This is a genomic window from Streptomyces sp. NPDC002784 (assembly GCF_053592135.1).
The window spans coordinates 113,280-168,396 of sequence record NZ_JBSFVD010000016.1 but is presented as its reverse complement, the minus strand read 5'-3'; the positions used below and the strand labels follow the sequence as shown (position 1 = coordinate 168,396).

Here is a 55,117-nt window from a genome sequence, read left to right as displayed (position 1 = left end):
CGGACAATTACCGGCTGTGACGGTGCTCGTTCGAGCCGGGCACCCCGAAACGCCACGCCGAAGATCGAGTTCCGGCCGTTAACCTTCGCGCGGTCGGGCAGACTCGAAGGAAGCCCGAAGCAAACCTCCCGGAAAGAGGGTGGATCGCGTGGACCGCTGCATCGTCCTGGTGGACGCCGGGTATCTGCTGGGGGCCGCCGCCTCTCTTCTCGCCGGAGAGCCCTCCCGGTCCCGGATCACCGTCGATCACACCGCCCTCATCCAGGGCCTGCGAGAACGGGCGGAATCGGACACCGAACGCCCCCTGCTGCGCATCTACTGGTTCGACGGCGCCCCCGACCGCGTCCCGCAGCCCGAACACCGCAGGCTGCGCGTGATGCCCCGGGTGACCGTCCGGCTCGGTGCCCTGACCCGGAGCGACGGACGCTGGGCCCAGAAGGGCGTGGACGCCGCCATGCACGCCGAGCTGACCGAACTCGCCCGCAACCGGGCCTGTTCCGACGTGGTGCTGGTGACCGGGGACGGCGATCTGCTGCCGGGCATGATGGCCGCCAAGGAACACGGCGTGGCCGTCCATCTGTGGGCCGTGCAGGCCGCCGACGGCGACTACAACCAGTCCGAGGACCTGGTCGCCGAGGCCGACGAGCGGCGCGTCCTGGACCGCACCTGGATCACCAAGGCCGTACGCGCCAAGGAGCTGGGCGGGATCTGCGCGCCGCCGCCGGCACCGCGGCCCGAGATCGCCGCCATCCTCTCCGCGCCGCTGCCCGACTCCGCGCTCGCCCCGGCCGAGCGGCCCGCCGAGGAGCGCGAGCACCCGGCGCCGGCCGCGCGGGAGAACAGCGCGCAGGAGCGGGTCCCGGCACCGAAGGGCGTGCCCACGCCGAAGGACCTGGCCGCCCTGCGCGCCCCGGGCGTGCAGCCCCCCGCGCAGCCCGCCGGGGCGACCCTGCGGTGGTCCTCCGACAAGGGGTGGGTGGACCGCCCCGGCATCGCGGCCGAGCCGCCCGAGGTCGCCTCCATGCCGACGCTGGCCCAGGTGACCACGGCGGAGCAGCGGTGGGCCGACCGTGAGGAGGACATCACCACCGTCGGCGGCGACCCCTACGAGGTCGGACAGGTGTTCGCGCGGCGCTGGATGGGGCGGCTGGGCGACCAGAGCCACCTGCAGAAACTCTCCGGGATGTACCCGCGGATCCCGCACCGCATCGACGGGGAGCTGCTGCGGTACGCGGCCCGGTTCGGGCTGCTGGCCCACAAGGACGACCAGATCGACGAGCACGACCGGTACGCGATCCGGGCCGGGTTCTGGCGGGAGATCGACGTGCGGACGGCGGCCGAACACGCGTCCGCGGGGGAGTGAAACGGCACATACGCCGCCCCAAGGACGGGCCCGGCGGCCCGACCCCGTAGTCTCATCCCTTGTGAGTACGCGCGCGGCACCGGCACTTCGGCCCAGTGGTGATGTCGTGTGTGCTGTGCGCGGACTGACCAAGACCTATCCCGCGGTACGGGGCCGGCGGGGCACCCCCGCCACCCCCGAGGTGCGCGCCACCGACGACGTGCGGCTGGACATCCGGCGCGGTGAGATCTTCGGCCTGCTCGGGCCGAACGGCGCCGGCAAGACCACCCTCGTACGCCAGCTCACCGGGCTGATGCGGCCCGATCGCGGCAGTGTGGAGATCCTCGGGCACGACATCGTGCGGCATCCGGAGCGGGCCGCGCGGATCCTCGCCTACCTCGGGCAGGAGTCGACCGCCCTGGACGAGCTCACCGTCTCCCTCGCCGCCGAGACCACCGGACGGCTGCGCGGCCTGGACGTGCACGTGGCGCGCGCCGAGCGGGACGCCGTACTGGAGGAGCTGGGCCTGACCGAGCTCGCCGGGCGGCCGTTGAAGAAGCTGTCGGGCGGTCAGCGCAGGCTCGCCTGCTTCGCCGCCGCCCTCGTGGGCGCGCGGCCGTTGCTCGTGCTCGACGAGCCGACCACCGGGATGGATCCGGTGGCGCGGCGGGCGGTCTGGTCCGCCGTCGACCGGCGGCGGGCCGAGCACGGGACGACCGTGCTGCTGGTCACCCACAACGTCATCGAGGCCGAGACCGTGCTCGACCGGGTCGCCGTCCTGGACCGGGGCCGGGTGATCGCCTGCGACACCCCCACCGGGCTCAAGGAGCAGGTCGCCGGGGAGGTCCGGGTCGACCTGGTGTGGCGGGACGCGGCGCCGCTGCACGTCCCCGAGGTCGCCGCGCTCCAGGACCGGGTGGTCGAGTCGGGCCGCCGCTGGACGCTGCGGCTCGCCCCCGACGAGGCACGCGCGGTCGTCGCCACCGTCACCGGCGGGGCCGCCTTCTCCGCCCTCGACGACTTCACCCTCGCCACGCCCAGCCTGGAGGACGTCTACCTGGCGCTGGGCGGGGCCGCGCAGCAGGGGCTGGTGAAGGCTTGAGCGCGACTGGGGCAGCGGTGAGGACGACTGATGAGAGCCTGAGCAGGACGACCGTCGCATCCGTACGGAACGGAACCACCGCCGGAGCGAAGAGGAGCAGCGCCACGTGAGTGTCGTACCCGCCGAGGTTCTGCCGGCCGGCGCGCCCGCCGCGGACGAGACGCCCGCCACGGACGCGGCCGAGCTCGGGCCGCGGGCCCGGCTGTGGCCGTCGCTGTGCGCCGTGTACCGGGCGCAGCTGTCCCGTGCGCGGGTCGCGCGGATCCCGCTGCTGTTCGTGGCGACCTTCCAGTCCGTCGGGATCATGATCCTGATGCGCGGGGTCGTGGACGGCGGGGACGAGGCGCGGGCCGTGGTGGCCGGGTCGTCGGTGCTGGTCGTCGCCTTCGTCGCGCTGAACCTGCTCGCCCAGTACTTCGGGCAGTTGCGGGCCAGCGGGGGCCTCGACCACTACGCGACGCTGCCGGTGCCGCCGGCGGCGGTGGTGCTCGGGGCCGCGGGGGCGTACGCCTCCTTCACCGTGCCCGGGACCGTGGTCACCGCCGTCTTCGGGTGTGTGCTGTTCGGCCTGCCGCTCGCCCATCTGTGGGTGCTGATCGCGGTGATCCCGCTGGCCGGTGCCGCGCTCGCGGGGCTCGGGGCCGCGCTGGGACTGCTGGCACCCCGGCCGGAACTGGCGACCGTCCTCGGCCAGTTGGGCATGTCCGCCGCGCTGCTGCTGGGGGTGCTGCCCGCCGAGCGGATGCCCGAGGCGGTGCGCTTCGCCCGGGACCTGCTGCCGTCGACCTACGGCGTGGATGCCTTCGCCCGCACCTTCGGGGAGAGCCCCGACTGGGCCTACGTGCTCGGGGACCTCGCGGTGTGCGCGGGGGTGGGCGTGGTGTCCCTGGCCGCCGCTACCTGGGCGTACCGCCGGGCGGCCGTCCGGTGACGCGGTGCCCGGGGGGGCCTGGCACGATGTCAGGGTGACCGCACCGCTGACTCCACCACCTCCGCCGCGTGACCACTCCGCCGACAGTGCGTGGCAGCAGCCGCCCGCGCCCGGCGCCGGACACGGGGGCTACCCGTACGGTCCGCCTCCCTCGTACGGCGACGACGGGCCCGGCATGCGGACCGAGCTGCGGGAGGCCGCCGTGGTCACGGTGGCTGTGGCGGTGGCCGGGGTGCTGCTCGGGCTGCTGTGGTGGTGGCTGGCGCCCCGGGTGCCGCTGGTGGGAGACGTGGTCGACGGCGGCTGGGTCGTCTACCTCAAGGACACCGAGGGGGAGCAGGCGGTGGGCGTCGACGGGACGTTCACGCTGCTGGCGCTCGCGTTCGGCGCGGTGAGCGCGCTCGGGGCGTTCCTGGTCCGGCGGCGCGGGGGCGTGCCGCTGGTGGTCGCGCTGGCCCTCGGCGGGCTGCTGGGGTCGCTGCTGGCCTGGCGGCTGGGGGTGTGGCTCGGGCCCGCGCAGGACGTCATCGCCCAGGCGGAGGACGTGGGCAAGGGGGAGACCTTCTCGGCGCCGCTGGAGCTCGATGCCAAGGGGGCGCTGCTGGTGTGGTCCGTGGCGGGGCTCGTGGTGCATCTGGGGCTGACGGCGTTGTTCGGGCCGCGCGATCCGGATCCGTACGAGCAGCGGCAGCAGCCGAAGGACGGGTACAAGGACGGCTACGGGGCGCCGCAGGCGTAGCTTCGCGCCCCCGCCCCACTCGCTGGAGCGCGCCCCTACGCGGGGCGCCTGCCGTGGTTCGCCCGGCCCTTCTTCATGCGCCATTTGCGTTTCCGCGTCTTCTTCGACATGTCCCCTCTGCTTAACCGAGCGGAGGGCGTCCGTCGAGGGGTCAAACGCGCCCGATGGGGGCCAGGGTCGCTTCCGTGAGGGCGGCCAGGTCGGTGGGGGAGAGCTCGATCTCCAGGCCCCTGCGGCCCGCCGAGACGCAGATCGTGGCGTGGTCGCTCGCCGACGCGTCCAGGACCGTGGGCAGTCTCCGGCGCTGGCCCAGCGGGGAGATGCCGCCCCTGACGTAGCCCGTCGTGCGTTCCGCGAGGGTCGGGTCGGCCATGGCCGCCTTCTTGCCGCCCACCGCCGCGGCCAGTGCCTTCAGATCCAGCTGGCCCGCCACCGGGACCACCGCCACGGTCAGCTTGCCGTCCACCTCGGCCACCAGGGTCTTGAAGACCCGGTCGGGGGAGACGCCCATGGCCTCGGCCGCCTCCTCGCCGTAGGACGGGTGGGAGGGGTCGTGCTCGTAGGCGTGGGTCGTGAACGTCACGCCTGCCGCGGTCAGGGCCACCGTCGCCGGAGTGCCCCCCGACTGTCGCTTCTTCGCCATCGCTCGCCTCAGTTCGGACTCGTCGGCGCGCGCGTCAGGTCCGCCGCCGGCAGTGACGGCAGGCTACGGATGATCGAGGTCTCCGCGCGAAGGAGTTTCAGCTCGTCCCGCAGCCGGGAGGCGGTGTCGGGGGCCTGGAGCAGACGCTGCTTGGTGGGGGTGTCCAGCATCATCGCCGCCGCCACGAGGTAGGACACCACCGACGGTTCGTCCGGCAGGTCCGCCCCCGCCGACAGGGAGCGTTCGCGGGCTCCCGCCAGGCGCTTCTGGTACTGGCGGAAGGCGCGCAGCACCCCCTCGGCCAGGGCGCCCGCCTCCTCGCCCTGGTCCTCCGGCAGCTCCTCCAGCTCCGCCGTCAGGAACGGGCCCGACGTGTCCACCGACAGCAGCCGCACCCGCGTCGTACCGGTCGCCAGCACCTCGAAGGTGCCGTCCGCCCGCTCCCGGATCGTCGCCGCGTCGGCCACACAGGCCGTGGAGTGGAAGGACTTGATCGGCTCGGCGCCGAAGCCCGCCGCGGGCCCGCGCTCGGGCACCGCGGTGGGGTCGGGCATGCCGGGCGCGGTCGGCGCCACCTCATGGCCGTCGCGGATCGCCACCACGGCGAACCGGCGCGGTTCCTCGTCGGGGGTCTTCAGCAGATCGCGCATCATGGCGCGATAGCGCTCCTCGAAGACGTTCAAGGGCAGTACCAACCCCGGGAACAGCACCGAGTTCAGGGGGAAGAGCGGGAGCCGGACGGTGGTCACGACGCAAGAGCCTAATGGTCGCCGGAGGGGTTGCGTCCGGGGTGCCCGGTGATCGGACGGCCGGCGGGGTCCCGCAGCTCGTCCCGCACCCGCAGACAGTGGCCCAGCGGATCGTCGCAGAAGCGGTCCCAGGGGAAGGACGTGGCGTACGGGCCGGTGCGCCGCACCTGCTCCAGGGCGTCCGCGACCCGGTCCAGCCGCACCAGGACGTAGGTCAGCAGATTGCGCGTCTCCGCGGGCCAGGGGTCCGCCGCGGGGAGCAGGGCGGAGAGGCCGATCGCCCGGTCCGCCGCCGCGTCCAGCTGGGCCCGCGGCACCTCGGGCCCGCAGCCGTCGGCGAGATACGCGAACACCGCCCGTACCGGCAGCGCCTGCACCAGGGAGTCCGGCGGGGCGTCCTGCGCGGCGCGGTCGGCGAAGTCCAGGCACTCGCGGTGCGACCCGTGCCAGGAGGACGCCAGATAGCGCAGGGCCGCCACATGGCAGCCGTAGTGGTGCGGGGCGCGGCGCATCGCCGCCTCCCACAGCTCCTCGACGTACCGCGGTCCGGCCTGCGCGCCGCGGGCGTGGTCCAGGGCGATCCGCCACGGCCCCGGGTCCCGGTCGTCGCCGTGCGCCGCGGCCGTGACCAGCGGGCTGACCTCGCGCAGCAGCTCGGCCCGGGCCGGCGACCGCCAGGCGCGGTCCACCCTCAGCTGGGCGTCCACGACAAGGCTGTCGGGGTCGTGCGGGGCCGCCGCGCGCCAGGTCCGGAACCAGTCGGGGCGGGCGTGGGCGAAGGCGGCGAGCCGGGCCGTGTACCGGTCCCGGTGCTCCCACTCGCCGGCCGCGCGGGTGGCGGCGAGCAGCGCGGCGGCCGGTTCGTGGTCGCCCTGCGCGGCGGCCACCAGCGCCGGACCCAGCCGGGCGTCGGGCACGTCCAGCAGCACCTCGTCGTCGGCGCGGACACCGGCGACGGGGGGAGGGGTCCTTGTCATCCGCGGCCCGCGGATGAACGGCAGCAGCAGAGCCATGGTGTCGACCATTGAAAAGCCGCAGGTCGAAACGGCGCCAGAGGCTCCGGGCAACTCCCGGAAAGTTGTACGGCCCTAGGTCAAGGGCAGGTAAAAAGCTTCAGCTCCGCCTCAGCATCCGGCTGGCCCCCGCCGCGACCGTCGTCGCCAGGACCCAGCCCAGCAGGACCATCGCCGCCGCCAGCCACTGCCAGCCGCCCTTGAGCTGCCAGAAGCCGACCTGGCCCAGGTCGATGACCGGCAGCAGCAGGTCCAGGGCGAACAGCGTCGGGTTCCACTCCGGGTGCTCCCCGCGCTTGATCGGCGGATGCCCGCCCCGCGCGAAGGCCACCGAGCCCGCCGCCCACAGCACCGCCATCCACACCGCGGCCCGGCCCGGCCGGTACCCGTAGGCCACCGTCCAGTCCTGCGCGTACCCCCACAGCTTGGCGGCGATCGGCAGGCTCTCGCGGCGCCGGCGCTGCTTGGCGAGGAGCACCTCGCGCGCGTCCTCGTCCTCGCCGCCCGCCCGCAGCACCGAGGCGAGCCGCTCGTACGGCTCCGGGTTGTACTCGGCGGTCGCCGCGGCCACCCAGCCGAGCCGCTCGTCGAGCGGGAACGGCCCGCGCGGCACCAGGTTCTCGTAGCAGAAGCCGCCCATGTGCAGCCGGCCGGGGCCCGGCCAGGCGTCCGCGCGGTCCATCAGGTTGACGATCCGCGCGCCCGACAGCACGACCGTGCCGCGCGCCGGATGCTCCCCGAGGAAGCGCAGCTCCGGAGTCTGTATCCGGCGCAGCGACAGCTCCTGCTCGTCGGTGAAGGTGAACCGGGCCCGCTCCATGTCGACCGCGTCCCCGAACCGCCCGTCGTCCAGCCGCACCCCGCCCTGGCACTCGAACCGCTGGATCCGGGTCCCGCGGGCCGGGGTCATGCCGCTGAGCAGCGGGTTCCCCAGGCCCGCCGGGGTCAGGTACAGGGAGCGCTCCACGGTCAGCTGGGGGGCGTTCAGCGCCAGCCGCGTGTACGGATTGACCAGCCGCGCCCCGCGCAGGCTCAGCGAGACCCCGATCTTCGCGCTGCGCAGGCTCATCTCGCCGTGCGACTCCAGCAGCTCCGCCTGGAGGTCCTGCCCGACGGTCATGCCGTCCCCGGCGATCGAACGGCCGCTGCGGTCGCGGTACACGATGGCCTGGTTGAGCAGCAGGTCGGTGCCTATCTGGGCGTCGGTGAGCCGGATGCCGTTGTGGAAGCGGCAGCGCGGCAGATGCAGATCGCCCTCGGTGTGCACCCGGGCCGCCTCCAGGCGCGGCACCGAGCAGTCCACCAGCCGCACGGTCGTGAACCGGGCCTCCGGTAACAGCACGTCCCGCTCGAAACGGCAGCCGCGCATCTCGACGTACGGCACCACCGTGCCGCCCGCCAGGTCCAGGCTGCCGTTGATCTGCACGCCGACCAGCTTCAGGGACGACACCCGGCCGGCCAGCGCGGGCGGCCCGTCCAGCAGCAGCCAGCACACGATCCGGGCCCGCACGGCCCGCTCGGGCCCCCACGGATGCCCGCCGTGCGGATCGTCGACGACGGTGTCGCCGCTGCTCAGGTCGTACACGCTGCCGTTGCGGAAGGCCTGCCACATCCCGGCCTCGGCGGCGGTCAGATCGTCCGGCGGCTCTCCGTCGCGCAGGCCGGCCCCGTCGGTCACAGCTGTTCCCTTCCTCCCCGGCTCCTCATGGGTTTCGTACAACCGTTCATGCCCGGTGAGTGACGGAATGAACACGGAACGTGAAGGCGATCTCCGCCGCCGTGGGCACTTCTGTATCAGCCATTGATACGTGCGGACAGGGCCCGAGCCCGGTCTGAGAGAATTGACGTCGTGATCTCCCGAATCGATCTGCGCGGCGACGCCCTCCCCGAGGGCCCCGCACTGCGCGACCTGCTGCCCCGAGCCGACTTCGACGTTCAGGCCGCCCTGGAGAAGGTGCGTCCGATCTGCGAGGCCGTGCATCATCGTGGCGACGCGGCGCTGATCGACTTCGCGGAGAAGTTCGACGGGGTCCGGCTCGAAAAGGTGCGGGTTCCGGCCACGGCCCTCGACAAGGCGCTCGAAGAACTCGACCCCGCCGTCCGCGCGGCTTTGGAGGAGTCCATCCGCCGCGCCCGTCTCGTCCACCGCGCGCAGCGCCGTACGACGCACACCACGCAGGTCGTGCCCGGCGGTTCCGTCACCGAGAAGTGGGTGCCGGTCGACCGCGTCGGGCTGTACGCCCCGGGCGGGCGGTCGGTGTACCCGTCCTCCGTGATTATGAACGTGGTTCCGGCCCAGGAGGCCGGCGTCGAGTCGATCGCGCTCGCCTCCCCGGCCCAGGCGGAGTTCGGCGGCCTGCCGCACCCGACGATCCTCGCCGCCTGCGCGCTGCTCGGCGTCGACGAGGTGTACGCCGCCGGCGGCGCCACGGCCGTCGCGATGTTCGCCTACGGCACCGAGTCCTGCCCGCCCGCCCCCATGGTCACCGGCCCCGGCAACATCTGGGTCGCCGCCGCCAAGCGCTACTTCACCGGCAAGATCGGCATCGACGCCGAGGCCGGCCCGACCGAGATCGCGGTCCTCGCCGACGCCACCGCCGACCCGGTGCACGTCGCCTCCGACCTGATCAGCCAGGCCGAGCACGACCCGCTGGCCGCCGCCGTCCTGGTCACCGACTCGGTGGAGCTGGCCGACGCGGTGGAGAAGGAGCTGGAGCCGCAGGTCGCGGCCACCAGGCACATCGACGACCGGATCGTCCCGGCGCTCAAGGGCAAGCAGTCCGCGATCGTCCTCGTCGACGGGATCGAGGAGGGCCTCCGGGTCGTCGACGCCTACGGCGCCGAGCACCTGGAGATCCAGACGGCCGACGCGGCCGCCGTGGCCGACCGGGTGCGCAACGCCGGCGCGATCTTCATCGGCCCCTGGGCACCCGTCTCCCTCGGCGACTACGCCGCCGGGTCCAACCACGTCCTGCCGACCGGCGGCTGCGCCTGCCACTCCTCGGGCCTGTCCGTCCAGTCCTTCCTGCGCGGCATCCACATCGTCGACTACACCAAGGACGCGCTGGCGGACGTGGCGCATCACGTGGTCACGCTGGCGGAGGCGGAGGACCTGCCGGCGCACGGCGCGGCGATCAAGGCACGGTTCGGGTGGAAGGTTCCTGAGGGCAAGTGACTGGCATCGACGATCTCCCCGTACGGGACGAGCTGCGCGGCAAGTCCCCCTACGGCGCGCCCCAGCTGGACGTGCCGGTACGGCTGAACACCAACGAGAACCCCTACCCGCTGCCCGAGGCGCTGGTCGAGCGGATCGCCGAGCGGGTGCGCGACGCGGCCCGGAACCTCAACCGCTACCCCGACCGGGACGCCGTGGAGCTGCGCACCCGGCTCGCCGCGTACCTGAGCGACACCTCCGGCCACCAGGTCTCCCTCGCCAACGTCTGGGCCGCCAACGGCTCCAACGAGGTCATCCAGCAACTGCTGCAGACCTTCGGCGGGCCCGGCCGTACCGCCCTCGGCTTCGAGCCGTCGTACTCGATGCACGGGCTCATCGCGCGCGGCACCGGCACCGGCTGGCTCTCCGGGCCGCGCAACGCCGACTTCACCATCGACCTCGCCGCCGCCGAGCGGGCCGTCGCCGAGCACCGGCCGGACGTCGTCTTCATCACCAGCCCCAACAACCCCACCGGCAACGCGGTCCCGGCCGAGACGGTCCTCGCCCTGTACGAGGCCGCCCAGGCGGCCAAGCCGTCGATCGTGGTGGTCGACGAGGCGTACATCGAGTTCAGCCACGGCGACTCGCTGCTGCCGCTGATCGAGGGTCGGCCGCATCTGGTCGTCTCGCGGACCATGTCGAAGGCGTTCGGCGCGGCCGGCCTGCGCCTCGGCTACCTCGCCGCGCACCCGGCCGTCGTCGACGCGGTCCAGCTCGTCCGGCTGCCCTACCACCTGTCGGCCGTCACCCAGGCGACCGCCCTGGCCGCCCTGGAGCACACCGACACCCTGCTCGGCTATGTCGAGCAGCTGAAGACCGAGCGGGACCGGCTGGTCGCCGAGCTGCGGGCCCTGGGCTACGCGGTGGTGGAGTCCGACGCGAACTTCGTGCAGTTCGGACTCTTCGAGGACTCCCACACCGCCTGGCAGCAGATCCTCGACCGGGGTGTGCTGGTCCGCGACAACGGTATCCCCGGCTGGCTGCGGGTGTCCGCGGGAACCCCCGCCGAAAACGACGCGTTCCTCGACGCGGTACGTGAACTGAAGAAGGAGCAGAGCGCATGAACCGCGTGGGACGCGTGGAGCGAGTCACCAAGGAGACCTCGGTGCTCGTCGAGATCGATCTCGACGGCAGCGGCAAGGTCGATGTGTCGACGGGCGTCGGCTTCTACGACCACATGCTCGACCAGCTCGGCCGGCACGGTCTGTTCGACCTGACCGTGAAGACCGAGGGCGATCTGCACATCGACTCGCACCACACCATCGAGGACACCGCCCTCGCCCTGGGCGCCGCCTTCAAGCAGGCCCTCGGCGACAAGGTGGGCATCTACCGCTTCGGCAACTGCACGGTCCCGCTGGACGAGTCCCTCGCCCAGGTCACCGTCGACCTCTCCGGCCGCCCCTACCTCGTGCACACCGAGCCCGAGAAGATGGCGCCGATGATCGGCGAGTACGACACCACGATGACCCGGCACATCCTGGAGTCCTTCGTCGCCCAGGCGCAGATCGCGCTGCACGTGCACGTGCCCTACGGGCGCAACGCCCACCACATCGTGGAGTGCCAGTTCAAGGCGCTCGCCCGGGCCCTGAGGTACGCCTCCGAGCGCGACCCGCGCGCGGCCGGCATCCTCCCCTCCACGAAGGGCGCGCTGTGAACGGCCTGTCCACCGTCCTGATCGTCGTCGGCCTCTTCCTGGTCGGCGGGATCATCTCCTTCGTCAAGCAGGGGATGCCGAAGAACCTGGTCGTGCTGCTCTCCATCGGCGCCGCGATGTGCCTGGTCGCCGGTGTCATGAGGCTGGAGGTGTGGAGTTGAGCGCTTCTTCGAAGAAGGTCGTCGTCTTCGACTACGGCTTCGGCAACGTCCGTTCCGCCGAGCGCGCCCTCGCCCGTACCGGCGCCCAGGTCGAGATAACCCGCGACTTCGACAAGGCCATGAACGCCGACGGGCTGCTGGTGCCCGGCGTCGGTGCCTTCGCCGCCTGCATGACGGGCCTGCGCGAAGCGCGCGGTGACTGGATCGTCGACCGCCGGCTGTCCGGCGGGCGTCCGGTGCTGGGCATCTGCGTCGGGATGCAGATCCTGTTCGCGCGGGGCATCGAGCACGGCGTGGAGAGCGAGGGGCTCGACGAGTGGCCCGGCTCGGTCGAGCCGCTCCAGGCCGACATCGTGCCCCACATGGGCTGGAACACCGTGGACGCCCCGGCCGACTCCGAGCTGTTCGCCGGCCTGGACGCGGACGCCCGCTTCTACTTCGTGCACTCCTACGCCGTCCACGACTGGACCCTGGAGACGCACAACGCCTCGATGCAGGCACCCAAGGTCACCTGGTCGACGCACGGCAAGCCCTTCGTGGCCGCCGTGGAGAACGGCACCCTGTGGGCCACGCAGTTCCACCCCGAGAAGTCCGGCGACGCCGGAGCGCAGCTGCTGAACAACTGGATCGGAACCCTCTGATGTCTGCCAAGCCCTCAGGAAAGCTCGAACTCCTCCCGGCCGTCGACGTCCGTGACGGCCAGGCGGTCCGCCTGGTGCACGGCGAGTCCGGCACGGAGACCTCCTACGGCTCCCCGCTGGAGGCCGCCCTCGCCTGGCAGCGCTCCGGCGCCGAGTGGCTGCACCTGGTCGACCTGGACGCCGCCTTCGGCACCGGCGACAACCGGGACCTGATCGCCGAGGTCGCCAAGGCGATGGACATCAAGGTCGAGCTGTCCGGCGGCATCCGCGACGACGACACCCTCGCCGCCGCCCTGGCCACCGGCTGCACCCGCGTCAACCTCGGCACGGCCGCGCTGGAGACCCCGGAGTGGGTCGCCAAGGTCATCGCCGAGCACGGCGACAAGATCGCGGTCGGTCTGGACGTCCGCGGCACCACGCTGCGCGGTCGCGGCTGGACCCGCGACGGCGGTGACCTCTACGAGACGCTGGAGCGCCTCAACAAGGAGGGCTGCGCCCGGTACGTCGTCACCGACATCGCCAAGGACGGCACCCTCCAGGGCCCGAACCTGGAGCTGCTGAAGAACGTCTGCGCGGCGACGGACCGCCCGGTCGTGGCCTCCGGCGGCGTGTCGTCCCTGGACGACCTGCGCGCCATCGCCGAACTGGTCCCCCTCGGTGTCGAGGGCGCCATCGTCGGGAAGGCCCTGTACGCGAAGGCGTTCACCCTGGAAGAGGCCTTGGAGGCTGTGTCGTCATGACGTCCGATGCCGTACGGCGGGTGCAGAGCGGAAGTCCCTGGGAAGAGTCCTTCGGTTTCGCCCGCGCCGTGGCGGCGGGGGACCTGGTGCTGGTGTCGGGCACGACGTCCTTCAAGGGCGATGTGCTGTACGGCGAGGGCGACCCGTACGAACAGGCCAAGGCGGCCTTCACCAGCGCGATCGAGGCGATCGGCGAGTTCGGGCTCGGGGTGGAGTCGGTGATCCGCACGCGGATGTACCTGACCCACGCGCGGGACGTGGACGCCGTGGGCCGGGCCCACCAGGAGCTCTTCGACGCGGTGCGGCCGGTGTCGACGCTGCTCGTGGTGGAGGGCTTCGTGGACTCGCGCATCCTGGTCGAAGTGGAAATAGAAGCATTCAGAGGACATTAGAGGAGCCGGTTTCATGACCCTGGCGGTCCGAGTCATCCCCTGCCTGGACGTGGACAACGGCCGGGTCGTCAAGGGCGTGAACTTCCAGAACCTGCGCGACGCGGGCGACCCCGTCGAGATGGCGAAGGTGTACGACGCCGAGGGCGCCGACGAGCTGACCTTCCTGGACATCACCGCGTCGTCCGGCAACCGCGAGACCACCTACGACGTGGTGCGCCGCACCGCCGAGCAGGTCTTCATCCCGCTGACCGTCGGCGGCGGGGTGCGCACCGCCGAGGACGTCGACAAGCTGCTGCGCGCGGGCGCGGACAAGGTGGGCGTGAACACCGCGGCCATCGCCCGCCCGGACCTGATCCGCGAGATCGCCGAGCGGTTCGGCCGCCAGGTGCTGGTCCTGTCGGTGGACGCCCGCCGCACACCGTCCGGCGGCTTCGAGGTCACCACCCACGGCGGCCGCAAGGGCACCGGCATCGACGCCGTGGAATGGGCGCACCGGGCCGCGGAGCTGGGCGCGGGGGAGATCCTGCTCAACTCGATGGACGCGGACGGCACGAAGGACGGCTACGACATCGAGATGATCGAGTCGGTCCGGGGGCACGTCTCGATCCCGGTGATCGCCTCCGGCGGCGCCGGAAAGCTCGACGACTTCGCCCCGGCGATCGAGGCGGGCGCGGACGCGGTCCTCGCGGCATCGGTCTTCCACTTCGGCGACCTGCGCATCGGCGAGGTGAAGCAGGCACTGCGGAAGGCGGGACATCCCGTCCGGTAGGCATGGGGGAGAGCCCCGGTCGTCTCTGGCGGCCGGGGCTTTCTCCTGGGCGGACCGTGGCCCCTCGGCCCTCAGAGCCCCAGCTGTTTGCCCTCGTGGAGTTTGGTGATGGCTGCCTTTTCGCCCTCCAGTTCCACTTCGGCGACGTTCAGGCGGCCGTAGAGGAAGAGCAGGAGCTCCGAGGGCTGGCCCGTCGCCGTCACCACGGGGGTGCCGCGCTGGGCCACCGCTGTCTGGCCGTCCGGGCGGCGCAGGACCAGGCCGGTGGGGGTGGAGCGGCCCAGGAGGCGGGCGGTCCGCTCCAGCCGGGACCACAGGGCGTCCTGGAAGACCGGGTCGAGCTCGCGGGGCGTCCAGCCGGGGCGGGCCCGGCGGACGTCCTCGGTGTGGACGTAGAACTCCACCGTGCTCGACATCTCCTCGACCTGCTTCAGCGAGAACGGGGAGAAGCGGGGCGGGCCGGTCCGGATCAGCTGGATCAGTTCCTCGTACGGCTTGTCCGTGAACTCCGCCATCACCCGGTCCAGCCGGGCGGCGAGCGGTTTGATCAGGATGCCGCCGGCGGCGTCGGGGCGGCGTTCGCGCACCACGACGTGCGCGGCGAGATCGCGGGTGGTCCAGCCCTCGCACAGGGTCGGGGCCTCGGGACCCTCGGCCTCCAGGAGGTCGGCCAGCAGAAGTCGTTCACGCTTGGCGAAAGTCGACATGCCGTCAGCCTACGACTGCCCTCCGGGTCCGGACAGTGGACAGGGCGCCGTCACTGTCAGTGCGGCGCGGCACAATGGCACCCATGACCAGCATGCCCCGCCAGCCCAGCCAGCTGGACCCCGAGATCGCCGCGCGCCTCAAGCGCAGCGCCGACGGGCTCCTCCCCGCCATCGCCCAGCAGTACGACACCGGTGAGGTGCTCATGCTCGGCTGGATGGACGACGAGGCGCTGCATCGCACCCTGACCACCGGCCGCTGCACCTACTGGTCGCGCAGCCGCCAGGAGTACTGGGTCAAGGGCGACACCTCCGGCCACTTCCAGTGGGTGAAGTCCGTCGCCCTCGACTGCGACGCCGACACCGTCCTCGTCCGGGTCGACCAGGTCGGCGCCGCCTGCCACACCGGCGCGCGCACCTGCTTCGACACGGACGTCCTGCTCAAGGATTCCGGCGCACCGGCCGGAGATCAGTAAGGTCACCGGCCATGGACCTCGAGACCTTCCGCAAGCTCGCCGCCGACCGGCGCGTCATCCCGGTCACGCGCAAGCTCCTCGCCGACGGCGACACCCCGGTCGCGCTCTACCGCAAGCTCGCCGCCGAGCGCCCCGGCACCTTCCTGCTGGAGTCCGCGGAGAACGGCCGCTCCTGGTCCCGCTACTCCTTCGTGGGCGTCCGCTCGGCGGCCACCCTCACCGAGCGGGACGGCCAGGCGCACTGGCAGGGCGTCCCGCCCGTCGGCGTCCCCACGGACGGCGACCCGCTCGCCGCCCTGCGCGCCACCATCGAGGCCCTGCACACCCCGCACCAGGAGGGCATGCCGCCCTTCACCGGCGGCATGGTCGGCTATCTCGGCTACGACATCGTGCGCCGCCTGGAGAAGATCGGCCCCGGCGACCGCGACGACCTGCGGCTGCCCGAGCTGACCATGCTCCTGACCAGCGATCTCGCCGTCATGGACCACTGGGAGGGCTCGGTCCTGCTGATCGCCAACGCGATCAACCACAACGACCTCGACACCGGCGTGGACGAGGCCCACGCGGACGCGGTCGCCCGGCTGGACGCCATGGAGGCGGACCTGTCCCGCGCGGTCGCCCAGCCCCCGGCCGTCCTGCCGCCCTCCGAACTCCCCGAGTACACCGCCCTGTGGGGCGGCGCGGACTTCCAGGCGGCCGTCGAGGACGTGAAGGAGCGCATCCGGGCCGGCGAGGCCTTCCAGGTCGTCCCCTCCCAGCGCTTCGAGACGCCCTGCACGGCGAGCGCGCTGGACGTCTACCGGGTGCTCAGGGCGACCAACCCGTCGCCGTACATGTACCTGTTCCGCTTCGACGGCTTCGACGTCGTCGGCTCCTCCCCGGAGGCGCTGGTGAAGGTCGAGGACGGGCGGGCCATGGTCCACCCCATCGCCGGCACCCGGTGGCGCGGGGCCACCCCGCAGGAGGACCAGGCCCTCGCCGACGACCTGCTCGCCGACCCCAAGGAGCGCGCCGAGCACCTGATGCTCGTCGACCTCGGCCGCAACGACCTCGGACGGGTCTGCGAGCCGGGCTCGGTGGAGGTCGTCGACTTCATGTCCATCGAGCGCTACTCGCACGTGATGCACATCGTCTCCACGGTCACCGGACGGGTGGCGCCGGGCCGCACCGCCTTCGACGTCCTGACGGCCTGCTTCCCCGCGGGCACCCTCTCCGGCGCCCCCAAGCCCCGCGCGATGCAGATCATCGACGAACTCGAGCCGTCCCGGCGCGGCCTGTACGGCGGCTGCGTCGGCTACCTCGACTTCGCGGGCGACTCCGACACCGCCATCGCCATCCGCACGGCCCTGCTGCGCGACGGCACCGCCTACGTCCAGGCGGGCGCCGGAATCGTCGCCGACTCCGACCCGGTCGCCGAGGACACCGAGTGCCGCAACAAGGCGGCGGCGGTCCTGCGCGCGGTGCACACGGCGAACCGACTCGGGAAATAGGGCGCTTCTCATAGAGCCCCGGGTGACGGTTCGCCCGGGGTTCAGGCGATAGTGGAGTACGTGACTGCCGTTCCTCACCCCCGTTCCGAAGCCCCGGGCCCCGCCAGGGCCGGCCGGCTCAGCCTCGCCGGAGCCCTGCTGGCCGGCGCGCTGGGCGCGGCCGTGGTGCTGCTGTCCACCCGCCAGCGCTGGTCGGAGGGGACCGCCACGGTGGCCGGCGGCGACTTCCCGCTCACCGCCAGCGGCAGCGACGTCACGGGCGTACCCGCGTCGCTCGCCATAGTCGGCCTCGCCGCGCTGGTCGCCGTCTTCGCCGTCCGCCGGCTCGGCCGGGTCTTCGTCGCGGGACTGCTCGCACTGTCCGGCGCGGGGACCATCGCCGCGTCGCTGATCGGCGCGGGCGACAGTTCCGCACTGGACGAGCAGGCCGCGCAGGCGACCGGCGACACCGCCGCGACCGTGGCCGCGCTCAGCCACACCGCCTGGCCGTACGTGGCGGCCGTCGGCGGCGCGCTGCTGCTGACCGCCGGACTGCTGGCCCTGCGGTACGCGCCCCTGTGGCCCGCGATGTCGAGCCGCTACGAGCGCTCCGGCGCCCCCCGGCCCCGCAAGGCACCCACCGTGGACCCCGACCGGCCCGAGGACCTGTGGAAGGCACTGGACCGCGGCGAGGACCCGACCGGGGCCTGAGCGCACCGACGCGCGAGAGCGACCCCCGATCACCTCACCCGTGCGCATGCGGGACAATGACGGTGAGCGTCCGGCTCAGAGACTTACACACAGCAACGAGGAGCAAGTCATGGCGGGCAGCAGCCACGGTCACACCCCGGCCGCCTGGACCGGTGTCACAATCGCCTTCATCGGTTTCTGCGTCGCGGGCGCCTTCATGGTGCTGGCCAGCCCGGCGGGCTTCTGGGCGGGCATGGGCATCGTCGTCCTCGGTGGCATCGTCGGCTGGATCATGAAGATCGTCGGTCTCGGCGCGCCGAAGGAAGCGGGCAAGCCGCACTTCGAGAAGCGCGAGACGGCCAGCGTCGAGGGCTGACACGCACGACGTACCCGAGGGGCGGCCCTGGAGCCGCCCCTCACGCGTTGCGGGGGCACAATGCGAGGCGTGAACACCGACAGCCGGAGGGTGACGCCGCGAGGCGCCGCGGCGCGGCTCGCCGTACCCGGCGGCGTGCTGGCCGCCGTCGTGGCGGCTTTCGCCTACGTCGCCACCGTGGACCCGCACGAGCCCGGCCACTACCCGGCCTGCCCCCTGCTCCAGCTGACCGGCCTGTACTGCCCCGGCTGCGGCGGACTGCGCAGCGCCCACGCCTTCGCGCACGGCGACCTCACGGCGGCGCTGCAGAACAACGCGGCGGCGGTACTGGGCTATCTGGCCTTCGCCGCGCTGTGGACCGTCTGGGTGGTCCGCGCGGCGCGCGGACGGCCGCTGCGACTCGATCCCGGCCCGGCGCTCCTGTGGACGCTGGGCGCGTTGCTGCTGGTCTTCACCGTTGTCCGGAACCTGCCCTTCGGTGGCTGGCTACATCCTTGATCAACTGATGAACGTCCAGGTACTGGGACCGGCGTCAACCGGATGCGAGGACTACGCCTTCCTCCGGATACCATCGCAGTGACCACCCGTTTTCGTCATCGCATCGGGAAGGGGGCCGCTCGCGTGAGTGTGCTCGACGAGATCATCGACGGAGTCCGTGCCGACCTCGCGGAGCGGCAGGCGCGCGTCAGCCTCGACGAACTCAAGGAGCGCGCCGCGAAGGCTCCCGCTGCCAAGGACGGGGTCGCCGCGCTCAGGGGCGACGGCGTCAAGGTGATCTGCGAGGTCAAGCGGTCCAGCCCCTCCAAGGGCGCGCTGGCCGCGATCGCCGACCCGGCCGGACTCGCCGCGGACTACGAGGCGGGCGGCGCGGCCGTCATCTCCGTACTGACCGAGGAGCGGCGCTTCGGCGGCTCGCTGGCCGACCTGGAGGCCGTCCGCGCCCGCGTCGACATCCCGGTGCTGCGCAAGGACTTCATCGTCACGTCGTACCAGCTGTGGGAGGCCCGGGCCTACGGCGCCGACCTCGCGCTGCTCATCGTCGCGGCCCTCGACCAGCCGGCCCTGGAGTCGCTGATCGAGCGCGCGGAGTCCATCGGCCTGACCCCGCTGGTCGAGGTGCACGACGAGGACGAGGTCGAGCGGGCCGTGGACGCGGGCGCCAAGATCATCGGCGTCAACGCCCGCAACCTGAAGACCCTCGAGGTCGACCGCGGCACCTTCGAGCGCATCGCGCCCGAGATCCCGTCCGCCCTCGTCAAGGTGGCCGAGTCCGGCGTACGCGGCCCGCACGACCTCATCGCCTACGCCAACGCCGGCGCCGACGCGGTCCTGGTCGGCGAGTCCCTGGTCACCGGCCGCGACCCCAAGTCCGCGGTGGCCGACCTGGTGGCGGCGGGCGAACACCCCGCCCTGCGCCACGGGCGCGGCTGATCCTTCGATAGGCTTGGCCGCGATGACGCTCACGACGACCACCACGGACAGGTACGCCCGCCTCGCGCGCGGCTGCCGCCCCCGTGGTTGCCGCGCGCCCGCACGCAGGGTGCACGGCCGCCGCGTGCGGTACGTCATCGGTGACGAACCGGGCCAGGTGAACGGCCGTCGATGGCAGCGCCCCTTCAGGGGCGCGGGACAGTTCTGAATATGCGGCTCCGCCGCGCGGGCGCGACCAGCCACAACGGTCCCGCAGCCGTCTGACGATCCCCCGCCCCACGGCGAACAGTGTTCTTTCATCGGCACTCACCGTGAGGTAGACGCATGCCCAGCGAGTTCTTCATCCCTGACCCCCAGGGTCAAGTCCCCAGCGCCGAAGGCTACTTCGGCGCCTTCGGCGGCAAGTTCATCCCGGAGGCCCTCGTCGCCGCCGTGGACGAGGTCGCCGTCGAGTACGACAAGGCCAAGCACGACCCGGAGTTCGCCCGCGAACTGGACGACCTGCTCGTCAACTACACGGGCCGGCCGTCGGCGCTCACCGAGGTCCCCCGCTTCGCGGAACACGCGGGGGGCGCCCGGGTCTTCCTCAAGCGCGAGGACCTCAACCACACCGGCTCGCACAAGATCAACAACGTGCTCGGCCAGGCCCTGCTCACCCGGCGCATGGGCAAGACCCGGGTGATCGCCGAGACCGGCGCCGGCCAGCACGGTGTCGCCACGGCCACGGCCTGCGCCCTGTTCGGCCTCGACTGCACCATCTACATGGGCGAGATCGACACCCAGCGCCAGGCCCTCAACGTGGCCCGCATGCGCATGCTCGGCGCCGAGGTCATCGCCGTGAAGTCCGGCAGCCGCACGCTGAAGGACGCGATCAACGAGGCGTTCCGGGACTGGGTCGCCAACGTCGACCACACCCACTACCTCTTCGGTACGGTCGCGGGCCCGCACCCCTTCCCGGCCATGGTCCGCGACTTCCACCGGGTCATCGGCTTGGAGGCCCGGCGCCAGCTCCTGGAGCGCGCCGGACGGCTGCCCGACGCGGCCGTCGCCTGCGTCGGCGGCGGCTCCAACGCCATCGGCCTCTTCCACGCCTTCATCCCGGACGAGGGCGTCCGCCTGATCGGGTGCGAGCCCGCCGGGCACGGCGTCGAGACCGGCGAGCACGCGGCCACCCTGACCGCGGGCGAGCCCGGCATCCTGCACGGTTCGCGGTCCTACGTCCTCCAGGACGACGAGGGCCAGATCACCGAGCCGTACTCGATCTCGGCCGGTCTGGACTACCCGGGCGTCGGCCCGGAGCACTCCTACCTGCGCGACAGCGGCCGTGGCGAGTACCGCGCCATCACCGACGACGCGGCCATGCAGGCGCTGCGTCTGCTGTCGCGGACCGAGGGCATCATCCCCGCGATCGAGAGCGCCCACGCGCTGGCCGGCGCCCTGGAGGTCGGCCGGGAGCTGGGCAAGGACGGGCTGATCGTGGTCAACCTGTCCGGCCGCGGCGACAAGGACATGGACACGGCCGCCCGCTACTTCGGCCTGTACGACACCGACGCCGAGGTCGCGGCGAACGCCGCCGACACCGCCGAGATCGAGGGGGACGCCAAGTGAGCGGGAACATCCAACTGCTGGCCGACACCCTCGCCACCGCCAAGGCGGAGGGACGCGCGGCGCTCATCGCCTACCTCCCGGCCGGATTCCCGACCGTGGACGGCGGCATCGAGGCGATCAAGGCCGTCTTCGACGGCGGCGCGGACATCGTCGAGGTCGGTCTGCCGCACAGCGACCCCGTCCTCGACGGTCCGGTCATCCAGACCGCCGACGACATCGCCCTGCGCGGCGGGGTGAAGACCGCCGACGTGATGCGCACGGTCCGCGAGGCCCACGAGGCGACCGGGAAGCCGGTGCTCGTGATGACGTACTGGAACCCGATCGACCGCTACGGCGTCGAGCGGTTCACCGCCGAGCTGGCGGAGGCAGGCGGCGCCGGGTGCATCCTGCCCGACCTGCCGGTGCAGGAGTCGGCGCTGTGGCGGGAGCACGCCGAGAAGCACGGGCTCGCCACGGTCTTCGTGGTCGCGCCCAGCAGCAAGGACGAGCGGCTGGCGCGGATCACCGCGGCGGGCAGCGGCTTCGTCTACGCCGCCTCGCTGATGGGCGTCACCGGTACCCGTGAGTCGGTCGGCGCGCAGGCGCAGGACCTGGTCGAGCGGACCCGGGCCACCGGGACCGGGCTGCCGGTCTGCGTCGGGCTCGGCGTCTCCAACGCCGTCCAGGCGGCCGAGGTCGCCGGCTTCGCCGACGGCGTGATCGTCGGCTCGGCCTTCGTGAAGCGGATGCTGGACGCGCCGGACCACGCGGCCGGTATCGAGGGCGTCCGCGCGCTCGCCGGGGACCTCGCCAAGGGCGTGCGCGGACAAGGGTGACGACTCGCCGCCAGGCGGGACATGTCGTACAGGTCACTCGAACGGGTGGACCTGGGACCGGGGAGGCGCTGGGCGCCTCCCCGGTTCGTTTCCGGGGTGTGAGCGAGAAGAACCGTGAGGGAAAGCGCACCGCCCGGGAGAAGCTGGCGGTCGAGCGAGAGAAGCAGAAGTCCGCGGAGAAGCGCCGGCGCGCGCTGATCGTCGGCGCGAGCGTCGTCTGCGTGCTGGGGCTCGCGGCGGTGATCGGAGTGATCGCCGCCAATGCCGGCAAGGACGACGGCAGCGACTCCGCGGGCCCCGTCGTCGCGCCCTCGGGCGCGCAGGGCGAGGACGGCCTGGCGCTTCCGGTCGGCAAGGACAGCGCCCCGTCGACCCTCGTCGTCTGGGAGGACTTCCGCTGCCCGGCCTGCAAGTCCTTCGAGGACACCTACCGCTCGACGATCCACGAGCTGACCGACGCGGGCCAGCTCAAGGTGGAGTACCACCTCGCGACGATCATCGACGGCAACATGGGCGGCACCGGCTCCCGCAACTCCGCCAACGCCGCGGCCTGCTCCCAGGACGTCGGCAAGTTCGCCGACTACCACGACGTGCTCTACCAGAACCAGCCCCCCGAGACCGACGACGCCTTCGCCGAGAACGACAAGCTGTTCGAGCTGGCCGCGAAGGTCGACGGGCTGGACACACCCGCCTTCCGCACCTGCGTGGAGAAGGGCACCCACAACAGCTGGGTCGCGAAGTCCAACGCGGCCTTCCGCAGCGGCGGCTTCACCGGCACGCCGACCGTCCTGCTCGACGGCAAGAACATCTACCAGGACCAGTCGATGACGCCCCAGAAGCTGAAGGAGCGGGTGCAGGAGGCGGCCAAGGGATGAGGCGCCGGGCCCGCCTGTTATGGAGCCGTAGCCGGGCTGCCCGACGCGGTCCCGGTCCGGCAGGGTAGCGTCGACCCTGCCATGGAACTTGCCTACATTCCCAGCCCGTCGCGCGGTGTGATCCACCTCGGCCCCATTCCGCTGCGAGGCTACGCGTTCTGCATCATCATCGGCGTCTTCGTCGCCGTCTGGCTCGGCAACAAGCGCTGGATCGCCCGCGGCGGCCGGGCCGGCACGGTGGCCGACATCGCGGTGTGGGCCGTCCCCTTCGGCCTGGTCGGCGGGCGCCTCTACCACGTGATCACGGACTACCAGCTGTACTTCAGCGAGGGCCGTGACTGGGTGGACGCCTTCAAGATCTGGGAGGGCGGCCTCGGCATCTGGGGCGCCATCGCCTTCGGCGGTCTGGGCGCCTGGATCGGCTGCCGGCGCCGGGGCATCCCGATGCCCGCCTACGCCGACGCCGTCGCCCCCGGCATCGCCCTGGCGCAGGCCATCGGCCGCTGGGGCAACTGGTTCAACCAGGAGCTGTACGGCAAGGCCACCGATCTGCCGTGGGCGGTGGAGATCACGTCGTCCTCGGACGGGCGGGTGCCCGGGACGTACCACCCGACCTTCCTGTACGAGTCGCTGTGGTGCATCGGTGTCGCGCTGCTCGTCATCTGGGCGGACCGGAAGTTCACGCTGGGCCACGGACGGGCGTTCGCGCTGTACGTCGCGGCGTACTGCGCGGGCCGCTTCTGGATCGAGTACATGCGCGTCGACGAGGCCCACGAGATCCTGGGCCTGCGGCTGAACAACTGGACCGCGCTGGTGGTGTTCCTGCTGGCGGTGCTGTACATCGTGCTGTCGGCCAGGAAGCGCCCCGGCCGGGAAGCCGTGGTGGAGCCGGGTGCGGCCGACCCCGGCGCCGAGGCCGACGAGGACGGGGACGGGGACGAGGTCGAGAAGGAGAAGGCTGACGCCGACTCCTCCTCCGGGGTGAAGGACGAGGCCAACGACGAGGCCGGGTCGGCGAAGAAGAGCTGACCGGCCGGTCGTACGACCGTGCAGGGCGCCCGGAGTGTTCCGGGCGCCCTTCGTCGTGTCAGCCGCGGCGGGCCGCGAGGGACAGGGTGCGGTGGGCCGCCGTCACCACCGCCGCGTCGATGAAGCTGCCGTCCGGGAGCGCCTGGGCGCCCGGGTGGGCCGAGGCCGCCTTGACGACGGCTTCCGCGCGGGCCAGTTCCTCCTCCGTGGGGAGGTAGGCCCGCTCGATCACCGGGAGTTGGCGGGGGTGGATGGCCGCCCGGCCCAGGAAGCCCAGGGCGCGGCCGTGGGCGCAGGTGGCCGCCAGGCCCGCCAGGTCGCGGGTGTCGGGGTGGACCGACTGGGGCGGCGGGGGCAGGGCCGCCGCTCGTGCCGCGACGACCACTCGGGAGCGGGACCAGTCGAGGCCCGCGTCGGTGCGTACACCCAGGTCGGCTCCGAGGTCCGTCTCGCCCAGGGCGATGCCGTGCAGTGCCGGGTGGGAGCGGGCGATGGCGTAGGCGTGTTCGACGCCGAGGGCCGATTCCAGGAGGGCGTACAGGGGGTGCGGGGTGGACCGCGCCACGCGGCGGATCTGCTCGGGCGAGGTGATCTTGGGCAGCCGCAGGGCGGCGACGCCGGGGAGACGGGCCAGCGCCGCCAGGTCCGCTGCCGCCAGCGGGCCGTCCAGGGCGTTCACCCTGACGTGCACCGGGAGCGGCTGGGGGTCGGCCAGGAACTCGGCCGTGGCGGCTCGGGCGTACTCCTTGCGCTCGGGGGCCACGGCGTCCTCCAGGTCGACGACCACGACGTCCGCGCCGGCCCGCAGGGCCTTGGTCACGATGTGCGGGCGGTCGCCGGGGGCGTACAGCCAGGTCAGGGGCGTGGTCATACGGCGCCCTCGGTGCGCAGGGCCGCGACCTCGGCCGCGGTCAGGCCCAGCTCGGCAAGGACGTCGTCCGTGTCGGCGCCGTGCGGGCGGCCGGTCCAGCGGATCGCGCCCGGGGTGCCGGAGAGCCGGAAGAGGACGTTCTGCATGCGCAGCGGGCCGAAGTCGGGGTCGTCGACCGTGGTGATGGTGTCGAGGGCCTGGTACTGCGGATCGGTCATGACCTCCCGTACGTCCTGGATGGGAGCCACCGCCGCCTCCGCCTTCTCGAAGGCGGCGACGACCTCGTCCCGGGTGCGCTCGGCGATCCAGCCGCCGACCGCCCGGTCCAGGACGTCAGCGTGGCGGGCCCGGTCGGCGCCCGTGGCGAACCACGGCTCGTCGATGAGTTCGGGCCGGCCCACCAGGCGCATCACCCGTTCCGCCACCGACTGCGCCGAGGTGGAGACGGCGACCCAACTGCCGTCCGCCGTGCGGTAGGTGTTGCGCGGGGCGTTGTTCGCGGAGCGGTTGCCGGTGCGCTGCTGGACGTAGCCGAGCTGGTCGTACCAGGTGGGCTGGGGGCCGAGGACCGACAGCATCGGCTCGATCAGCGCGAGGTCGACGACCTGGCCCTCGCCGGTGCGCTCGCGGGCGGCGAGGGCGGTGAGCACGGCGTACGCCGTCGCCAGGCCCGCGATCGAGTCGGCGAGGCCGAACGGCGGGAGCACCGGGGGCGCGTCCGGTTCGCCGGTGAGCGCGGCGAAACCGCTCATCGCCTCGGCGAGGGTGCCGAAGCCGGGGCGGTGGGCGTACGGGCCGAACTGGCCGAAGCCGGTGACGCGGGTGAGGACCAGACGGGGGTTGACGGCCGACAGTTCGGGCCAGCCCAGGTCCCACTTCTCCAGGGTGCCGGGGCGGAAGTTCTCGATGATCACGTCCGTGGTGGCGGCGAGGCGCAGCAGTGTGGCGCGGCCGCCCGGCGTCGACAGGTCGAGGGTGATGGTGCGCTTGTTGCGGCCGAGGTGCTTCCACCACAGGCCGATGCCGTCCTTGGCCGGGCCGTGGCCGCGGGACGGGTCGGGCCTGGTGGGGTGCTCGACCTTGATGACCTCCGCGCCGAAGTCACCGAGCGCGGTGGCGGCGAGCGGCCCGGCGAAGAGGGTGGCGAGGTCGAGGACGCGCAGTCCGTGCAGCGGTGCCTGGCTCATGAGGTGTACTGGCTCTCGATCTCGGGGCGGCGGGGCATCGACTCCGATGCCCCGGGCCGCTGCACCGACAGCGCCGACGCGGCGGCCGCCCACGCCAGCGCGTCCGGCATCGGGCGGCCCTCGGCGAGCGCCACCGCGAGGGCGCCGGCGAAGGTGTCGCCGGCGCCGGTGGTGTCCACGGCGGTGACCTCGGGGGCGGGGACCGTGAGCGGTTCGGCGCCGCGGGCCGCGTACAGGCAGCCCGCCGCGCCCAGGGTGACGACGACCTCCGGGACCTCCTCGAGCAGGGCCAGGGCCGCCGAGCGCGGGTCGGTGCGGCCGGTGAGGGTGGCGACCTCGTGCTCATTGGGCAGCAGCAGGTCGGTGGCGTTGAGGAGGTCGACGGGCAGCGGCTGGGCGGGGGCCGGGGTGAGGATCGTCCGGACGCCGTGGGCGCGGGCCGCGAGCGCGCCCGCGAGGACGGCGGCCAGCGGGATCTCCAGCTGGAGCAGGAGCGCGTCGGCGGAGGCGATGAGTTCCTCGTCGCCGGGGGCGAGGTGGTCCACGGTGCCGTTGGCGGCGGGGATCACCACGATCGCGTTGCCGCCGTCGTCGTCGACGACGATGTGGGCGGTGCCGGAGTCGCCCTCCGTGGTGCGCAGACGGCCGGTGTCGACGCCGGCTTGCTCCAGGGTGGAGCGCAGCCGGGTGCCGAAGGCGTCGTTGCCGACCGCGCCGATCATCGAGACGGTGGCGCCCGCGCGGGCCGCGGCGACGGCCTGGTTGGCGCCCTTGCCGCCGGGGATCGTGCGGAACTCGCGGCCGGTGACCGTCTCGCCGCGCTGGGGTGCCTTCTCGACGAAGGCGACGAGGTCCATGTTCGTGCTGCCGAGGACGACGATATGGCTCATGGGCGGAGTGCCTCCCGGTGGGTGAGCTGGGCCAGGGTGTCGAAGCCGGTGCCGTGGAAGTCGCCGACGGAGGTGGACAGCCGGTTCTTGAGCGGGGCCGTCCAGTGGTCGGGGAGGGCGGCGGGGTCTCCTGCCAGCAGCCCGGCGATGCTGCCGGCCGTGGCGCCGTTGGAGTCGGTGTCCCAGCCGCCGGACACGGCACGCGAGACGGAGCCGGTGAAGTCGCCGTCGGCGTGGGTGAGGGCGGCGGCGATCAGGGCGGTGTTGGGGACGGCGTGGACCCAGTGGGACGCGGCGTGGACGGTGTGGAGTTCGTCCACGACCGTGTCGAAGTCCGTGTGCCGCCGGGCGAGTTGTACGGCGTGCTGGATCGCGCGGGCGAGGCGGGACGCCGGGGGGACGACCGTGAGGCCGGTGGCGAGGCAGGTGTGGACGGTCTCGGTGCCGGTGGCCGCGCGGGCGATGGTAGCCGCGACGAACATCGCCGCGTAGACGCCGTTGGCGGTGTGGGTGAGGGTGGCGTCCCGGTGTGCCTGTTCCGCGGCCGCGGCGGGGTCTCCCGGGTGGGTCCAGCCGTGCAGGTCGGCGCGGATCAGGGCGCCGATCCATTCGCGGAAGGGGTTGCGGTGGTGGGCGGTGCGTGGGGGTTCCAGGCCGGTGAGGAGGTTGCGGTAGGCGATGCGTTCGGCGGTGAAGGTGCGGCCGGCGGGGAGTTCGTCCAGCCAGAGCGTGGCCACGTCGGTGGTGGTGAAGGCTTTTCCGTGGCGTTGGAGGAGGAGCAGGTTCAGGAGGGGGTAGTTGAGGTCGTCGTCCTCGGGCATGCCGTCGATGTTCTCGGCGAGGGAGGTGGGTGCGGAGCGGCGGTTCCAGGGGTGGGCGGTGAGGAGGTCCTCGGGGACGCCCTTTGCCGTGAAGTAGGTGGTGGGGGGCCAGTTGCCGGTGGACTTGGCGAGGGCGCGGATGGCTTCGAGGGGCAGTTTCTCGACGGGCTTGCCCAGGAGGCAGCCGACTGCCCTGCCCAGCCAGGCGGCTTCCAGGGCCGGGACGGGGGCGGCGGCCTGAGCTGCTGGAGCGGTCGGCCAGGAGGGGCAGGCGGCTTTGATCCTCGGGAGGTCTGTCGGTTCCTGGTCCGTCAAGCTGCTGGGTAGGTCCGCCAGTTCGTCCAGCAGGTCCTCTGCCAGGAGGCGGAGGTAGCGCGATGCCGGTTCGGGGGACGCGCCCGACCGCTGCGGGGCCTCCAGGCCGCCCGCCGCCTTCCAGCGGGCCGCGACTCTCGACGGTTCCCTGCCGTCCTGCGCCGCCTGGCGCAGCTCGTGGCCGATCAGGTCCTCCGGCTGGACCCAGGTCAGGCGGAGCATGTCGGGACTCCGAGCCGGGAGAGCGCCTGTTCGTGGGCGCGGCGGCGGCGTACGTCCGCGGCGAAGACCTCCCGGGTCACCTCGGCCAGGACGCGGGCCGGTCCCCACAGGTCCAGGCGGCTGGCGTCGGCCACCTGCTTCGACCAGTCCTCGGGGACCGGGTGGCCCAGGGCGCCGGACACGGCGCCCGCCATGGTGGCGATGGAGTCGCAGTCCCGGCCGTAGTTGACCGAGCCCAGGACCGCCCGGCGGTAGTCCCCCGAGGACAGCAGCACCATGCCCAGGGCGATGGGCAGTTCTTCGATCGCGTGCAGCCGGGACGGGCGGCGGGCGCCGAGGGACGGGGAGCGGTAGTCGGCGCCCACCGTGTCGTAGGGGGCGACCGCCTGGCGCAGGGGCGTCAGCGCCGACTCGAACTCGCTGTGCCGCGAGGCGACTTCGCAGACCTTCTCGATGGCTTCGCGCGTGCCGTCCTTCGCCAGGGACAGGCAGGTGGCGATGACCGACTCGGGAGTGGCCCCGGGTGCGCAGGCCGCCGCCACCGCCGCCGCGAGGACTCCCGCCGCCTCGCGGCCGTACGACGACTGGTGGGCGCCCGCGATGTCGAGGGCCTCGGCGTAGGCGGCGGCCGGGTTGGCCGCGTTGACCAGGCCGACCGGGGCCATGTACATCGCGGCGCCGCAGTTCACGATGTTGCCGGTGCCGGCCTCCCGGGGGTCGGCGTGGCCGTAGTGGAGGCGGGCGACCAGCCATTTCTCGGCGAGGAAGAGGCGCTGGAGGGGGAGTGCCTCGGCCTCCAGTTCCGGGATCCAGCGCGGGTTGGTCATCAGGTCCGGGACCAGGTGGTCGGCGACGGCGTAGGCGTCGAGGTGGTCGCGGACCGTGGCGTAGACCCTGATCAGGGCGTGGGTCAGCAAGGTGTCGTCGGTGACGTGGCCGTCGCCCTTGTGGTACGGCGCGATGGGGCGGGCCGTGCGCCAGGCGCCGCCGTTCCAGGGGCCGACGATGCCGTGCACCCGGCCGCCGTGGCGTTCGAGGATCTGGTCGGGGGAGTAGCCCTCGACCGGGCCGCCCAGGGCGTCGCCGACGGCGGCTCCGACGAGCGCTCCGGTGATCCGGTCGTCCAGGCTCGCCTCGTGGGGGTTTTCTGGTGCTTTGGACTTCATGTGCCGCATCATCCTCCTGCCCCGGCCGGTTGCGTGGCTTCGAGGAGTTCGGCGAGTTCCACGAGGTCGGTGCCGGTGAGGCGGGGGAGGGCGCAGCCGGACAGGGTGCGGCAGGCGTCGCGCCAGGAGGCGGGGATCGCGGCGCCGCCGCCTAGGGCGCCGGTGAGGGCGCCGACGAGGGCGGGGGCGGAGTCGGCGACGCGGGACAGACAGGCGGCGGCGGGGACCGCCTCGGCGATCCGGCCCTGGGCGGCGGTGGCCAGGGCGAGGGCCACCGGGACGGTCTCCGCGGCGGCGATGCCGTAGCTGTAGACGTGGTCGACGATCTGGTGCTCCAGCTGGGGGATGAGGGCGAAGGCGCTGTCGGTGTCCCGGGCGAGGGCGAGGGCGTGCCGGGCGTTGCGGCCGATCTCGGTTCCGGCCGGGAGTTCCGCGAGTGCGGCGGTGACGCAGGCGTCGGTGCCGGCGCCGGACAGGGCCAGGGCGAGGGCCGCGGCCATGGCGCGGGCACCGTGGACGCCGTCGCCGTCCTGGGTGTAGCGGGCGTCGAACTCGGCGAGTTCCGCGGCGAGTCGGGGGTCGCCGGGGTGGGCCACCGCGAGGACGCAGGCGCGGATGCAGGCGGCGTCGTCGAAGAAGTGGGGGTTGTCGTGGCCGGTGGCGGGCGGGCGCAGGCCGGTGGCGAGGTTGCCGAGTCCGGCGCGGACGGAGATGCGGGCGCGCAGCGGGAGGACCGCGGACTCGATCTCGGGGGCGCGGTCCGCCGCCGCGGCCACCTCGCCGGCCGCGGCGTTCCAGGTGAGGTCGATGGCCGCGCGCATACGGCGGTGGCGGCTGAGGTCGCCGAGGGCGGTGTCGTCGCCGGCGCGCAGGACGGCTTCCGCGGCGAAGGCGGCCCATTCCGCGTCGTCGGAGGGGCCCAGGCGCAGGGGTTCGGAGGGCTGGTTGAGGGCGATGGGGACGGGGAGGGTGGTGGTGGCGTTCTGTTCGGCGAAGGTGTCGAGTTCGCGGGTGAGGCGGCGGGTCCACTCCGGCATGCGGACGGCTCGGTGGCGGGCGGCGGGCCAGCCGGCGGCGTCGCCCGCGGCCAGGCCGAGCAGGAGGCCCTCGGTGCGGCGGGGGCCTTTCGCCTCCGCCGTCCCCACCCGCCCCATCCCCAGGGGCGCGGTCCCTTCGAGCCCGCCCGGGGGTTCCGTCCCCTGCACCCCCGGGGGCCCGGCGAAGGCCTCGTCCTCGAACGCCGGACGGGCTGGGTTGAGCATCATTTCGGTACCTCCGACAGCAGATCCGCCACATCCAGTACGTGGTGGCCGCGCATCGCCGGCAGGCAGCTGCCGCGGGCCGGGCCGATCGCCGCCGCCCACTCCGCCGGGATCGCCGCGGCGCCCTCCGTGGCCCCCGCCAGCGCGCCCGCCACCGCCGCCGTCGTGTCCGCGTCGCGGCCCATGTTCACCGCCGTCAGGACCGAGTGGACGAAGTCGCCGTCCGCCGCCGCGTAGGCGCCGAAGGCCAGCGCCACCGCCTCCGGGGCCAGGTCGGTCCAGGGGTAGCCGCCGATGACCACCGCGGAGCGGACCGCCCGTTCGCCCCGGTGGGCCACCGCCACCGCCCGGCGCAGTGAGCGGGCCGTCCAGGAGTCGTCGGGGATCACCGCGAGCGCCGATGCCACCACCGCGATCGTGGGGGCGCCCGCCATCGCCGCCGCCACGCCCGCCGCCACCGCCTGGCCGCCGTAGATGCCCTCCCCGTCGTGGCTCACCGAGCCGTCGATGGCCACCAGGCGGGCCGCCTCGGCCGGGCGGCCCGCGGCGAAGACGCCGAAGGGCGCCGCGCGCATCGCCAGTCCGTCGCTCCAGGCGTGCCGGTGCTGGGCGGAGATGGGGGCCGCGAGGCCGCGGCGCAGGTTCTCCAGGGTGCCGCGTTCGCTGAAGCCGGCGCCGCGGAACTGCCCCTCCTCCCGGTCCGCGATCAGCTCGTGCCACGCCGCGTCCACGTGCGCGGGCGTGAGCGCCGAGCCGTGGCGGGCCAGCAGCAGGCCGGAGAAGAGCGCGTACTCCGTGTCGTCGGTGCCCGAGGGGGTGTCGGCGACGTAGCCCGTGATGCGGCCCCAGCGGGCCCGGATCTCGGAGGGCTTCATGTTCTCCGCGGGGGCGCCCAGCGCGTCGCCCACCGCCAGGCCCAGGAGCGCGCCGCGCGCCCGGTCGCGGAGTTCGGCGGCGTCCCCCGGCGCCGGAACCGAGGGGATGCAGGCGATCGATGCCATACGCGGCCTCTCCTCCGGGGGCGTCCGCACAGGGCGCGGAGCCACTTGGCGGATGTGTCCCACGGGAGGGGGCCGGGAGAGCCTTCCGGGTCCCAGCGTCACCCGGTCGACATCTGTGCGGGATATCTATCGAATGAGCGCGAAACTGCAAAGGTGCAGGTTAGACGAGCCTTTCCTTGCTGGCGGCGAGGGGATGAGCGGCGTAGATTTGGTGTTGTCGAAGAATGGAACTTGTCCAAACTTAACCTTACCTAAGCTTCAGGGGGATCACCCGCATGGCCATCATCGAGACCGAGGCGGCGCTGCACGAGGCGCACCGGGACAACCACACGCACCGCGATGTGAACGGCGGCTGGCTGCGCCCCGCCGTCTTCGGTGCCATGGACGGACTCGTCTCCAACCTCGCTCTGATGGCCGGCGTCGCCGGCGGTCAGGTCAGCCATCGGACGGTGGTGCTGACCGGGCTCGCCGGCCTGGCCGCCGGTGCCTTCTCCATGGCCGCCGGCGAGTACACCTCCGTCGCCTCGCAGCGCGAGCTGGTAGAGGCCGAGCTGGACGTCGAGCGGCGCGAGCTGCGCAAGCATCCGCAGGACGAGGAGGCCGAGCTGGCCGCGCTGTACCGGGCCCGCGGGGTGGACGCCGAACTGGCCCGGGAGGTCGCCCGGCAGCTCTCCCGCGACCCCGAGCAGGCCCTGGAGATACACGCCCGTGAGGAACTCGGGATCGATCCGGGCGACCTGCCCTCGCCCGGCATCGCGGCCGTGTCGTCCTTCGGCGCCTTCGCGCTGGGCGCCCTGCTCCCCGTACTGCCGTACCTGCTCGGGGCGACCGCGCTGTGGCCCGCCGTGCTGCTCGCCCTCTTCGGGCTCTTCGCCTGCGGTGCCGTCGTGGCCAAGGTGACGGCGCGGACCTGGTGGTACAGCGGTGTGCGGCAACTTGCCCTGGGTGGTGCGGCGGCCGGTGTGACGTACGCCCTGGGCAGCCTGTTCGGGACGGCCGTAAGATAACGAGACTGGAACTTATGCGAGGGGCCGCATGGGTACCCGTTACTCGCTGGTTTCGAACGCTTAACCACCGGGCATGACCCGTAAGCGCTGTGGGCAATGGTGCCTGCCGCGCACCTGTGCGAGGTGGGCGACGACGCTCTCCTCGCCGCCGCCCGACGGGCACCGATCTGATCGATCTTGTCCCTGTCGGTCCCCATCACTTCCGGCCGTTGATCGCGGCCCTGCCGTCACCCCGCGGCGTCCCGCATGCTGGAACGGAGTATCCGGTTCCCGAGAACCGCTCCATCATGTAACCTGCACGAAATTTTGATCTCAGCGCGTATCTCGGCGCGGATCATCCGCAGAGGGCCAACGTCGTCCCTCGGCACCAGCCACACGCCACTGACGACGACGGGAGAGCCGATGCGTACGCCGCGCCAGCCGTCCCAGCATTCCGCGAATGGCCAGAACTGGTCCTTCATGGATGCTCGCCCTGCTGCGCAGGGTATGTACGACCCCCGCAACGAGCACGACGCCTGTGGCGTCGGCTTCGTGGCCACCCTCACCGGCGAGGCGAGCCATGCGCTGGTCGAGCAGGCGCTCACCGTTCTGCGCAACCTGGAGCACCGCGGTGCCACCGGCTCCGAGCCCGACTCGGGCGACGGCGCGGGCATCCTGTCCCAGGTGCCGGACGCCTTCTTCCGCGAGGTGGCCGGCTTCGAGCTGCCCGCGGCCGGTGCGTACGCCGTCGGTATCGCCTTCCTGCCGGTGGACGGCATCGAGGACGCCGTCTCACAGATCGAGACGATCGCCGCCGAGGAGGACCTCACCGTCCTGGGCTGGCGCGAGGTTCCGGTCGCGCCCGACCTGCTCGGCGCCACCGCCCGTTCCACGATGCCCGCCTTCCGGCAGATCTTCGTCGGCGACGGCGTCGCCCAGGGCATCGACCTCGACCGCAAGGCCTTCCTGCTGCGCAAGCGCGCCGAGCGCGAGGCCGGCGTCTACTTCCCGTCGCTGTCCGCCCGCACGATCGTCTACAAGGGCATGCTGACCACCGGCCAGCTGGAGCCCTTCTTCCCGGACCTGTCCGACCGCCGCTTCGCCTCCGCGATCGCGCTCGTGCACTCCCGGTTCTCCACGAACACCTTCCCGTCGTGGCCGCTCGCCCACCCGTACCGCTTCGTCGCGCACAACGGCGAGATCAACACCGTCAAGGGCAACCGCAACTGGATGCGGGCCCGTGAGTCGCAGCTCGTCTCCGAACTGTTCGGGGAGGGCAAACTCGACCGCGTCTTCCCGGTCTGCACGCCCGACGCCTCCGACTCCGCCTCCTTCGACGAGGTGCTCGAACTCCTGCACCTGGGCGGCCGTTCGCTGCCGCACTCCGTGCTGATGATGATCCCGGAGGCGTGGGAGAACCACGACTCCATGGACCCGGCCCGGCGCGCCTTCTACCAGTTCCACTCCACGATGATGGAGCCCTGGGACGGCCCGGCCTGTGTCACCTTCACCGACGGCACCCAGGTCGGCGCGGTGCTGGACCGCAACGGTCTGCGCCCCGGCCGCTACTGGGTCACCGACGAGGGCCTGGTCGTCCTCGGCTCCGAGGTCGGCGTCCTGGACATCGACCCCGCGAAGGTCGTCCGCAAGGGCCGCCTCCAGCCCGGCAAGATGTTCCTCGTCGACACCGCCGAGCACCGCATCATCGAGGACGACGAGATCAAGGCCCAGCTCGCCGCGGAGAAGCCGTACGCGGAGTGGCTGGAAGCCGGCGAGATCGAGCTGTCCGACCTGCCCGAGCGTGAGCACATCGTGCACACCCACGCCTCGGTCACCCGCCGCCAGCAGACCTTCGGTTACACCGAGGAGGAGCTGCGGATCATCCTGGCGCCGATGGCGAAGGCCGCCGCCGAGCCGATCGGCTCGATGGGCACCGACTCGCCGATCGCCGCGCTGAGCGACCGCCCGCGGCTGCTCTTCGACTACTTCACCCAGCTGTTCGCGCAGGTCACCAACCCGCCGCTGGACGCCATCCGCGAGGAGCTGGTGACCTCGCTGCGCTCCTCGCTGGGCCCGGCCGGCAACCTGCTGGAGCCGACGGCCGCGTCCTGCCGCACCGTCACGCTGCCGTTCCCGGTGATCGACAACGACGAGCTGGCCAAGCTCATCCACATCAACGCCGACGGCGACATGCCCGGCTTCAAGGCCGCGACCCTCTCCGGCCTGTACCGGGTCTCCGGCGGCGGCGACGCCCTCGCCGCGCGCATCGAGGAGATCTGCGCCGAGGCCGACGCCGCCATCGAGAACGGCGCCCGCCTGATCGTCCTGTCGGACCGCCACTCCGACGCCGAGCACGCGCCGATCCCCTCGCTGCTGCTCACCGCGGCCGTCCACCACCACCTCATCCGCACCAAGCAGCGCACCCAGGTGGGCCTGCTGGTCGAGGCCGGTGACGTCCGCGAGGTCCACCACGTCGCCCTGCTCATCGGCTTCGGCGCCGCCGCGGTCAACCCGTACCTGGCCATGGAGTCGGTGGAGGACCTGGTCCGCGCCGGCACCTTCCTGCCCGGCATGGAGCCCGAGCAGGCCATCCGCAACCTGATCTACGCCCTCGGCAAGGGCGTGCTGAAGGTCATGTCGAAGATGGGCATCTCCACCGTCGCCTCCTACCGCGGCGCCCAGGTCTTCGAGGCCGTCGGTCTCGACCAGGCCTTCGTGGAGAAGTACTTCAACGGCACCGCCACCAAGATCGGCGGCGTCGGCATCGACGTCATCGCCAAGGAGGTCGCCGCCCGCCACGCCAAGGCGTACCCCGCCTCGGGCATCGCCCCGGCGCACCGCGCGCTGGACATCGGCGGCGAGTACCAGTGGCGCCGGGAGGGCGAGCCGCACCTGTTCGACCCGGAGACGGTCTTCCGCCTCCAGCACTCGACCCGCACCGCGCGCTACGACATCTTCAAGAAATACACCGACCGCGTGAACGAGCAGTCCGAGCGCCTGATGACGCTGCGCGGCCTGTTCGGCTTCAAGTCGGACCGCCGGCCGATCCCCGTCGACGAGGTCGAGCCGGTCTCCGAGATCGTCAAGCGGTTCTCCACGGGCGCCATGTCGTACGGCTCCATCTCCAAGGAGGCGCACGAGACCCTCGCCATCGCCATGAACCAGCTGGGCGGCAAGTCCAACACCGGTGAGGGCGGCGAGGACGCGGACCGGCTGTACGACCCGGCGCGCCGGTCCAGCATCAAGCAGGTCGCCTCCGGCCGCTTCGGAGTGACCTCCGAGTACCTGGTCAACGCCGACGACATCCAGATCAAGATGGCCCAGGGCGCCAAGCCCGGCGAGGGCGGCCAGCTGCCCGGCCACAAGGTCTACCCGTGGGTCGCGAAGACGCGTCACTCGACGCCGGGCGTGGGGCTCATCTCCCCGCCGCCGCACCACGACATCTACTCCATCGAGGACCTGGCCCAGCTGATCCACGACCTGAAGAACGCGAACCCGCAGGCGCGGATCCACGTGAAGCTGGTCTCCGAGGTCGGCGTCGGCACGGTCGCCGCGGGTGTGTCCAAGGCGCACGCGGACGTCGTGCTGATCTCCGGCCACGACGGCGGCACCGGCGCCTCGCCGCTGACGTCGCTGAAGCACGCCGGTGGCCCCTGGGAGCTGGGCCTCGCCGAGACCCAGCAGACCCTGCTGCTCAACGGTCTGCGCGACCGCATCGTCGTGCAGACCGACGGCCAGCTGAAGACCGGCCGGGACGTCGTCATCGCCGCGCTGCTCGGCGCCGAGGAGTTCGGCTTCGCGACCGCGCCGCTCGTCGTCTCCGGCTGCGTCATGATGCGCGTCTGCCACCTGGACACCTGCCCGGTCGGCATCGCCACCCAGAACCCGACCCTGCGCGACCGGTTCTCCGGCAAGGCCGAGTACGTCGTGAACTTCTTCCGGTTCATCGCCGAAGAGGTCCGCGAGATCCTCGCCGAGCTGGGCTTCCGCTCCATCGAGGAGGCCGTCGGCCACGCCGAGGCGCTCGACGTGAGCCGCGCCGTCGACCACTGGAAGGCACAGGGCCTGGACCTGTCCCCGCTGTTCTACGTGCCGGAGCTGCCCGAAGGCACCCCGCTGCACCAGGTCATCGAGCAGGACCACGGCCTGGAGAAGGCGCTCGACAACGAGCTGATCAAGCTCGCCGCCGACGCCCTCGCCGCGGACTCCGCCACCGACGCCCAGCCGGTGCGCGCCCAGGTCGCCATCCGCAACATCAACCGCACGGTCGGCACCATGCTCGGCCACGAGGTGACCAAGAAGTTCGGTGGCGCGGGCCTGCCCGACGACACCATCGACATCACCTTCACCGGCTCGGCCGGCCAGTCCTTCGGCGCCTTCCTCCCGCGCGGTGTCACGCTGCGCCTGGAGGGCGACGCCAACGACTACGTCGGCAAGGGCCTCTCCGGCGGCCGGGTGATCGTCCGTCCCGACCGGGGCGCCGACCACCTCGCCGAGTTCTCCACGATCGCGGGCAACACCATCGCGTACGGCGCGACCGGCGGCGAGCTGTTCCTGCGCGGCCGGACCGGTGAGCGGTTCTGCGTCCGCAACTCCGGTGCGACCGTCGTCTCCGAGGGCGTGGGCGACCACGGCTGCGAGTACATGACCGGCGGTCACGCGGTGGTGCTCGGCGAGACGGGCCGCAACTTCGCGGCCGGCATGTCGGGCGGTGTCGCCTACGTCATCGACCTCGACCGCGACAACGTCAACGTCGGCAACCTCGACGCGATCGAGGCGCTGTCGGACCACGACCGGCAGTGGCTGCACGACGTGGTGCGCCGCCACGCCGAGGAGACCGGCTCGACGGTCGCCGAGAAGCTGCTCGCGGACTGGGACACGTCCGTGGAGCGCTTCAGCAAGATCATCCCCAGCACGTACAAGGCAGTGCTCGCCGCCAAGGACGCCGCCGAGCGAGCCGGTCTCTCCGAGACCGAGATCACCGAGAAGATGATGGAGGCGGCGACCAATGGCTGATCCCAAGGGCTTTCTCAACCACGGCCGCGAGGTCGCCACGTCCCGCCCGGTCGAGGAGCGGCTGCGGGACTGGAACGAGGTCTACGTCCCCGGCTCCCTGCTGCCGATCATCAGCAAGCAGGCCAGCCGCTGCATGGACTGCGGCATCCCGTTCTGCCACAACGGCTGTCCGCTCGGGAACCTGATCCCGGAGTGGAACGACTACGCCTACCGCGAGGACTGGTCGGCCGCGCAGGAGCGGCTGCACGCGACCAACAACTTCCCGGAGTTCACCGGCCGGCTCTGCCCGGCGCCCTGCGAGTCGGCGTGTGTGCTCGGCATCAACCAGCCGGCCGTCACCATCAAGAACGTCGAGGTCTCGATCATCGACAAGGCGTGGGAGACCGGTGACGTCGCCGCGCAGGCCCCCGAGCGCCTGTCCGGCAAGACGGTCGCGGTCATCGGCTCGGGCCCGGCGGGCCTGGCCGCCGCCCAGCAGCTCACGCGGGCCGGTCACACGGTCGCCGTCTACGAGCGCGCGGACCGGATCGGCGGACTCCTGCGGTACGGCATCCCCGAGTTCAAGATGGAGAAGCGGCACATCAACCGCCGTATCGAGCAGATGCGCGCGGAGGGTACCCGGTTCCGTACCGGCATCGAGATCGGCCGCGACCTCAAGGCGACCGACCTGAAGAAGCGGTACGACGCCGTCGTCATCGCCGCCGGTGCCACCACCGCCCGCGATCTGCCGGTCCCCGGCCGGGAGCTGAAGGGCATCCACCAGGCCATGGAGTACCTGCCGCTGGCCAACAAGGTGCAGGAGGGCGACTACGTCACCACGCCGATCTCGGCCGAGGGCAAGCACGTCGTCGTCATCGGCGGCGGTGACACCGGCGCCGACTGCGTGGGCACCGCCCACCGCCAGGGCGCGGCCTCGGTGACGCAGCTGGAGATCATGCCCCGCCCGAACGACGAGCGGGACACCGTCTCCCAGCCGTGGCCGACCTTCCCGCTGCTGTACAAGGTCACCTCCGCGCACGAGGAGGGCGGCGAGCGGGTCTACTCCGTCTCCACCACCCACTTCGAGGGCGACGAGGACGGCAATGTGCAGTGGCTGCACCTCACCGAGGTGGAGTTCCTCGACGGCAGGCTGACCCCGAAGCCGGGCACCGAGCGGAAGATCCCCGCCCAGCTGGTCACCCTCGCCATGGGCTTCACCGGCACCGACCGGGAGAACGGCCTGGTGGAGCAGTTCGCCCTGGAACTCGACGAGCGCGGCAACATCGCCCGCGACGCCGACTTCCAGACGAACGTGCCGGGCGTGTTCGTCGCCGGTGACGCGGGCCGCGGCCAGTCGCTGATCGTGTGGGCCATCGCCGAGGGCCGCTCCGCCGCCCGTGGCGTGGACCGCTTCCTGACCGGCGCCAGCGACCTGCCGGCCCCGATCCGCCCGACCGACCGGGCCCTGATGGTCTGACGGTCCGTCGAGGACCGTTCGAGAAACGTCCCGTACAAAGGCGTACGGAACACAGACGGCGCCTGCCCTTTGTCCCCGACCGGACGACTGGGCAGGCGCCGCCGCCTTGCTCAGGACACCTGGTACCGGTCCCCGTACATGCGCCAGGCCAGCGGGGTACGCAGCTCCATGTTGCCGTCGTGGAGCCACTCCCGCTGGGCCGTGTCGATCCGGCTGGTGTCGGCGGTGGACTTCTTGCGCTGCATCGCCTGCTTGCGTATGTCCAGGAAGATGTCGAGGTACGCCTTCTCCGAGCCGCCCCTCGACGGCTGCTTCGCCTCGTTCAGGGCGCGTTCGCGCAGGCCGTAGAAGCCGTTGGGGCTCGGGTCCGGGCCGTGCAGGACCATCGCGTCGTAGTAGACGAACTGCCCCAGCGTGCCGAGGCCGTCGAGCTTGGCGAGGCGGACCGCGGGGTTGAAGTAGACGCGGTCGCGCTCCTTGTCCTGGGCGGTGCGGAAGGCCGCCTTCTTCGACTCCGCCTTCCAGGCCGTCGGGAACCCCGGGTCCAGGCCCTCGTGCGAGTCCGTGCCGTCCACCTCGCGCAGGGCGGGCAGATAGCGGGCCAGGCCGTTGTCGGGGTGCGCCTCGGTGTACCGCTCGACGAGGGCGAGCAGGTCGTGGGTGCCGGTGCAGAAGCCGATGATGCCGGCCGTGTAGCCGCATCCGTCGCCGTTGTCCTCGACGCTGCCGTAGCCCAGGCGCCAGTTCAGGCTGGAGAACTCGGCCGTGGCCGTGATCTGCAGGGCCAGCTCCTTCTTCGCCGGGGCGGCGAGGCCCGGCGGCAGGCTCGCGAGCATCTTCTCGTCCGCGGCGCGCTCGGTCTCGGCCCGCTCCTTGGCCTCCTCGCGGGCCAGCTGCGCGGCCGAGACCGGCGGCTTCGCCGGGCTCTGCGCGGAGTCGGTGGGCATCAGGAAGTACGCCGCCGCCGTGAGGGCGACCGGCACGGCCGCGAACGTCAGGATTCCGGTACGTCTCACTTCAGTCCTCCCCCCGTGCGCGATGGCGACAGCAGGTCGTGACGCTGGACTGGGGTTCCAAGCCGGCTCCTCGAAAGGCGATGGGACGGTGGGTGAGCCGGTGGGGACGGCGGCGTACAAAGTAACCAACAGCTGTGGATGCCGGGAGAGGCGGGTCAAGTGTGACGTAATCTCGGCAGCCGGTCGGTCGAGTCAAGGGGGAAGCCGATGGCGGCGATCAGTCTCAGCAAGGTGGAGGAGACCGCGCCCGCGCTGGTCAGCCTGTACAAGAGCGCCGGGGTGTCGCTGGCCAAGCACGGTCTGGACGGGCTGCGGGCCGCGGTCTACCTGGTGGTCGACTACTCCGGTTCCATGAAGCCGTACTACAAGGACGGCAGTGTGCAGGCGCTCGCCGACCGGGTGCTCGGCCTCTCCGCGCACCTCGACGACGACGGCCGGGTGCCGGTGGTGTTCTTCTCCACCGACGTCGACGCCGAGACCGAGATCGCCCTCGCCGATCACCAGGGGCGGATCGAGCGGATCGTGGCCGGGCTCGGGCACATGGGCAAGACCAGCTACCACCTCGCCATGGACGCCGTGATCGACCACTACCTCGACAGCGGCGCCCGGGAGCCCGCCCTGGTGGTCTTCCAGACCGACGGCGGCCCGATCAACAAGCTCGCCGCGGAACGGTATCTGTGCAAGGCGGCCCGGCTGCCGCTGTTCTGGCAGTTCATCGGCTTCGGGGACCCCTCCAGCAGGCAGTTCGAGTATCTGCGCAAGCTCGACGAGCTGTCCGTGCCGGACAAGCGGGTCGTCGACAACGCCGGCTTCTTCCACGCCGGGCGGGACCCGCGCAAGGTCTCCGACGCCGACCTGTACGACCGCCTGGTGGGGGAGTTCCCGAAGTGGCTGGTGGCGGCGCGGGCCCAGGGGATCGTCCCGCCGCGCGCCTGAACCGGCGCCGGGGCGGACGGGCGGCCCGGGATCCACTGGGAGGTCACCGGTGGCGTGTACTCCCACCGAGGACGACGGCCCGGCACTCGTCCGGGCCGCCCCAGGCGGTGCGCAGGGCGCGGGCCTTGGTCAGCCAGAGCGACAGGTCGCACTCCGCGGTGTAGCCGATCGCGCCGTGCAGCTGGAGGGCGGTACGGGCGGTGGCGTACGCCGCCTCGCAGGCGGTGACCTTGGCGGCGGCGATGTCCTCGGCGGTGCGGGTGAGGGCGGCGCCGAGGACGAGGGGGCGGGCGAACTCCAGGGCGGTCCTCGCGTCGGCGAGCTGGTGCTTGACGGCTTGGAACGAGCCTATGGGGGCCCCGAACTGGCTGCGCCGCTTGACGTGGGTGACCGTCCGGGCGAGAAGGGCCAGGCCGACGCCGAGGGCCTGGGCGGCGGTGAGGAGACGGGCCAGGGCCAGGGCGCGGCCGGCGGCCGGGGTGGCGGTGAGGAGTTCGCCCGCGGCCAGGGCGGTGAGGCGGCGGGCGGGGTCGATCGACGGGCGGACCGGGCCGTGGCCGGAGCAGCGGAACAGGCCGTCGGGGGTGAGCAGGAGCCGCAGGTCCGCCACGTCCCCGTCCAGGGCGTACGGGCCCCCGCGGGCCACCGTCGCCATGTCCCCGTCCAGGGCGTACGGGCCCCCGCGGGCCACCGTCGCCAGGAGCTCGCCGGAGACGAGCCGCTCGGGCTCCGGGAGCAGCGCGGCGGCCGTGACGGTCTCGACGAGCGGGCCGGGCACCGCATGCCGGCCCAGCTCCACGAAGGCGAGGGCGAGTTCGACCGGGCGGAGGCCGAGGCCGTCCTGTTCCTCCGGCACGGCGAGCGCGAACACCCCGGCCCCGGCGATACGGCCCCACAGCGCCCGCCCGCGCGCGTGCTCGCCCCGGCTCCAGTCCCGTACGACGGCCGGAGTGTCCGCCGCGCCCAGCATCGCGTCCAGGGAGGCGGTGAACGCCCGCTGCTCGGCGTCGGGCAGGAAGCGCATCAGCGGCGTCCCTTCGGCAGGCCCAGCAGGCGTTCGGCGATGATGTCCCGCTGTATCTCGTTCGTCCCGGCGTAGATCGGGCCCGCGAGGGCGAAGACATAGCGCTCGGCCCACTCGGTGTCCGCCAGCTCGCCCTCCTCGCCGAGCAGATCGAGCGCCGTCTCGTGCAGGGCGATGTCGTACTCCGACCAGAACACCTTGTTCAGGCTGGACTCGGGGCCGGTCCGCTCGCCGTCGAGGCAGCGGGAGGCCGCCGCGTAGGTGAAGAGCTGGTAGGCGCGGGCGCCGATGAGGGCGTCGGCGACGCCTCTTCTCGCGGTCTCCGGCTCGCCTCGCGCCCGCCACAGGCGGTCAAGTCGCTCCGCGCTCGCCAGGAACCGTCCCGGCGAACGCAGCTTCAGCCCCCGCTCGGCGCCCGCCGTGGACATCGCGATCCGCCAGCCCTGCCCCGGCTCGCCGATCACGTCCTCGTCCGGCACGAACACCTCGTCCAGGAACAGCTCGGCGAAGGCCGGTCTGCCGTCCAGCCGGCGGATCGGGCGGACCGTGACACCGGGCGCGCGCAGGCCGAACATCAGGTACGTCAGCCCCTGATGGGGTTCCGGTGCCTCCGGGTCGCTGCGGAACAGGCCGAACGCGCGGTCCGCGAAGGCCGCCCGGGACGACCACGTCTTCTGGCCGGACAGCAGCCAGCCGCCGGCCACGCGCGTGGCCCTCGCCCGCAGCGACGCCAGGTCCGAGCCCGCCTCCGGCTCCGACCACGCCTGCGCCCAGACCACCTCGCCGGACGCCATCGGCGGCAGCACCCGCGCCCGCTGCCGAGCCGTACCGAAGTCGAAGAGCGTCGGCGCGAGCAGGCTGATGCCGTTCTGCGTCACCCGGCCCGGCGCCCCGGACGCGTAGTACTCCTCCTCGAACAGCAGCCACTGGACGAGGGAGGCGTCCCGGCCGTTGTACTCCGCGGGCCAGTCGATAACCGACCAGCGCGCCCCGGCCAGTTCGGCCTCCCAGGCGCGGTGCGCCGCGAAGCCCTCCTCGGTCTCCAGGGACGGCAGCGGCTCGGCCGGCACCCGTGCGCGCAGCCAGGACCGGGCCTCCGCGCGCAGGGCGGTCTCCTCCTCGGTGAACGTGAGATCCATCGGCCGCCACTCCTTCCCTAACAAGTGTTTGGTAGGTTAGCGTGCCCCTATGACAGGCGTCGAGAGCCCGGCGTACGTCCCCGGGCACGGGCTGCTGAAGGGCCGTACCGCCGTCGTCACGGCCGCCGCGGGCGCGGGCATCGGCGCGGCGACCGCGCGCCGGTTCCTGGAGGAGGGCGCGCGGGTGCTCCTCAGCGACGCGCACGTCCGGCGGCTGAAGGAGTACGAGGCCGAGCTGGGGCGGGAGTTCCCGGGGGCGGTGACGGCCGTCGCCTGTGATGTCACCGACGAGACCCAGGTGACGGCCCTGTTCGACACCGCCGTCCAGGAGCACGGGCGGCTGGACGTGGTGGTCAACAACGCCGGGCTCGGCGGGACTGAAGCCCTCGTCGACATGACCGACGAGCAGTGGTCGCGGGTCCTCGACGTGACCCTCGGCGGCACCTTCCGCTGCGTCCGGGCCGCTCTGCGGCGGATGCGGGAGACCGGCGGGGTGATCGTCAACAACGCCTCCGTGCTGGGCTGGCGCGCACAGGCCGGGCAGGCGCACTACGCCGCCGCGAAGGCGGGCGTCATGGCGCTGACCCGGTGCGCCGCGCTGGAGGCCGCCGCCTACGGGGTGCGTGTCAACGCCGTCGCCCCGAGCCTCGCCATGCATCCGCACCTGGCGAAGGTGACCTCGCCGGAACTGCTGGCGGAGCTCACCGCGCGCGAGGCCTTCGGGCGGTACGCCGAACCCTGGGAGGTGGCCAACGCGATCGTCTTCCTGGCGTCCGGCTACTCCTCGTACCTGACCGGAGAGGTCGTCTCCGTCAGCAGCCAGCACGCCTAGGACGAGAATGGATCCGTGCCGACCAAGAAGAAGCCCCAGGTGACCGCCGCCGCACCCGCCCGGCGCCGGGAACTCCTCGACACCGCCGCCGAGGTCTTCGCCGAGCAGGGCTACAACGCCACCACCGTACGCAAGATCGCGGACCACGCGGGCATGCTCGCGGGCAGCCTCTACTACCACTTCGACTCCAAGGAGTCGATGCTGGAGGAGATCCTGCGCACCTTCCTCGACGAGCTGTGGGACGGCTACGACACCGTTCTCGGCGCCGCCCTCGGGCCGCGGGAGACCCTCGAAGCGCTGGTCACCGAGTCGTTCCGGGAGATCGACCGGCACCGCGCCGCCGTCGCGATCTACCAGAAGGAGAGCAGGCAGCTGGTGGCGCAGGAGCGGTTCGCGTTCCTCGCCGAGTCCCAGCGCCGGTTCGAGACGGCGTGGCTGTCCACGTTGGAGCGCGGGGTCGCGGCCGAGGTGTTCCGGGCCGACCTCGACGTCCGGCTCACCTACCGGTTCGTGCGGGACACGGTGTGGGTCGCCGCGTCCTGGTACCGGCCCGGCGGACACCACAGCCCCGAGGAGATCGCCCGGCAGTACCTGTCGATGGTGCTGGACGGGATCGCCGTACGCACGTAACCCAATGGAGAGTCCGGGGAGTCGTCATGGCCGAGGCATACATCGTCGAAGCGGTCCGTACGCCCGTGGGGCGGCGCGGGGGAGGGCTCGGCCGGGTGCATCCGGCCGACCTCGGCGCGCGGGTGCTGAAGGAGCTGGTGGCGCGTACGGGCGTCGACCCGGCGGCCGTCGAGGATGTCGTCTTCGGGTGCCTGGACGCCGTGGGGCCGCAGGCCGGGGACATCGCGCGGACCTGCTGGCTGGCGGCCGGGCTGCCCGAGGAGGTGCCCGGGGTGACCGTCGACCGGCAGTGCGGATCCTCCCAGCAGGCCGTGCACTTCGCCGCCCAGGCCGTGCTCTCCGGTACCCAGGACCTGGTCGTGGCCGGCGGGGTGCAGAACATGTCGATGATCCCGATCGCGTACGCCACCCGGCAGGCCGCCGAGCCGCTCGGGCTGACCCAGGGCCCCTTCGCGGGCAGCGAGGGCTGGCGGGCGCGGTACGGCGCGAAGCCGGTGAACCAGTTCGCCGGCGCCGAGATGATCGCCGCGAAGTGGGGCATCAGCCGGCGCGAGCAGGAGGAGTTCGCGCTGCGGTCCCACGAGCGGGCGGTGCGGGCGATCTACGAGGGGCGCTTCGACCGGGAACTGGTGCCCTACGGCGACGTCGTGGCCGACGAGGGGCCGCGCCGGGACACCTCGCTGGAGAAGATGGCCGCGCTGCGGCCGGTCCTGGACGGCGGCACGATCACCGCCGCCTGCTCCTCGCAGGTCTCCGACGGCGCGGCGGCCCTGCTGCTCGCCTCCGAGCGGGCGGTGCGCGAGCACGGGCTCACGCCCCGCGCGCGCGTGCACCATCTCTCGGTGCGCGGCGAGGACCCCATCCGGATGCTCACGGCGCCCATCCCGGCCACCGCGCACGCCCTGAAGAAGACCGGCATGACCATCGACGCGATCGACCTCGTCGAGATCAACGAGGCGTTCGCGCCGGTCGTCCTGGCCTGGCTGAAGGAGACCGGCGCCAACCCCGAGCGGGTCAACGTCAACGGCGGCGCCATCGCCCTCGGCCACCCCCTGGGCGCCACGGGCGTCCGCCTGATGACCACCCTCCTGCACGAACTGGAGCGCACCGGCGGCAGGTTCGGCCTCCAGACCATGTGCGAGGGCGGGGGACAGGCGAACGTGACGGTCATCGAGCGGCTGTGACCCGCCGCAGGGTGTGCGCCGCCTCCGTCATGATGCGGTCCACCAGTTCCGCGCACGAGGGCAGGTCGTCGATGACTCCGGTGACCTGGCCCGCCGCCATCACCCCGAGGTCCGTGCGGCCGTCCACCATCGACGCCCTGAGCAGCATCGGCGTGTTCGCGGCGAGCAGCACCTGGCTCCAGGTCAGGTCCTTGCCCCGCTTCAGGGCGCGCCCGTCCTGGATCATCCGGCGCCAGGACAGCCCCGACAGCCGCCGGAACCCCGCGGCCCGCCGTACGGCCTGGCACAGGGCCCTGGCCCGGCCGGAGCGCTCCAGCGACTCGACGAGGCCGGTACGGAGCATGCGGTGCGGCAGGCCGTCGACGGCCGTGGTGACGGTGACGTCCCGGACCGTGGCCGCCAGATAGCGCGCCTTCACCGCGTCCGGGACCGTCGAGTCGGAGGTCAGCAGGAAGCGCGTGCCCATGGCGACGCCCGCCGCGCCGTAGGCCAGCGCGGCGACCAGGCCCCGCCCGTCGAAGAACCCGCCCGCCGCCACCACCGGGATCCGCACCGCATCCACCACCTGCGGCAACAGCACCGTCGTGGCCACCTCGCCGGTGTGCCCGCCGCCCTCGCCGCCCTGCACGATCACCGCGTCCGCGCCCCAGCCCGCGACCTTCTCGGCATGCCGTCGCGCGCCGACGGTCGGGATCACCAGCACCCCCGCCTCCTTCAGCCCGGCGATCAGCCCGGGGGAGGGGGCGAGGGCGAAGGAGGCGACCCGGACGCCCTCGTCGATGATCACCTGGACGCGGTCGGCGGCGTCCGAGGCGTCCGCGCGCAGATTGACGCCGAAGGGCGCGTCCGTACGGGACTTGACCTCGCGGACGGCCTCGCGGAGCCGGTCGACGGTCATCGTGGCGGAGGCCAGGATCCCGAGCGCGCCCGCCTCGGCGGTGGCGGAGACCAGCCGGGGCCCGGCCACCCAGCCCATCCCGGTCTGCACGAGCGGATGCCGGACCCCGACGAGCCGGGTGAGCGCGGTCTCCATCAGCGGTCCACCTCCCGCGCGCGGGTGTTCTCCGGGTCGATCTCCGCACGGATCAGCCGCAGTTCGCGCGGGGACGGATCGCGGGTGTACGGCACCTCGTCCGGGACCGTCAGCGCGAAGCCGGTCGCCTCCCGGACCTCCTCGACGGTGACGCCGGGGTGCAGCGAGGCCAGCCGCATCGAGCGGTCGGGGGTGGCGAAGTCGAAGACGCCGAGGTCGGAGACGACACGCGGAACGCTGTGGTGGCGGGCGCCTGCGGCACGGTCGTAGCCCACTCCGCAGACCATGTCGACGCGCTCGACGAAGACCCGCCGGGAGTGGCGCGGGATCCAGTAACTGGTGGGGTTGTTGAGCGTGTTGACCGGCGCCCCGCGCACCCCGAGGAGCTGCCGCGCGGGCCTGGACCAGTCCCCGATGCAGGAGATGTTCTGATTGCCGAACCGGTCGATCTGGCTCGCGCCCATCATCACGTGCCGCCGCCCCCCGGTGACCCAGGCGAGGTGCTGCCGGTACGGCAGCCAGCCCTCGACGGTGCCGTCCGGGCGGACGAGCATCGCCTCGCCGTCGGTGAGCAGCAGGTCCGGGGAGAACGTCAGCCGGGCGAGGCGGGCGCCTGCGGAGGGGATCAGGCCCATGGGGCTCGCCAGGATCTCACCGGCCCCGCGCCATGCCTCGGCGCAGGCGATGACGCAGTACTCGGCCCGGGTGGCGGTCATGCCGTCCTGCTCTCCTTGAGGTACCGTTCGGCGAACTCCGGCCAGGGCGTGGTCGCGTACTCCCGCTGTACGGCCTCGTCGCGGCCGTAGTCGGGGGCGCAGGAGGTGAAGCGGGCGCCGCGGGGGGCCTCGATCACGCCGGTGACGGTGTGCCGTGCGATCAGCAGGGTCTGGGGCGCGGCCTCCTTCGTCAGCTCGGCGGTGTCGACGATCCGCTCGCAGGAGACGTACGCGGTGTCCGCCGCCGCGCAGAAGAGGTCGTCGAAGTACGGGTCGGGGCCCAGGTACTGGCCGTTGCCCCGCCGGTCGGCGCGGTTGACGTGGACGAGGGCGGCGTCGAGCCGCAGCGCGGGCATGGCGACGAAGGTCTCGCCGTCCTCGTACGGCGAAGTGACCGTGCGCAGGCCGGGGTTGACCCGCATGACGTCCGAGCCGAGTCCGGCGCGCACCGGGAGGAAGGGCAGCCGGTGGGCGGCGGCGCGCAGGCCCCACAGGAACATCGCCTCGTCCACCTCGGTGAGTTCGAGGGTGCCGTGCTCGCGGGCGGCGCGGTAGTGGGGTTCTAGGGGGATGGAGTCGAGGGTGACGAAGGGGGCGACGAGCCTGCGGACACGTCCGGCGGCGGCGAGCATGCCGACGTCGGGGCCGCCGCAGGAGACGATCGTGAGAGCGGTGATCTCCGTGCGGAGCAGTGCTCTGACCAGGGCCATCGGTTTGCGGCGGGAGCCCCAGCCGCCGATGCCGAGGGTCATGCCGTCGGACAGCCGGGAGACGGCCTCGTCGGCGGTCATCGTCTTGTCGGCCAGCGTGCTGTCGGTCAGTGTGCTGTCGGCCAGCGTCCTGTCGTCCAGCGTCCTGTCGGTCATGCGGGCGCCTCCCCGAAGGTGTCCCGGACCCGGTCCCCGACGCCGCTCACGCTCGCCTCGTAGGTGAAGCCCTGCTCGAAGCGGTAGCTGCGGTGGACGTCGACGGGGTCGATGCCGTTGAGGGCCGCTTTGGCGAGGCGGAGCAGCTCGCCGTCCTTGGCGGCGATGTCCCGGGCCAACTCAAGGGCCGCGCCCAGGAGTTCCGGGCGGGGGACCACCCGCCACACCGAGCCGTGGGCGTGCAGCTCGGTCGCGGTGGCCGTGCGGGAGGTGAAATACAGCGCGCGCATGAGGTGTTGCGGCACGAGCCGGGCCAGATGGGTGGCGGCGCCCAGCGCGCCCCGGTCCAGTTCGGGGAGGCCGAAGGTGGCGTCCTCGCTCGCGACGATCGCGTCCGCGTTGCCGGCCAGTCCGATGCCGCCGCCCAGGCAGAAGCCCTGCACCGCCGCCACCACCGGGACCTCGCACTCGTACACGGCCGAAAAGGCCTCGTAGCAGCCGCGGTTGGCGCCGATGAGCGCGGTCCGGCCGTGGGCCTGGATCTCCTTGATGTCCACGCCCGCGTTGAAGCCCCGCCCCGCGGCGGCCAGCACCACGCACCGCACCTCCGGGTCGCGGCCCGCCGTGCGGACGGCGTCGGCGAGAGCGAACCAGCCGGTCGCCGGGAGGGCGTTGACGGGCGGGTGGTCGACCGTGACGACGCGGATCCCCTTTTCCGGGGACGAGGTGGAGACACTCATGGGCGCATCAGCTACCTTCCACCTAACGTTTGTTAGGTGGAAGGTAGCAGCGGATGGAGCTGAACGGGAAGCTCGCCGTCGTCACCGGCGGTACGCGCGGCGTCGGCGCCGGGATCGCCCGGGCCTTCGTGGCGGCGGGGGCGGAGGTGATCGCGGCCGCGCGCCGGGCGCCGGAAGTGCCGTGTGAGGGAGTGGAGTTCAGGGCCCTGGACGTACGGGACCCCGCATCGGTGCGCCGGTTCTTCGACGGGCTGCCCCGGCTCGACGTCCTGGTGAACAACGCGGGCGGCACCCCGTACCGGCTGCTGACCGGGGCGGACGCGGAGCGGCACGCGCGCGTGCTGGAGCTGAACCTGACCGCCCCGCTGACGGTCTCGCTCGCCGCGTACGGCCTGCTGCGGCGGGCCCGCGGGAGCGTGGTGATGATCGGCAGCGTCAGCGGCGGCCGGCCCTCGCCGGGTTCGGCTGCGTACGGAGCGGCCAAGGCGGGCCTGGAGAGCCTGGCCCGCTCGATGGCGGTGGAGTGGGCGCCGGAGGTCCGGGTCAACACGCTGGTGGTCGGGATGGTCCGCACCGAACTGGCGCACCTGCACTACGGCGGCGCGCGGGGCGTCGCGGCGGTGTCGAGGACGGTCCCGCTGGGCCGGCTGGCCGAGCCGGCGGACGTGGGCGCGGCGGCGGTCTTCCTCGCCTCGGACGCGGCGGCGTATGTCACCGGGGCGGCGCTGCAGGTGCATGGGGGCGGGGAGCGGCCGGCTTTTCTGGATGCGGCGGCTGTGGGGGAGGTGTGAGGGGGAGCGGGGTGCTGGTGGACGGGGGCGGGCTTTCTGGGAGCGGCGACTGTGGGGGAGCGGGTGCTCGTGCAAAGGGGCGGGAGCGGCCGGCCCTTCTGGGCGCGGCGACTGTGGGGGGAGCGGGGTGCTCGTGCGGCGGGAGCGGCCGGCTCTTCTGGGCGCGGGGATGAGGGGGCGGGGTGCTGGTGCCGGTGCGGGGACTGTCGAGAGGGAGGCGTGGGATGAGCGGAGAGCGCGGATCGTTGTCGTCGGCGCGGGTAACTGCCCGGAAGCGGGGCTGAGATGACCGGACTCTGCGACGGACGGGTCGTCGTCGTCACCGGCGCCGGGCGGGGCCTCGGCCGGGCCCACGCGCTCGCCTTCGCGGCGGAGGGGGCGCGGGTGGTCGTCAACGACCTCGGCGTCGGCCTCGACGGCACACCGGACCCCGAGGGCCCGGCGGGGCGGGTCGTCGAGGAGATCCGCTCGGCGGGCGGCGAGGCGGTGGCGCACGGCGGCGACATAGCGACGACGGCAGGGGCCGCCTCGCTGATCCGGACGGCCCTGGACGCGTACGGCCGCCTGGACACCCTGGTCAACAACGCCGGGTTCCTGCGGGACCGGATGCTGGTGAACCTCGGCGAGGAGGAGTGGGACGCGGTGGTGCGCGTCCACCTCAAGGGCCACTTCCTGCCGCTGAGACACGCGGCGGCGCACTGGCGGGCGGAGGCCAAGGCGGGGCGCACCCCGACGGCGAGGATCGTCAACACCAGCAGCGGGGCAGGTCTGTCGGGGGCCGTGGGGCAGGGCAACTACAGCGCGGCGAAGGCCGGGATCCTGGCGCTCACGCTGGTGGCGGCCGCCGAACTCGGCCGCTACGGCGTCCAGGTCAACGCCATCGCCCCGGCCGCCCGCACGAGGATGACGGAACGCACCTTCGCCGACACCATGGCGGCCCCCGCATCGGGCTTCGACGCGATGGCCCCGGAGAACGTCTCCCCCCTGGTCGTCTGGCTCGGCTCGGCCGCGAGCGCGGGAGTGACGGGTCGTGTCTTCGAGGCGGAGGCCGGCCGCATCACGGTGATGGAGGGCTGGCGAAGGGGGCCGACCGCGGACAAGGGGGCCCGCTGGGACGCACGGGAGGCGGGGGAGACGGCGGTGAAACTACTGGGGGAGGCGGAGCCGCCGGGGGCGGTGTACGGGGCGTGACCACGCACTCGCAGCCGACTCCCCGGCCACCACGAACCCCACCCGGTCCCCCGCCCCCGGCGGAGCCCTACGTGTCGCACTCCAGAACCGTCCGGCACAGCCCGCACCGCGCCCGCACCCGCCCCCGCACCGGTACCCGGATCCGCTGGTGGCACGTCGGACAGGGGAACGACACCCGCAGCCCGCCGCCGTCCGGAGTGAAGGTGTACGGCGCGCCCGGTGCCGGTCCGCCGCCCCCGTGCCGCCGGTCGCGGGCGTACCGGCGGCGCCCCGCCCAGCCCGCCGCCGTCAGCGGGGGCTGCTGCTCGTCGCGGCGGGCCTGCGCCATGCCCTTGCCGTACGCCGTGTACGCCTGCGGACTGGTGAACCACACCGAGGGATCCTCCCCGAAGACCAGCGCCCGCTTGGCGAGGACATAGCCGAACTCCTCCGGCGTCAGATACCCCAGCTTCTGCGACGACGCCCCGTCCTCCCGGTACGCGTCCAGCAGCAGCCACCCCGCGCCCAGGTACGTCGTCGCGGTGTCCGTGAGGATCTCGTTGTCCCGCGTACCGGGGAACGACAGATCCAGCCGGTGCAGATACACATGCATGATCTCGTGGGCCAGCGCCGCCCCGATGTCCCGCCGATGCGTCCGGAACCGGTCGTTCAGCTCCACGAAGTACTCGGGTCCCGCGGCGAGTTCGACGTTCGCCGCATGCGTCATCTCACGGAAGCTCACGATGATCCGGGCGTCCGGCAGCCGGTAGTGCCGCACCAGCTCGCGGGCCACCCGCTGGGTGCCCAGATACAGGTCGTCGGTGTCGCAGAACGCCACGTCCGCCGGGACCACACTGCTCGCGAACGTCTGGACGGTGTCGTACGACAACCGCTTGTACAGCGCGGTGATCGCCGCCCGCACCGTCTGAAGGTGTGGGTAGCCGTGCTCGACCGGTCCGCCGTTCGCCACGTCCGAACCCCCAAGACGCCTGAACCCGATTCCACTCTACGGGGAGGTGAGGGATATTTCCCCGCTCGGGTTCCCTTCCCGGTACGTGAGATCCGTCCTTGTCATGCCCCCTCCTCGATCTTCATACTGCGGGCCGCCCAACCCCCCACGAAAGGACATGCGTTGACCCATAACATGCCCACGAGAAGCGGCGGCCTGACGCTGGTCAAGCGAGCCGTGGCGCTCGGTGCCGTCACCCTCGCCGTCGCCTCCCTCCAGCCCCTGAGCACCGCCCAGGCCGCGGACACCCGGGTCGTAGGAGGAACGCCCGCGGCGCAGAACGAGTTCCCCTTCATGGTCCACCTCTCGATGGGCTGCGGCGGGGCGCTCTACAAGAAGGACATCGTCCTGACCGCCGCCCACTGCATGGACGGCTCCGGCAACAACAACCGCATCACCGTCACCGCCGGTGTCAGCGACCTCAACTCCTCCTCGGCCATCAAGGTCAAGTCGACCAAGGTCAAGGTGGCCCCGGGCTACGACGGCACCGGCAAGGACTGGGCGCTGATCAAGCTCGCCAAGCCGATCGACAAGCCCACGCTGAAGATCGCCACCACCGACCGCTACAACCGCGGCATGTTCACGATCGCCGGCTGGGGCGACACCCAGGAAGGCGCGGGCACCGGCACCACCAAGATGCGGAAGGCCACGGTGCCGTTCGTCGCCGACCGCGTGTGCAAGCGCCACTACGGCAACCGGCTGGTCGCGAAGGAGGAGCTCTGCGCCGGCTGGACGCGCGGCAGCGTCGACACCTGCCAGGGCGACTCCGGCGGCCCGATGTTCCGCAAGGACGACGCCGGCAAGTGGATCCAGGTCGGCATCGTCAGCTGGGGCGACGGCTGCGCCCGCGCCGGGGTGCCCGGCGTCTACACCCAGGTGAACACGTTCGCCGCCGACATAGCCCGGGCCGCGTCGGCCCTGTAGGGACGCGGCCACGAGCACGGCGTGCGCCGCGCGCCCTCACCGTCAGGGAGGGCGCGCGGCTCACACGCCCCGCAGGGCGGGCGCCTGCGCCGACGCGCTCTCGAACTCCAGCACCCGCACCTCGTTCTCCCCCTCGCGCAGCACGGGACCCGGCACGAACAGCGCCTCCTGCGGCCCCGCCGCCCAGTACCGGCCGAGATTGCAGCCGTTCACCCACACGAACCCCCGGATCCAGCCCGGCAGTTCCAGCAGCGCGTCCCCGGCACCCCGGACGGTCACCGTGCCCCGGTACAGCCCCGGCGCCCCCGTGCCGTCGAGCTCCCGGAACGGCACGGCCGACACCTCGTCCAGGTCGTCGAGCCGCAGCCCGCGCGCGCGTACGTCGTGCAGATACTGCCGCTCGTGCAGGATCCCCCCGGTGATCCCCTTGGCCTCCCCGCAGCGCGGCCCGTAGTTGACCCGCCCCAGCGACTCCACCCACAGCTCCACGCGCGCGTGCCCGCCGACCGGCTCCGGGAGCCGTTCGTCCTCCTCGGTGAGGACCCCGGCCCGCTGTCCGTCGACGTACACCACCGCGATGTCCCGCAGCCCGCGCGCGGTCAGCGGATACGGCTGCCGCGGCCCCGGCACGCGCACCTCGTAGCGCACCAGCCCCCGGTCCACGTCCAGTTCCTCGAACGTCGGCGGGACGGGCCCGGACACCTCCGCACCGCCCCGGGCCTCCAGTACGGCGTCCAGGGGCGCCCAGCCGGTCAGGCGGGCCGCGGCCGGGGCGGCCAGCCGGGCGGGCGGGGGAGGGGGCTCGGGGAGCGGGCCCTCGGCGTACTCGGCGAGGACCTCGCGGAAGGCCCAGAACTTGGCCGTGGGCCGCCCGGCCTCGTCGATCGGGGCGTCGTAGTCGTAGCTCGTCACGTCCGGCTCCAGCGGCCCGTCGTGCAGCTCGCCGCCGCCCCGGTTGGCGCCCGCCCAGCCCGCGAAGCTGGTGCCGCCGTGCGCCATGTACAGGTTGACCGAGGCCCCGCACTCCAGGATCTCCCGCAGCACCGAGGCGGCGTCCAGCGGATCCCGTACGACGTGCTCGGCGCCCCAGTGGTCGAACCAGCCGCACCAGAACTCCATGCACATCAGCGGACCCCCCGGCCGGTGCCGGCGCAGCGCCTGGAACGCCTCCCGCGCGTGGGAGCCGAAGTTCACCGTGGCCAGGACGCCCGGCACCGAGCCCCCGCTGAGCATGTGGTCCTCCGGGCCGTCCGAGGTGAACAGCGGGACCGTCACCCCCTGCGCGCGCAGCAGCTCGGCCAGCCACGCCAGATAGGCGGCGTCCGAGCCGTAGCTGCCGTACTCGTTCTCGACCTGCACCATGATCACCGGGCCGCCGCGGTCCACCTGCCGGGCCACGACCTCGGGCAGCAGCCGCCCGAACCAGTCCCGCACCGGACGCAGGAAACGCTCGTCACGCGTGCGTGCGTGACCGGGCACCCAGTGCGGCAGCCCGCCGTTCTCCCACTCGGCGCAGATGTACGGGCCCGGCCGCACGATCGCCCACAGCCCCGCCTCCCGGGCCGCGTCCAGGAAGCGGCCGAGCGCGGCCACGTCCCGGAACTCGCCGGGCCGGGGCTCGTGCAGGTTCCAGGGCACGTACGTCTCGACGCAGTTGAGGCCCATCGCCCGCAGCGTCGCCAGCCGGTGGCCCCACTGCTCCTCGTGCACCCGGAAGTAGTGCAGCGCGCCGGACAGCAGCCGCACCGGCCGCCCGTCCAGCAGAAAATCGGTGTCCCCCACCGCGAAGTCGTTCATGCCGCCACCCTCACCCCTGGCGGCGACCGGATCCATGGACAAAGATCGGCGCTGGTTGGACGGAAGAGAACGCGGGAGAGCACGATGTACCACACCTGGATGCGTTTCTTCACGCCCGGCCCCGTCCATCACCGCCTCGGACTGGTCTGCCTCGGCGTCGGCCTCCAGTACGGCGCCCTGCCCACCGTCGGCCCGCGCACCCTGGACCACCATGTCGCCGTCGTCATCAGCGCCGGCCGCGGCTGGTACGAGGGCCCCGACGGCCGCCGTACCACCGTCACCGCGCCCGCGCTGCTGTGGCTCACCCCCGGCGTCCCGCACCACTACGCCCCCGACCCCGCCACCGGCTGGGACGAGGGGTTCGTCGACTTCACCGGGCCCGCGACCGCCACGTACACCGAACTCGGCTGCATCGAACCGGACCGCCCGGTGGTGCCCCTCACGGACGCCGCGGGCCCGCGCGGGGTGATCGCCCGGATCGCGCGTGCCGCCCGCCGCGACAACCCGCTGCTGGAGGTCGAGACCGCGGCCGCCGTCCACGAGCTCCTCGTCGC

At 72.7% G+C, this 55,117-nt stretch carries 55 protein-coding genes (1 of these 55 running past the window's edge); 34 read left to right on the top strand and 21 right to left on the bottom strand.

Annotation, left to right across the window (positions count from 1 at the left end):
* Positions 1-148: 148 nt before the first annotated feature.
* The 4 genes from ACWD1Z_RS25645 to ACWD1Z_RS25630 all read left to right on the top strand — a co-directional run bounded on the left by ACWD1Z_RS25645 (position 149) and on the right by ACWD1Z_RS25630 (position 4,114).
* Positions 149-1,363, top strand: a complete 1,215-nt coding sequence (locus ACWD1Z_RS25645) for an NYN domain-containing protein (protein ID WP_451121923.1) — start codon at positions 149-151, stop codon at positions 1,361-1,363.
* A gap of 106 nt (positions 1,364-1,469) precedes the next feature.
* Positions 1,470-2,444: an ABC transporter ATP-binding protein gene (locus ACWD1Z_RS25640; RefSeq protein ID WP_451121922.1), complete on the top strand. Its 975-nt coding sequence runs from the start codon at positions 1,470-1,472 to the stop codon at positions 2,442-2,444.
* A 106-nt stretch (positions 2,445-2,550) separates the two neighbouring features.
* Positions 2,551-3,375 (top strand): ABC transporter permease, encoded by an 825-nt coding sequence (locus ACWD1Z_RS25635; RefSeq protein ID WP_451121921.1) that lies wholly within the window; start codon positions 2,551-2,553, stop codon positions 3,373-3,375.
* A gap of 34 nt (positions 3,376-3,409) precedes the next feature.
* On the top strand, positions 3,410-4,114 hold the full coding sequence (locus ACWD1Z_RS25630) for a hypothetical protein (RefSeq protein ID WP_451121920.1): 705 nt from the start codon (positions 3,410-3,412) through the stop codon (positions 4,112-4,114).
* Positions 4,115-4,265: 151 nt separating this feature from the next.
* On the opposite strand, the gene ybaK is transcribed toward ACWD1Z_RS25630, so the two are convergent.
* From ybaK to ACWD1Z_RS25610, 4 genes are all read right to left on the bottom strand, one after another.
* A complete protein-coding gene (gene ybaK, locus ACWD1Z_RS25625; protein WP_451121919.1) occupies positions 4,266-4,757 on the bottom strand; it encodes a Cys-tRNA(Pro) deacylase in 492 nt (163 codons plus the stop codon).
* 8 nt (positions 4,758-4,765) lie between these two features.
* Complete coding sequence (locus tag ACWD1Z_RS25620; protein WP_451121918.1) at positions 4,766-5,506, bottom strand: LON peptidase substrate-binding domain-containing protein; 741 nt, start codon at positions 5,504-5,506, stop codon at positions 4,766-4,768.
* An 11-nt stretch (positions 5,507-5,517) separates the two neighbouring features.
* Positions 5,518-6,531 (bottom strand): hypothetical protein, encoded by a 1,014-nt coding sequence (locus ACWD1Z_RS25615; RefSeq protein ID WP_451121917.1) that lies wholly within the window; start codon positions 6,529-6,531, stop codon positions 5,518-5,520.
* Between the two features lie 88 nt (positions 6,532-6,619).
* The gene (locus ACWD1Z_RS25610; RefSeq protein ID WP_451121916.1) at positions 6,620-8,197 is read right to left on the bottom strand and encodes an oxidoreductase; all 1,578 of its coding nucleotides are present in this window, start codon (positions 8,195-8,197) and stop codon (positions 6,620-6,622) included.
* 171 nt (positions 8,198-8,368) lie between these two features.
* On the opposite strand from ACWD1Z_RS25610, the gene hisD reads away from it, so the two are divergent.
* From hisD to hisF, 8 genes are read left to right on the top strand one after another with little or no spacing between them, the layout of a single operon-like run.
* Positions 8,369-9,694, top strand: a complete 1,326-nt coding sequence (gene hisD, locus ACWD1Z_RS25605) for a histidinol dehydrogenase (protein WP_451121915.1) — start codon at positions 8,369-8,371, stop codon at positions 9,692-9,694.
* The gene (locus ACWD1Z_RS25600) at positions 9,691-10,797 is read left to right on the top strand and encodes a histidinol-phosphate transaminase (protein WP_451121914.1); all 1,107 of its coding nucleotides are present in this window, start codon (positions 9,691-9,693) and stop codon (positions 10,795-10,797) included. Before hisD ends, ACWD1Z_RS25600 begins: the two co-directional genes overlap by 4 nt.
* A complete protein-coding gene (hisB, locus tag ACWD1Z_RS25595) occupies positions 10,794-11,387 on the top strand; it encodes an imidazoleglycerol-phosphate dehydratase HisB (RefSeq protein ID WP_030318918.1) in 594 nt (197 codons plus the stop codon). Before ACWD1Z_RS25600 ends, hisB begins: the two co-directional genes overlap by 4 nt.
* Positions 11,384-11,548 carry a hypothetical protein gene (locus tag ACWD1Z_RS25590; RefSeq protein ID WP_389418585.1) on the top strand — a complete coding sequence of 55 codons (165 nt, stop codon included), beginning with the start codon at positions 11,384-11,386 and terminating at the stop codon, positions 11,546-11,548. The genes hisB and ACWD1Z_RS25590 overlap by 4 nt, the downstream gene beginning before the upstream one ends.
* On the top strand, positions 11,545-12,189 hold the full coding sequence (gene hisH / locus ACWD1Z_RS25585) for an imidazole glycerol phosphate synthase subunit HisH (RefSeq protein ID WP_451121913.1): 645 nt from the start codon (positions 11,545-11,547) through the stop codon (positions 12,187-12,189). The genes ACWD1Z_RS25590 and hisH overlap by 4 nt, the downstream gene beginning before the upstream one ends.
* On the top strand, positions 12,189-12,929 hold the full coding sequence (priA, locus tag ACWD1Z_RS25580; protein WP_451121912.1) for a bifunctional 1-(5-phosphoribosyl)-5-((5-phosphoribosylamino)methylideneamino)imidazole-4-carboxamide isomerase/phosphoribosylanthranilate isomerase PriA: 741 nt from the start codon (positions 12,189-12,191) through the stop codon (positions 12,927-12,929). Before hisH ends, priA begins: the two co-directional genes overlap by 1 nt.
* On the top strand, positions 12,926-13,321 hold the full coding sequence (locus ACWD1Z_RS25575; RefSeq protein ID WP_451121911.1) for a RidA family protein: 396 nt from the start codon (positions 12,926-12,928) through the stop codon (positions 13,319-13,321). Before priA ends, ACWD1Z_RS25575 begins: the two co-directional genes overlap by 4 nt.
* A 13-nt stretch (positions 13,322-13,334) precedes the next feature.
* Positions 13,335-14,090, top strand: coding sequence for an imidazole glycerol phosphate synthase subunit HisF (gene hisF, locus ACWD1Z_RS25570; RefSeq protein WP_389418589.1), 756 nt, complete (start codon positions 13,335-13,337; stop codon positions 14,088-14,090).
* 71 nt (positions 14,091-14,161) lie between these two features.
* Here hisF and ACWD1Z_RS25565 read toward each other — a convergent pair whose 3' ends face one another.
* A complete protein-coding gene (locus ACWD1Z_RS25565) occupies positions 14,162-14,797 on the bottom strand; it encodes a TIGR03085 family metal-binding protein (protein WP_389418590.1) in 636 nt (211 codons plus the stop codon).
* Positions 14,798-14,871: 74 nt separating this feature from the next.
* Between ACWD1Z_RS25565 and hisI the strand changes: the two genes are divergently transcribed.
* The 11 genes from hisI to lgt all read left to right on the top strand — a co-directional run bounded on the left by hisI (position 14,872) and on the right by lgt (position 23,563).
* Positions 14,872-15,270 carry a phosphoribosyl-AMP cyclohydrolase gene (gene hisI, locus ACWD1Z_RS25560; protein ID WP_451121910.1) on the top strand — a complete coding sequence of 133 codons (399 nt, stop codon included), beginning with the start codon at positions 14,872-14,874 and terminating at the stop codon, positions 15,268-15,270.
* Between the two features lie 11 nt (positions 15,271-15,281).
* A complete protein-coding gene (locus ACWD1Z_RS25555; protein ID WP_451121909.1) occupies positions 15,282-16,760 on the top strand; it encodes an anthranilate synthase component I in 1,479 nt (492 codons plus the stop codon).
* 51 nt (positions 16,761-16,811) lie between these two features.
* Complete coding sequence (locus ACWD1Z_RS25550) at positions 16,812-17,450, top strand: TIGR02234 family membrane protein (protein ID WP_451121908.1); 639 nt, start codon at positions 16,812-16,814, stop codon at positions 17,448-17,450.
* A gap of 109 nt (positions 17,451-17,559) precedes the next feature.
* Positions 17,560-17,805 (top strand): HGxxPAAW family protein, encoded by a 246-nt coding sequence (locus ACWD1Z_RS25545; RefSeq protein WP_250070416.1) that lies wholly within the window; start codon positions 17,560-17,562, stop codon positions 17,803-17,805.
* A 60-nt stretch (positions 17,806-17,865) separates the two neighbouring features.
* Positions 17,866-18,303: a DUF2752 domain-containing protein gene (locus tag ACWD1Z_RS25540; RefSeq protein ID WP_451121907.1), complete on the top strand. Its 438-nt coding sequence runs from the start codon at positions 17,866-17,868 to the stop codon at positions 18,301-18,303.
* A 123-nt stretch (positions 18,304-18,426) separates the two neighbouring features.
* The gene (gene trpC / locus ACWD1Z_RS25535) at positions 18,427-19,236 is read left to right on the top strand and encodes an indole-3-glycerol phosphate synthase TrpC (RefSeq protein WP_451121906.1); all 810 of its coding nucleotides are present in this window, start codon (positions 18,427-18,429) and stop codon (positions 19,234-19,236) included.
* 22 nt (positions 19,237-19,258) lie between these two features.
* Complete coding sequence (gene trpM / locus ACWD1Z_RS25530; RefSeq protein WP_451121905.1) at positions 19,259-19,444, top strand: tryptophan biosynthesis modulator TrpM; 186 nt, start codon at positions 19,259-19,261, stop codon at positions 19,442-19,444.
* 116 nt (positions 19,445-19,560) lie between these two features.
* Positions 19,561-20,844, top strand: a complete 1,284-nt coding sequence (trpB, locus tag ACWD1Z_RS25525; protein ID WP_451121904.1) for a tryptophan synthase subunit beta — start codon at positions 19,561-19,563, stop codon at positions 20,842-20,844.
* Entirely contained in the window at positions 20,841-21,659 is an 819-nt protein-coding gene (gene trpA / locus ACWD1Z_RS25520) for a tryptophan synthase subunit alpha (protein WP_451121903.1), read from the top strand. Before trpB ends, trpA begins: the two co-directional genes overlap by 4 nt.
* Before the next feature lie 98 nt (positions 21,660-21,757).
* On the top strand, positions 21,758-22,534 hold the full coding sequence (locus tag ACWD1Z_RS25515) for a DsbA family protein (protein ID WP_451121902.1): 777 nt from the start codon (positions 21,758-21,760) through the stop codon (positions 22,532-22,534).
* Between the two features lie 81 nt (positions 22,535-22,615).
* Positions 22,616-23,563 carry a prolipoprotein diacylglyceryl transferase gene (gene lgt / locus ACWD1Z_RS25510; protein WP_451121901.1) on the top strand — a complete coding sequence of 316 codons (948 nt, stop codon included), beginning with the start codon at positions 22,616-22,618 and terminating at the stop codon, positions 23,561-23,563.
* A 58-nt stretch (positions 23,564-23,621) separates the two neighbouring features.
* Here lgt and ACWD1Z_RS25505 read toward each other — a convergent pair whose 3' ends face one another.
* The 7 genes from ACWD1Z_RS25505 to ACWD1Z_RS25475 all read right to left on the bottom strand — a co-directional run bounded on the left by ACWD1Z_RS25505 (position 23,622) and on the right by ACWD1Z_RS25475 (position 31,298).
* Positions 23,622-24,434, bottom strand: a complete 813-nt coding sequence (locus tag ACWD1Z_RS25505; RefSeq protein ID WP_451121900.1) for an HpcH/HpaI aldolase/citrate lyase family protein — start codon at positions 24,432-24,434, stop codon at positions 23,622-23,624.
* A complete protein-coding gene (locus ACWD1Z_RS25500; protein WP_451121899.1) occupies positions 24,431-25,621 on the bottom strand; it encodes a CaiB/BaiF CoA transferase family protein in 1,191 nt (396 codons plus the stop codon). The genes ACWD1Z_RS25505 and ACWD1Z_RS25500 overlap by 4 nt, the downstream gene beginning before the upstream one ends.
* Complete coding sequence (gene rbsK / locus ACWD1Z_RS25495; RefSeq protein ID WP_451121898.1) at positions 25,618-26,511, bottom strand: ribokinase; 894 nt, start codon at positions 26,509-26,511, stop codon at positions 25,618-25,620. Before rbsK ends, ACWD1Z_RS25500 begins: the two co-directional genes overlap by 4 nt.
* Positions 26,508-27,869, bottom strand: coding sequence for an ADP-ribosylglycohydrolase family protein (locus ACWD1Z_RS25490; protein ID WP_451121897.1), 1,362 nt, complete (start codon positions 27,867-27,869; stop codon positions 26,508-26,510). The genes rbsK and ACWD1Z_RS25490 overlap by 4 nt, the downstream gene beginning before the upstream one ends.
* Positions 27,857-29,035 carry an ADP-ribosylglycohydrolase family protein gene (locus ACWD1Z_RS25485; RefSeq protein ID WP_451121896.1) on the bottom strand — a complete coding sequence of 393 codons (1,179 nt, stop codon included), beginning with the start codon at positions 29,033-29,035 and terminating at the stop codon, positions 27,857-27,859. The genes ACWD1Z_RS25490 and ACWD1Z_RS25485 overlap by 13 nt, the downstream gene beginning before the upstream one ends.
* An 8-nt stretch (positions 29,036-29,043) precedes the next feature.
* Positions 29,044-30,189: an ADP-ribosylglycohydrolase family protein gene (locus ACWD1Z_RS25480; RefSeq protein ID WP_451121941.1), complete on the bottom strand. Its 1,146-nt coding sequence runs from the start codon at positions 30,187-30,189 to the stop codon at positions 29,044-29,046.
* Between the two features lie 107 nt (positions 30,190-30,296).
* On the bottom strand, positions 30,297-31,298 hold the full coding sequence (locus tag ACWD1Z_RS25475; protein WP_451121895.1) for an ADP-ribosylglycohydrolase family protein: 1,002 nt from the start codon (positions 31,296-31,298) through the stop codon (positions 30,297-30,299).
* Positions 31,299-31,573: 275 nt separating this feature from the next.
* On the opposite strand from ACWD1Z_RS25475, the gene ACWD1Z_RS25470 reads away from it, so the two are divergent.
* From ACWD1Z_RS25470 to ACWD1Z_RS25460, 3 genes are all read left to right on the top strand, one after another.
* A complete protein-coding gene (locus tag ACWD1Z_RS25470; RefSeq protein WP_451121894.1) occupies positions 31,574-32,305 on the top strand; it encodes a VIT1/CCC1 transporter family protein in 732 nt (243 codons plus the stop codon).
* Positions 32,306-32,707: 402 nt separating this feature from the next.
* Positions 32,708-37,300, top strand: a complete 4,593-nt coding sequence (gltB, locus tag ACWD1Z_RS25465; RefSeq protein WP_451121893.1) for a glutamate synthase large subunit — start codon at positions 32,708-32,710, stop codon at positions 37,298-37,300.
* Entirely contained in the window at positions 37,293-38,756 is a 1,464-nt protein-coding gene (locus ACWD1Z_RS25460) for a glutamate synthase subunit beta (RefSeq protein ID WP_451121892.1), read from the top strand. Before gltB ends, ACWD1Z_RS25460 begins: the two co-directional genes overlap by 8 nt.
* A gap of 110 nt (positions 38,757-38,866) precedes the next feature.
* Here ACWD1Z_RS25460 and ACWD1Z_RS25455 read toward each other — a convergent pair whose 3' ends face one another.
* The gene (locus tag ACWD1Z_RS25455; protein ID WP_451121891.1) at positions 38,867-39,772 is read right to left on the bottom strand and encodes a chitosanase; all 906 of its coding nucleotides are present in this window, start codon (positions 39,770-39,772) and stop codon (positions 38,867-38,869) included.
* Between the two features lie 207 nt (positions 39,773-39,979).
* Here ACWD1Z_RS25455 and ACWD1Z_RS25450 point away from each other — a divergent pair, with 207 nt between their 5' ends.
* Positions 39,980-40,708, top strand: coding sequence for a vWA domain-containing protein (locus ACWD1Z_RS25450; RefSeq protein WP_451121890.1), 729 nt, complete (start codon positions 39,980-39,982; stop codon positions 40,706-40,708).
* A gap of 43 nt (positions 40,709-40,751) precedes the next feature.
* Here the strand turns inward: ACWD1Z_RS25450 and ACWD1Z_RS25445 are convergent, their stop codons facing one another.
* Both ACWD1Z_RS25445 and ACWD1Z_RS25440 read right to left on the bottom strand, forming a co-directional pair.
* Positions 40,752-41,732, bottom strand: coding sequence for an acyl-CoA dehydrogenase family protein (locus tag ACWD1Z_RS25445; RefSeq protein WP_451121889.1), 981 nt, complete (start codon positions 41,730-41,732; stop codon positions 40,752-40,754).
* Positions 41,732-42,871 carry an acyl-CoA dehydrogenase family protein gene (locus tag ACWD1Z_RS25440; RefSeq protein WP_451121888.1) on the bottom strand — a complete coding sequence of 380 codons (1,140 nt, stop codon included), beginning with the start codon at positions 42,869-42,871 and terminating at the stop codon, positions 41,732-41,734. Before ACWD1Z_RS25440 ends, ACWD1Z_RS25445 begins: the two co-directional genes overlap by 1 nt.
* A 49-nt stretch (positions 42,872-42,920) precedes the next feature.
* On the opposite strand from ACWD1Z_RS25440, the gene ACWD1Z_RS25435 reads away from it, so the two are divergent.
* From ACWD1Z_RS25435 to ACWD1Z_RS25425, 3 genes are read left to right on the top strand one after another with little or no spacing between them, the layout of a single operon-like run.
* Positions 42,921-43,703 (top strand): SDR family oxidoreductase, encoded by a 783-nt coding sequence (locus ACWD1Z_RS25435; protein ID WP_451121887.1) that lies wholly within the window; start codon positions 42,921-42,923, stop codon positions 43,701-43,703.
* Positions 43,704-43,718: 15 nt separating this feature from the next.
* Entirely contained in the window at positions 43,719-44,333 is a 615-nt protein-coding gene (locus ACWD1Z_RS25430; RefSeq protein ID WP_451121886.1) for a TetR/AcrR family transcriptional regulator, read from the top strand.
* 26 nt (positions 44,334-44,359) lie between these two features.
* Positions 44,360-45,517, top strand: coding sequence for an acetyl-CoA C-acetyltransferase (locus ACWD1Z_RS25425; RefSeq protein ID WP_451121885.1), 1,158 nt, complete (start codon positions 44,360-44,362; stop codon positions 45,515-45,517).
* On the opposite strand, the gene ACWD1Z_RS25420 is transcribed toward ACWD1Z_RS25425, so the two are convergent.
* Genes ACWD1Z_RS25420 through ACWD1Z_RS25405 form a run of 4 tightly spaced genes read right to left on the bottom strand, consistent with a single transcriptional unit; the run spans position 45,501 to position 48,872 of the window.
* Positions 45,501-46,550, bottom strand: a complete 1,050-nt coding sequence (locus ACWD1Z_RS25420; RefSeq protein ID WP_451121884.1) for an NAD(P)H-dependent flavin oxidoreductase — start codon at positions 46,548-46,550, stop codon at positions 45,501-45,503. The two genes, ACWD1Z_RS25425 and ACWD1Z_RS25420, sit on opposite strands and share 17 nt — an antisense overlap.
* On the bottom strand, positions 46,550-47,266 hold the full coding sequence (locus tag ACWD1Z_RS25415; RefSeq protein ID WP_451121883.1) for a CoA-transferase subunit beta: 717 nt from the start codon (positions 47,264-47,266) through the stop codon (positions 46,550-46,552). The genes ACWD1Z_RS25420 and ACWD1Z_RS25415 overlap by 1 nt, the downstream gene beginning before the upstream one ends.
* Positions 47,263-48,072: a CoA transferase subunit A gene (locus tag ACWD1Z_RS25410; RefSeq protein ID WP_451121940.1), complete on the bottom strand. Its 810-nt coding sequence runs from the start codon at positions 48,070-48,072 to the stop codon at positions 47,263-47,265. The genes ACWD1Z_RS25415 and ACWD1Z_RS25410 overlap by 4 nt, the downstream gene beginning before the upstream one ends.
* A gap of 56 nt (positions 48,073-48,128) precedes the next feature.
* Positions 48,129-48,872: an enoyl-CoA hydratase family protein gene (locus tag ACWD1Z_RS25405; RefSeq protein WP_451121882.1), complete on the bottom strand. Its 744-nt coding sequence runs from the start codon at positions 48,870-48,872 to the stop codon at positions 48,129-48,131.
* Positions 48,873-48,925: 53 nt separating this feature from the next.
* Here ACWD1Z_RS25405 and ACWD1Z_RS25400 point away from each other — a divergent pair, with 53 nt between their 5' ends.
* Entirely contained in the window at positions 48,926-49,663 is a 738-nt protein-coding gene (locus ACWD1Z_RS25400) for an SDR family oxidoreductase (protein ID WP_451121881.1), read from the top strand.
* Between the two features lie 285 nt (positions 49,664-49,948).
* Positions 49,949-50,854: an SDR family oxidoreductase gene (locus tag ACWD1Z_RS25395; protein ID WP_451121880.1), complete on the top strand. Its 906-nt coding sequence runs from the start codon at positions 49,949-49,951 to the stop codon at positions 50,852-50,854.
* Positions 50,855-50,921: 67 nt separating this feature from the next.
* On the opposite strand, the gene ACWD1Z_RS25390 is transcribed toward ACWD1Z_RS25395, so the two are convergent.
* Complete coding sequence (locus ACWD1Z_RS25390) at positions 50,922-51,803, bottom strand: hypothetical protein (protein WP_451121879.1); 882 nt, start codon at positions 51,801-51,803, stop codon at positions 50,922-50,924.
* A 174-nt stretch (positions 51,804-51,977) separates the two neighbouring features.
* On the opposite strand from ACWD1Z_RS25390, the gene ACWD1Z_RS25385 reads away from it, so the two are divergent.
* Positions 51,978-52,766 (top strand): S1 family peptidase, encoded by a 789-nt coding sequence (locus ACWD1Z_RS25385; protein WP_451121878.1) that lies wholly within the window; start codon positions 51,978-51,980, stop codon positions 52,764-52,766.
* A gap of 60 nt (positions 52,767-52,826) precedes the next feature.
* Here ACWD1Z_RS25385 and ACWD1Z_RS25380 read toward each other — a convergent pair whose 3' ends face one another.
* Positions 52,827-54,563, bottom strand: a complete 1,737-nt coding sequence (locus ACWD1Z_RS25380; RefSeq protein ID WP_451121877.1) for a glycoside hydrolase family 35 protein — start codon at positions 54,561-54,563, stop codon at positions 52,827-52,829.
* A gap of 84 nt (positions 54,564-54,647) precedes the next feature.
* On the opposite strand from ACWD1Z_RS25380, the gene ACWD1Z_RS25375 reads away from it, so the two are divergent.
* Positions 54,648-55,117, top strand: partial view of a helix-turn-helix domain-containing protein gene (locus ACWD1Z_RS25375; protein ID WP_451121876.1) — the 5' portion only. The gene runs 421 nt beyond the window's last position; the window shows 470 of its 891 coding nt (coding positions 1-470); the start codon lies at positions 54,648-54,650; its stop codon lies beyond the right edge, outside the window.

Bases quoted from the DNA above. Each gene is read 5' to 3' on its own strand.
- ybaK (WP_451121919.1), bottom strand. From the start codon at position 4,757: ATGGCGAAGAAGCGACAGTCGGGGGGCACTCCGGCGACGGTGGCCCTG.
- ACWD1Z_RS25615 (WP_451121917.1), bottom strand. From the start codon at position 6,531: ATGGTCGACACCATGGCTCTGCTGCTGCCGTTCATCCGCGGGCCGCGG.
- hisB (WP_030318918.1), top strand. From the start codon at position 10,794: ATGAACCGCGTGGGACGCGTGGAGCGAGTCACCAAGGAGACCTCGGTG.
- priA (WP_451121912.1), top strand. From the start codon at position 12,189: ATGTCTGCCAAGCCCTCAGGAAAGCTCGAACTCCTCCCGGCCGTCGAC.
- ACWD1Z_RS25575 (WP_451121911.1), top strand. From the start codon at position 12,926: ATGACGTCCGATGCCGTACGGCGGGTGCAGAGCGGAAGTCCCTGGGAA.
- hisF (WP_389418589.1), top strand. From the start codon at position 13,335: ATGACCCTGGCGGTCCGAGTCATCCCCTGCCTGGACGTGGACAACGGC.
- ACWD1Z_RS25565 (WP_389418590.1), bottom strand. From the start codon at position 14,797: ATGTCGACTTTCGCCAAGCGTGAACGACTTCTGCTGGCCGACCTCCTG.
- hisI (WP_451121910.1), top strand. From the start codon at position 14,872: ATGGCACCCATGACCAGCATGCCCCGCCAGCCCAGCCAGCTGGACCCC.
- ACWD1Z_RS25555 (WP_451121909.1), top strand. From the start codon at position 15,282: ATGGACCTCGAGACCTTCCGCAAGCTCGCCGCCGACCGGCGCGTCATC.
- ACWD1Z_RS25545 (WP_250070416.1), top strand. From the start codon at position 17,560: ATGGCGGGCAGCAGCCACGGTCACACCCCGGCCGCCTGGACCGGTGTC.
- ACWD1Z_RS25540 (WP_451121907.1), top strand. From the start codon at position 17,866: ATGCGAGGCGTGAACACCGACAGCCGGAGGGTGACGCCGCGAGGCGCC.
- trpM (WP_451121905.1), top strand. From the start codon at position 19,259: ATGACGCTCACGACGACCACCACGGACAGGTACGCCCGCCTCGCGCGC.
- trpB (WP_451121904.1), top strand. From the start codon at position 19,561: ATGCCCAGCGAGTTCTTCATCCCTGACCCCCAGGGTCAAGTCCCCAGC.
- lgt (WP_451121901.1), top strand. From the start codon at position 22,616: ATGGAACTTGCCTACATTCCCAGCCCGTCGCGCGGTGTGATCCACCTC.
- ACWD1Z_RS25505 (WP_451121900.1), bottom strand. From the start codon at position 24,434: ATGACCACGCCCCTGACCTGGCTGTACGCCCCCGGCGACCGCCCGCAC.
- ACWD1Z_RS25500 (WP_451121899.1), bottom strand. From the start codon at position 25,621: ATGAGCCAGGCACCGCTGCACGGACTGCGCGTCCTCGACCTCGCCACC.
- rbsK (WP_451121898.1), bottom strand. From the start codon at position 26,511: ATGAGCCATATCGTCGTCCTCGGCAGCACGAACATGGACCTCGTCGCC.
- ACWD1Z_RS25490 (WP_451121897.1), bottom strand. From the start codon at position 27,869: ATGCTCCGCCTGACCTGGGTCCAGCCGGAGGACCTGATCGGCCACGAG.
- ACWD1Z_RS25485 (WP_451121896.1), bottom strand. From the start codon at position 29,035: ATGAAGTCCAAAGCACCAGAAAACCCCCACGAGGCGAGCCTGGACGAC.
- ACWD1Z_RS25480 (WP_451121941.1), bottom strand. From the start codon at position 30,189: ATGGGGCGGGTGGGGACGGCGGAGGCGAAAGGCCCCCGCCGCACCGAG.
- ACWD1Z_RS25475 (WP_451121895.1), bottom strand. From the start codon at position 31,298: ATGGCATCGATCGCCTGCATCCCCTCGGTTCCGGCGCCGGGGGACGCC.
- ACWD1Z_RS25470 (WP_451121894.1), top strand. From the start codon at position 31,574: ATGGCCATCATCGAGACCGAGGCGGCGCTGCACGAGGCGCACCGGGAC.
- gltB (WP_451121893.1), top strand. From the start codon at position 32,708: ATGCGTACGCCGCGCCAGCCGTCCCAGCATTCCGCGAATGGCCAGAAC.
- ACWD1Z_RS25460 (WP_451121892.1), top strand. From the start codon at position 37,293: ATGGCTGATCCCAAGGGCTTTCTCAACCACGGCCGCGAGGTCGCCACG.
- ACWD1Z_RS25450 (WP_451121890.1), top strand. From the start codon at position 39,980: ATGGCGGCGATCAGTCTCAGCAAGGTGGAGGAGACCGCGCCCGCGCTG.
- ACWD1Z_RS25445 (WP_451121889.1), bottom strand. From the start codon at position 41,732: ATGCGCTTCCTGCCCGACGCCGAGCAGCGGGCGTTCACCGCCTCCCTG.
- ACWD1Z_RS25440 (WP_451121888.1), bottom strand. From the start codon at position 42,871: ATGGATCTCACGTTCACCGAGGAGGAGACCGCCCTGCGCGCGGAGGCC.
- ACWD1Z_RS25435 (WP_451121887.1), top strand. From the start codon at position 42,921: ATGACAGGCGTCGAGAGCCCGGCGTACGTCCCCGGGCACGGGCTGCTG.
- ACWD1Z_RS25425 (WP_451121885.1), top strand. From the start codon at position 44,360: ATGGCCGAGGCATACATCGTCGAAGCGGTCCGTACGCCCGTGGGGCGG.
- ACWD1Z_RS25420 (WP_451121884.1), bottom strand. From the start codon at position 46,550: ATGGAGACCGCGCTCACCCGGCTCGTCGGGGTCCGGCATCCGCTCGTG.
- ACWD1Z_RS25415 (WP_451121883.1), bottom strand. From the start codon at position 47,266: ATGACCGCCACCCGGGCCGAGTACTGCGTCATCGCCTGCGCCGAGGCA.
- ACWD1Z_RS25405 (WP_451121882.1), bottom strand. From the start codon at position 48,872: ATGAGTGTCTCCACCTCGTCCCCGGAAAAGGGGATCCGCGTCGTCACG.
- ACWD1Z_RS25400 (WP_451121881.1), top strand. From the start codon at position 48,926: ATGGAGCTGAACGGGAAGCTCGCCGTCGTCACCGGCGGTACGCGCGGC.
- ACWD1Z_RS25395 (WP_451121880.1), top strand. From the start codon at position 49,949: ATGACCGGACTCTGCGACGGACGGGTCGTCGTCGTCACCGGCGCCGGG.
- ACWD1Z_RS25385 (WP_451121878.1), top strand. From the start codon at position 51,978: ATGCCCACGAGAAGCGGCGGCCTGACGCTGGTCAAGCGAGCCGTGGCG.
- ACWD1Z_RS25380 (WP_451121877.1), bottom strand. From the start codon at position 54,563: ATGAACGACTTCGCGGTGGGGGACACCGATTTTCTGCTGGACGGGCGG.